Origin of the sequence: Amycolatopsis decaplanina DSM 44594 (assembly GCF_000342005.1) — a bacterium.
Classification (GTDB): domain Bacteria; phylum Actinomycetota; class Actinomycetes; order Mycobacteriales; family Pseudonocardiaceae; genus Amycolatopsis; species Amycolatopsis decaplanina.
Genome location: NZ_AOHO01000019.1, coordinates 1 through 56035, shown reverse-complemented (window position 1 = coordinate 56035; position 56035 = coordinate 1). Strand labels below are relative to the sequence as shown.

The 56035-nt window shown below is 68.0% G+C and carries 54 protein-coding genes and 2 tRNA genes (1 of these 56 cut by a window edge); 32 read left to right on the top strand and 24 right to left on the bottom strand.

The annotated features are described in order from the left end of the window. Positions 1-449, top strand: partial view of an SDR family NAD(P)-dependent oxidoreductase gene (locus tag H074_RS01430; protein WP_039921251.1) — the 3' portion only. It extends 445 nt beyond the left edge of the window; only the last 449 of its 894 coding nucleotides appear in the window; its start codon lies off the left edge, out of view; its stop codon occupies positions 447-449. A 185-nt stretch (positions 450-634) separates the two neighbouring features. Here the strand turns inward: H074_RS01430 and H074_RS01425 are convergent, their stop codons facing one another. Together H074_RS01425 and H074_RS01420 are read right to left on the bottom strand one after the other, a co-directional pair. Continuing rightward, positions 635-1291 carry a maleylpyruvate isomerase N-terminal domain-containing protein gene (locus H074_RS01425; protein ID WP_007028229.1) on the bottom strand — a complete coding sequence of 219 codons (657 nt, stop codon included), beginning with the start codon at positions 1289-1291 and terminating at the stop codon, positions 635-637. Positions 1292-1405: 114 nt separating this feature from the next. Then, positions 1406-3271, bottom strand: a complete 1866-nt coding sequence (locus H074_RS01420) for an AMP-dependent synthetase/ligase (RefSeq protein WP_007028228.1) — start codon at positions 3269-3271, stop codon at positions 1406-1408. 149 nt (positions 3272-3420) lie between these two features. Between H074_RS01420 and H074_RS01415 the strand changes: the two genes are divergently transcribed. The 7 genes from H074_RS01415 to H074_RS01385 all read left to right on the top strand — a co-directional run bounded on the left by H074_RS01415 (position 3421) and on the right by H074_RS01385 (position 10061). Next, positions 3421-4068, top strand: coding sequence for a hypothetical protein (locus H074_RS01415; RefSeq protein WP_007028227.1), 648 nt, complete (start codon positions 3421-3423; stop codon positions 4066-4068). After that, entirely contained in the window at positions 4052-5233 is a 1182-nt protein-coding gene (locus H074_RS01410; protein WP_007028226.1) for an aminotransferase class V-fold PLP-dependent enzyme, read from the top strand. The genes H074_RS01415 and H074_RS01410 overlap by 17 nt, the downstream gene beginning before the upstream one ends. Before the next feature lie 229 nt (positions 5234-5462). Then, on the top strand, positions 5463-5813 hold the full coding sequence (locus H074_RS01405; RefSeq protein WP_007028225.1) for a hypothetical protein: 351 nt from the start codon (positions 5463-5465) through the stop codon (positions 5811-5813). Between the two features lie 375 nt (positions 5814-6188). Next, the gene (locus H074_RS01400) at positions 6189-8696 is read left to right on the top strand and encodes a sensor histidine kinase (protein ID WP_007028224.1); all 2508 of its coding nucleotides are present in this window, start codon (positions 6189-6191) and stop codon (positions 8694-8696) included. Next, positions 8697-9107: a roadblock/LC7 domain-containing protein gene (locus H074_RS01395; protein ID WP_007028223.1), complete on the top strand. Its 411-nt coding sequence runs from the start codon at positions 8697-8699 to the stop codon at positions 9105-9107. Next, on the top strand, positions 9104-9475 hold the full coding sequence (locus H074_RS01390; RefSeq protein ID WP_007028222.1) for a DUF742 domain-containing protein: 372 nt from the start codon (positions 9104-9106) through the stop codon (positions 9473-9475). Before H074_RS01395 ends, H074_RS01390 begins: the two co-directional genes overlap by 4 nt. Continuing rightward, positions 9456-10061, top strand: coding sequence for a GTP-binding protein (locus H074_RS01385; protein WP_026466899.1), 606 nt, complete (start codon positions 9456-9458; stop codon positions 10059-10061). Before H074_RS01390 ends, H074_RS01385 begins: the two co-directional genes overlap by 20 nt. A gap of 72 nt (positions 10062-10133) precedes the next feature. On the opposite strand, the gene H074_RS01380 is transcribed toward H074_RS01385, so the two are convergent. Both H074_RS01380 and H074_RS01375 read right to left on the bottom strand, forming a co-directional pair. Beyond that, entirely contained in the window at positions 10134-10556 is a 423-nt protein-coding gene (locus tag H074_RS01380; protein WP_007028221.1) for a DoxX family protein, read from the bottom strand. 184 nt (positions 10557-10740) lie between these two features. After that, positions 10741-11178, bottom strand: coding sequence for a DoxX family protein (locus H074_RS01375; protein WP_007028220.1), 438 nt, complete (start codon positions 11176-11178; stop codon positions 10741-10743). 141 nt (positions 11179-11319) lie between these two features. Between H074_RS01375 and H074_RS01370 the strand changes: the two genes are divergently transcribed. Next, positions 11320-11787 carry an NUDIX hydrolase gene (locus H074_RS01370; protein ID WP_007028219.1) on the top strand — a complete coding sequence of 156 codons (468 nt, stop codon included), beginning with the start codon at positions 11320-11322 and terminating at the stop codon, positions 11785-11787. Here the strand turns inward: H074_RS01370 and H074_RS01365 are convergent. Beyond that, entirely contained in the window at positions 11777-12421 is a 645-nt protein-coding gene (locus tag H074_RS01365; protein WP_007028218.1) for an HAD family hydrolase, read from the bottom strand. The two genes, H074_RS01370 and H074_RS01365, sit on opposite strands and share 11 nt — an antisense overlap. A 133-nt stretch (positions 12422-12554) precedes the next feature. On the opposite strand from H074_RS01365, the gene H074_RS01360 reads away from it, so the two are divergent. The 3 genes from H074_RS01360 to H074_RS01350 all read left to right on the top strand — a co-directional run bounded on the left by H074_RS01360 (position 12555) and on the right by H074_RS01350 (position 16467). Next, positions 12555-14144 (top strand): discoidin domain-containing protein, encoded by a 1590-nt coding sequence (locus tag H074_RS01360; RefSeq protein WP_167333155.1) that lies wholly within the window; start codon positions 12555-12557, stop codon positions 14142-14144. A gap of 98 nt (positions 14145-14242) precedes the next feature. Continuing rightward, positions 14243-15487, top strand: a complete 1245-nt coding sequence (locus tag H074_RS01355) for an MFS transporter (protein WP_007028216.1) — start codon at positions 14243-14245, stop codon at positions 15485-15487. Continuing rightward, the gene (locus H074_RS01350; protein WP_007028215.1) at positions 15484-16467 is read left to right on the top strand and encodes a TolB-like translocation protein; all 984 of its coding nucleotides are present in this window, start codon (positions 15484-15486) and stop codon (positions 16465-16467) included. The genes H074_RS01355 and H074_RS01350 overlap by 4 nt, the downstream gene beginning before the upstream one ends. 71 nt (positions 16468-16538) lie before the next feature. On the opposite strand, the gene H074_RS01345 is transcribed toward H074_RS01350, so the two are convergent. From H074_RS01345 to H074_RS01335, 3 genes are all read right to left on the bottom strand, one after another. After that, positions 16539-17336, bottom strand: a complete 798-nt coding sequence (locus H074_RS01345; protein ID WP_007028214.1) for an alpha/beta fold hydrolase — start codon at positions 17334-17336, stop codon at positions 16539-16541. Between the two features lie 23 nt (positions 17337-17359). After that, a complete protein-coding gene (locus H074_RS01340) occupies positions 17360-18004 on the bottom strand; it encodes a DUF998 domain-containing protein (protein WP_007028213.1) in 645 nt (214 codons plus the stop codon). 123 nt (positions 18005-18127) lie between these two features. After that, the gene (locus H074_RS01335; protein WP_007028212.1) at positions 18128-19261 is read right to left on the bottom strand and encodes a metallophosphoesterase; all 1134 of its coding nucleotides are present in this window, start codon (positions 19259-19261) and stop codon (positions 18128-18130) included. Between the two features lie 137 nt (positions 19262-19398). Between H074_RS01335 and H074_RS01330 the strand changes: the two genes are divergently transcribed. Next, the gene (locus H074_RS01330) at positions 19399-20265 is read left to right on the top strand and encodes a hypothetical protein (RefSeq protein WP_039921193.1); all 867 of its coding nucleotides are present in this window, start codon (positions 19399-19401) and stop codon (positions 20263-20265) included. On the opposite strand, the gene H074_RS01325 is transcribed toward H074_RS01330, so the two are convergent. Continuing rightward, positions 20244-22511, bottom strand: coding sequence for an ATP-binding cassette domain-containing protein (locus H074_RS01325; RefSeq protein WP_007028210.1), 2268 nt, complete (start codon positions 22509-22511; stop codon positions 20244-20246). The two genes, H074_RS01330 and H074_RS01325, sit on opposite strands and share 22 nt — an antisense overlap. A 78-nt stretch (positions 22512-22589) precedes the next feature. Between H074_RS01325 and H074_RS01320 the strand changes: the two genes are divergently transcribed. The 5 genes from H074_RS01320 to H074_RS01300 all read left to right on the top strand — a co-directional run bounded on the left by H074_RS01320 (position 22590) and on the right by H074_RS01300 (position 26616). Further along, a complete protein-coding gene (locus H074_RS01320) occupies positions 22590-23372 on the top strand; it encodes a TetR/AcrR family transcriptional regulator (protein ID WP_007028209.1) in 783 nt (260 codons plus the stop codon). Between the two features lie 10 nt (positions 23373-23382). Then, a complete protein-coding gene (locus H074_RS01315; RefSeq protein WP_007028208.1) occupies positions 23383-23814 on the top strand; it encodes a nitroreductase family deazaflavin-dependent oxidoreductase in 432 nt (143 codons plus the stop codon). 101 nt (positions 23815-23915) lie between these two features. Next, entirely contained in the window at positions 23916-24395 is a 480-nt protein-coding gene (locus tag H074_RS01310; RefSeq protein ID WP_051071870.1) for a pyridoxamine 5'-phosphate oxidase family protein, read from the top strand. 47 nt (positions 24396-24442) lie between these two features. Then, positions 24443-25972 (top strand): GAF domain-containing protein, encoded by a 1530-nt coding sequence (locus H074_RS01305; RefSeq protein WP_420805358.1) that lies wholly within the window; start codon positions 24443-24445, stop codon positions 25970-25972. Next, positions 25969-26616, top strand: coding sequence for a response regulator (locus H074_RS01300; RefSeq protein ID WP_007028205.1), 648 nt, complete (start codon positions 25969-25971; stop codon positions 26614-26616). Before H074_RS01305 ends, H074_RS01300 begins: the two co-directional genes overlap by 4 nt. A gap of 120 nt (positions 26617-26736) precedes the next feature. Here the strand turns inward: H074_RS01300 and H074_RS01295 are convergent, their stop codons facing one another. After that, on the bottom strand, positions 26737-27369 hold the full coding sequence (locus H074_RS01295) for a sigma-70 family RNA polymerase sigma factor (protein ID WP_007028204.1): 633 nt from the start codon (positions 27367-27369) through the stop codon (positions 26737-26739). A 243-nt stretch (positions 27370-27612) separates the two neighbouring features. Here H074_RS01295 and H074_RS01290 point away from each other — a divergent pair, with 243 nt between their 5' ends. Further along, positions 27613-29382 (top strand): chitinase, encoded by a 1770-nt coding sequence (locus H074_RS01290; RefSeq protein ID WP_039921191.1) that lies wholly within the window; start codon positions 27613-27615, stop codon positions 29380-29382. A gap of 347 nt (positions 29383-29729) precedes the next feature. Here the strand turns inward: H074_RS01290 and H074_RS01285 are convergent, their stop codons facing one another. From H074_RS01285 to H074_RS01275, 3 genes are all read right to left on the bottom strand, one after another. After that, the gene (locus H074_RS01285; protein WP_007028202.1) at positions 29730-31100 is read right to left on the bottom strand and encodes a cellulose binding domain-containing protein; all 1371 of its coding nucleotides are present in this window, start codon (positions 31098-31100) and stop codon (positions 29730-29732) included. 37 nt (positions 31101-31137) lie between these two features. Beyond that, positions 31138-32787 carry a glycosyl hydrolase family 18 protein gene (locus tag H074_RS01280; RefSeq protein ID WP_007028201.1) on the bottom strand — a complete coding sequence of 550 codons (1650 nt, stop codon included), beginning with the start codon at positions 32785-32787 and terminating at the stop codon, positions 31138-31140. A 261-nt stretch (positions 32788-33048) separates the two neighbouring features. Beyond that, positions 33049-33480, bottom strand: coding sequence for an RpiB/LacA/LacB family sugar-phosphate isomerase (locus tag H074_RS01275; RefSeq protein WP_007028200.1), 432 nt, complete (start codon positions 33478-33480; stop codon positions 33049-33051). Positions 33481-33540: 60 nt separating this feature from the next. Between H074_RS01275 and H074_RS01270 the strand changes: the two genes are divergently transcribed. Beyond that, the gene (locus H074_RS01270) at positions 33541-34170 is read left to right on the top strand and encodes a TetR/AcrR family transcriptional regulator (RefSeq protein WP_007028199.1); all 630 of its coding nucleotides are present in this window, start codon (positions 33541-33543) and stop codon (positions 34168-34170) included. Here H074_RS01270 and H074_RS01265 read toward each other — a convergent pair. Both H074_RS01265 and H074_RS01260 read right to left on the bottom strand, forming a co-directional pair. Then, positions 34167-34703, bottom strand: a complete 537-nt coding sequence (locus H074_RS01265; RefSeq protein ID WP_007028198.1) for a DM13 domain-containing protein — start codon at positions 34701-34703, stop codon at positions 34167-34169. The genes H074_RS01270 and H074_RS01265 overlap by 4 nt on opposite strands. A gap of 58 nt (positions 34704-34761) precedes the next feature. Further along, positions 34762-35787 (bottom strand): medium chain dehydrogenase/reductase family protein, encoded by a 1026-nt coding sequence (locus tag H074_RS01260; RefSeq protein ID WP_007028197.1) that lies wholly within the window; start codon positions 35785-35787, stop codon positions 34762-34764. 251 nt (positions 35788-36038) lie between these two features. Between H074_RS01260 and H074_RS01255 the strand changes: the two genes are divergently transcribed. Continuing rightward, entirely contained in the window at positions 36039-36848 is an 810-nt protein-coding gene (locus H074_RS01255; protein ID WP_007028196.1) for an alpha/beta fold hydrolase, read from the top strand. 124 nt (positions 36849-36972) lie between these two features. On the opposite strand, the gene H074_RS01250 is transcribed toward H074_RS01255, so the two are convergent. Then, on the bottom strand, positions 36973-38313 hold the full coding sequence (locus tag H074_RS01250; protein WP_007028195.1) for an aspartate aminotransferase family protein: 1341 nt from the start codon (positions 38311-38313) through the stop codon (positions 36973-36975). Positions 38314-38400: 87 nt separating this feature from the next. On the opposite strand from H074_RS01250, the gene H074_RS01245 reads away from it, so the two are divergent. After that, positions 38401-39297: a LysR family transcriptional regulator gene (locus H074_RS01245; RefSeq protein WP_007028194.1), complete on the top strand. Its 897-nt coding sequence runs from the start codon at positions 38401-38403 to the stop codon at positions 39295-39297. Here H074_RS01245 and H074_RS01240 read toward each other — a convergent pair. After that, positions 39218-40444 (bottom strand): MFS transporter, encoded by a 1227-nt coding sequence (locus H074_RS01240; protein WP_007028193.1) that lies wholly within the window; start codon positions 40442-40444, stop codon positions 39218-39220. The two genes, H074_RS01245 and H074_RS01240, sit on opposite strands and share 80 nt — an antisense overlap. A 64-nt stretch (positions 40445-40508) precedes the next feature. Here H074_RS01240 and H074_RS01235 point away from each other — a divergent pair, with 64 nt between their 5' ends. Further along, complete coding sequence (locus tag H074_RS01235) at positions 40509-40880, top strand: MerR family transcriptional regulator (RefSeq protein WP_007028192.1); 372 nt, start codon at positions 40509-40511, stop codon at positions 40878-40880. An 88-nt stretch (positions 40881-40968) separates the two neighbouring features. After that, on the top strand, positions 40969-42108 hold the full coding sequence (locus tag H074_RS01230; protein WP_007028191.1) for a Gfo/Idh/MocA family protein: 1140 nt from the start codon (positions 40969-40971) through the stop codon (positions 42106-42108). Here H074_RS01230 and H074_RS01225 read toward each other — a convergent pair. Continuing rightward, positions 42105-42848: a GAF and ANTAR domain-containing protein gene (locus H074_RS01225; protein ID WP_051071869.1), complete on the bottom strand. Its 744-nt coding sequence runs from the start codon at positions 42846-42848 to the stop codon at positions 42105-42107. The two genes, H074_RS01230 and H074_RS01225, sit on opposite strands and share 4 nt — an antisense overlap. A 58-nt stretch (positions 42849-42906) precedes the next feature. After that, positions 42907-44805 carry an elongation factor G gene (locus tag H074_RS01220; protein ID WP_007028189.1) on the bottom strand — a complete coding sequence of 633 codons (1899 nt, stop codon included), beginning with the start codon at positions 44803-44805 and terminating at the stop codon, positions 42907-42909. 253 nt (positions 44806-45058) lie between these two features. On the opposite strand from H074_RS01220, the gene H074_RS01215 reads away from it, so the two are divergent. The 4 genes from H074_RS01215 to H074_RS01200 are packed head-to-tail and all read left to right on the top strand — an operon-like array spanning position 45059 to position 47692. Next, the gene (locus H074_RS01215; RefSeq protein WP_007028188.1) at positions 45059-45658 is read left to right on the top strand and encodes a TetR/AcrR family transcriptional regulator; all 600 of its coding nucleotides are present in this window, start codon (positions 45059-45061) and stop codon (positions 45656-45658) included. Beyond that, on the top strand, positions 45648-46529 hold the full coding sequence (locus H074_RS01210) for a crotonase/enoyl-CoA hydratase family protein (RefSeq protein ID WP_007028187.1): 882 nt from the start codon (positions 45648-45650) through the stop codon (positions 46527-46529). Before H074_RS01215 ends, H074_RS01210 begins: the two co-directional genes overlap by 11 nt. Continuing rightward, positions 46526-47416 carry an AurF N-oxygenase family protein gene (locus tag H074_RS01205; RefSeq protein WP_007028186.1) on the top strand — a complete coding sequence of 297 codons (891 nt, stop codon included), beginning with the start codon at positions 46526-46528 and terminating at the stop codon, positions 47414-47416. The genes H074_RS01210 and H074_RS01205 overlap by 4 nt, the downstream gene beginning before the upstream one ends. 18 nt (positions 47417-47434) lie before the next feature. Further along, a complete protein-coding gene (locus H074_RS01200; RefSeq protein ID WP_007028185.1) occupies positions 47435-47692 on the top strand; it encodes a hypothetical protein in 258 nt (85 codons plus the stop codon). A gap of 148 nt (positions 47693-47840) precedes the next feature. Here the strand turns inward: H074_RS01200 and H074_RS38670 are convergent, their stop codons facing one another. Then, positions 47841-48791 carry an NAD-dependent epimerase/dehydratase family protein gene (locus H074_RS38670; protein WP_007028184.1) on the bottom strand — a complete coding sequence of 317 codons (951 nt, stop codon included), beginning with the start codon at positions 48789-48791 and terminating at the stop codon, positions 47841-47843. A gap of 359 nt (positions 48792-49150) precedes the next feature. Here H074_RS38670 and H074_RS01190 point away from each other — a divergent pair, with 359 nt between their 5' ends. Next, complete coding sequence (locus H074_RS01190; protein ID WP_039921184.1) at positions 49151-50032, top strand: AurF N-oxygenase family protein; 882 nt, start codon at positions 49151-49153, stop codon at positions 50030-50032. A 28-nt stretch (positions 50033-50060) separates the two neighbouring features. On the opposite strand, the gene H074_RS01185 is transcribed toward H074_RS01190, so the two are convergent. Together H074_RS01185 and H074_RS01180 are read right to left on the bottom strand one after the other, a co-directional pair. Then, positions 50061-50933: a class I SAM-dependent methyltransferase gene (locus H074_RS01185; RefSeq protein ID WP_007028182.1), complete on the bottom strand. Its 873-nt coding sequence runs from the start codon at positions 50931-50933 to the stop codon at positions 50061-50063. A 461-nt stretch (positions 50934-51394) separates the two neighbouring features. Next, positions 51395-51467: transfer RNA gene (locus H074_RS01180), tRNA-Lys, on the bottom strand. A gap of 195 nt (positions 51468-51662) precedes the next feature. Here H074_RS01180 and H074_RS01175 point away from each other — a divergent pair. Further along, positions 51663-52883 carry a L,D-transpeptidase gene (locus H074_RS01175; protein WP_200865743.1) on the top strand — a complete coding sequence of 407 codons (1221 nt, stop codon included), beginning with the start codon at positions 51663-51665 and terminating at the stop codon, positions 52881-52883. A 253-nt stretch (positions 52884-53136) separates the two neighbouring features. Here the strand turns inward: H074_RS01175 and H074_RS01170 are convergent. Further along, positions 53137-53212, bottom strand: a tRNA-His gene (locus H074_RS01170). 77 nt (positions 53213-53289) lie between these two features. Continuing rightward, positions 53290-53898 carry an oligoribonuclease gene (gene orn / locus H074_RS01165; protein WP_007028180.1) on the bottom strand — a complete coding sequence of 203 codons (609 nt, stop codon included), beginning with the start codon at positions 53896-53898 and terminating at the stop codon, positions 53290-53292. Positions 53899-54010: 112 nt separating this feature from the next. On the opposite strand from orn, the gene H074_RS01160 reads away from it, so the two are divergent. Beyond that, positions 54011-55537 carry a helicase HerA-like domain-containing protein gene (locus H074_RS01160; RefSeq protein ID WP_007028179.1) on the top strand — a complete coding sequence of 509 codons (1527 nt, stop codon included), beginning with the start codon at positions 54011-54013 and terminating at the stop codon, positions 55535-55537. Between the two features lie 47 nt (positions 55538-55584). Next, positions 55585-55962 carry a DUF3224 domain-containing protein gene (locus tag H074_RS01155; protein ID WP_007028178.1) on the top strand — a complete coding sequence of 126 codons (378 nt, stop codon included), beginning with the start codon at positions 55585-55587 and terminating at the stop codon, positions 55960-55962. The last annotated feature ends 73 nt before the right edge of the window (positions 55963-56035 follow it).

Genomic DNA, 56035 nt, shown 5'->3' with positions numbered 1-56035 from the left:
GGCAGCGCAAACTCGGCGTGTACGCCGCCAGCAAGGGCGCCGTCGCTTCGCTGACCTACTCGTGGGCGCTCGACCTGGAGGAGAGCGGGATCCGGGTGAACGCGGTCTGCCCGCTCGCGCACACCCGGATGGTGTGGAAGTCGGAACGGTCGTTGCGAGCCTGCCCGCCGGACCGGACGCCGTCCAAGATCGCGCCGGTCGTGCTCTTCCTGCTCGGCGCCGGATCCGACGGGATCACCGGGCAGATGATCCGCTGCAACGGGCCGCAGCTGCACGTCATGGGGCAGCCGTATCTGAAACAGCCCATCCTCGAGCGGCCGGTGTGGGACACCGAGACCGTGCAGCGCGCCTTCGACGAGGTCTTCAGCGCGCACCTGGAGAACTACGGCCTCGAAAAGCGTGTGCCACCCCGGCTGCGCAAGTGGACGGAGTCGACCCGGACCGCCTGACACGCGTGGTCAGACGGACGACACGCGTGATCGGGGATGGAACTCGCGTGATCAGGCGGCGAACCCACGTGACTGGAGGCGGAACTCGTGTGTTCCGCCTCCAGTCACGCGAGTCCCGTCCCCAAGCACGCGAGTTCGCCGCCTGATCACGTGTGTCGTCCGTCCAGTCACACGTGTCGTCCGGTCTAGCCGACGACGAACGGCAGCTTCGCGGCCAGGTCGCCGAGTTCGGCCTTCTCGGCGTCTGTCGGCTGACGGCGGCCGGTGCCGAGCAGCAGCGCGTCCGTGTCGGAGAACGACGCCGGGAACATCTCCCCGGTGCGCTGCTCCAGGATCTGACGCGTCTTGGCGAGGCTGTCGGCGGCTGGGCCGTCGAGGTGCGGGAGATGCGCGACGAGGTCGAGGTGGTGCAGCGTCCATTCCAGAACGTACGCGGAGAGGAAGTCGCCCGCGGTCAGGACGATGTCTCGGGTGGCGACCCGCAGCCCCGGGTCGGCGAGGCCGGCGGCCCGGCCCGCGGCGGAACCGACGTCGTCGAGATGGAACTTGAGCAACCGCGGCTCCTGGTACGCGGCGGCGAGCCGCACGATCAGCGCGTCGAGGTCGTCCTCGCCGGTGGGCGGCTTGTCGGCGACCTCCCAATAGGTGACCGCGTCGCGCGTGGGTTCCGTTTCGGCGGGAGTGGCGAGGGTGATCAGGACGTCCTGGGCGTCGATCACCAGGTGACACACCAGGTCCCGCACCAGCCAGCCGGCGCAGCCGGACGGCTGGGCGAAGTCTTCGTCGGGGGTTTCGGCGACGGTGGCGAGGAGCGCCGCCCAAGAGCGGGAAAAGAGATCCACGGCGGCAAGTTAGCAGCGGTGGCACTCTGGCGGCGACTCCTTTCACGGCGGGGCAGAAGTACATGAAGGCCCCCTTCCTGTACCTAGGCGCAAGGAAGGGGGCCTTCATGTACTTCAGGAACCGGCGGCTGGAGCGGGTTCCGGAGCAGCGGCCGCGTACAGGTCCGCGATCGTCGGCGCGTACCGGTCGTTGATGATCCGCCGCTTCAGTTTCAAAGTCGGGGTCACCTCGCCGCTTTCCGGCGTCCACGCCTTGGGGATCACGTGGTACCGCTTGATCTGCTCGATCCTGGCCAGCCGCGCGTTCGCCGCCTCGACGGCCTTCTCGATCTCCGCGCGGACCTCCGCGTTGTCGGCGAACGATTCGCCTTCGGCGAGCTGGATGCCGTTCGCGGTCGCCCAGCCCGGCGCGATCTCGTCGTCGATGACGATCAGCGCCGTGACGTACGGCCGTTTTTCGCCGATCGCGACGGCCTGCCCGATCAGCGGGTGTTCCTTGAGCAGTCCTTCGATCTTCGTCGGGGCGATGTTCTTGCCGCTCGAGGTGATGATCAGTTCCTTCTTGCGGTCGGTGATCGTGACGAAGCCGCGTTCGTCGATCGTCCCGATGTCGCCGGTGGCGAGCCAGCCGTCGGCGTCGACGTCCGGCTTGATCGTGCCGTCCGCCTGCAGGTAGCCGAGGAACACGATCGCGCCGCGGACGAGGAGTTCGCCGTCCTCGGCGACCTTCACCTCGATGCCCTCCAGCGGGCGGCCGACCGAACCGGCCTTGAACGCCGACGGCGTGTTCGAGGTGACCGCGCCGGTGGTCTCGGACAGTCCCCAGACCTCCTGGATCTCGACGCCGAGCCCGGCGATGAAGTAGAGGATCTCCACCGGCAGCGCGGCGGCGCCGCTGGAGGCGACCTCGATCTGGTCGAGGCCCAGCATCGCCCGCACCGGCGCGAGCGCGGCCGCGTCGGTCCGCGCGATCTTCTCCGCGAGTTCCGGCGGCACCTCCTTGCCGTCACTGCGCAGTCTGTAGCCCTGCTGCAGTAGTTCGTTCGCGCCGATCAGGCCGTTCCGCTTCTCTTCCGGCAGCGAGCCGAGCAGGTTCTTCAGGCCGGCCACCATCTTCTCCCACACCCGCGGGACGCCGAAGAAGCTCTTCGGGTGCACCTGGCCCAGCGCGCCGACGACGCCCGACGGGTCGCCGACGGTGTGCACGTGCCCGGCCCACACGATCGGCATGTAGATCGACAGTTCGCGTTCGGCGATGTGCGCGAGCGGCAGGTACGCGATATTCGTGGCGTGCATCGGGGAGTCGTGCAGCTTCTGGACGGCGACGGCCTGGTAGATCGCGTTGCGGTGCGACAGCACGACACCCTTGGGATCGCCGGTGGTGCCGGAGGTGTAGATCATCGACAGCGGGTCGTCCGGGGTGATCGCGGACCACGCCGTCTCGAACGCCTCCGGGTCGGCCGCGTGCGCTTCGGCGCCGGCCGCGCGCAGATCGGCGAACGACAGGAATCGCTTGTCGTCCGGGGGGACCACGGACGCGTCGAGCAGGACGACGTGCCGCAGCGCGGGCAGGTCGTCGAGGACCTGCGACCAGCGGCCGAGTTCGTCGGCACCGGCGAGGACGACGACGCCGGCGGCGCTGTGCCGGGCGACGAACCCGATCTGCTCCGGGCTGAGCGTCGCGTACGCGGTGCAGGGGATCGCGCCGAGATGGGCCGCGGCGAGGTCGGCGATCAGGTGTTCGGGACTGCTCGGCGCCATGATCAGCATCCGGTCGCGGACGCCGAGCCCGAGTCCGGCGAGCCCTCGGGAAACCTGCGCGATGGCGGTGCGGAATTCGGCCCAGTTCAGGGTCGGCTTGCCCTCGATGTCGAGTGACGTGACCGCCGGCAGGTCACCGAACTCCTGGGCGTTGCGGTGAAGCAGGGCGGGGATGGTCTGGCCTTCGATCTGCTCGGCGACGGTCGGCTGGGTGGTCAACGCTGGCCTCCTCGATGCTGCCTGATCAGGCACACTGTAAGGGCTGTCGGCAGTGGTGGATAGAGAATCGCGGCCACGGTCGCGTTACGCGAAATGTCCACCTTTTCCGTTTTCACCGCGTCAGCCCCGAACAAGGAGGAGCTCTGACGATGACCGGTTCGGCACGCGAGTTGATCGACGCGGTCCAGGCGGAACTCGCACCCCGCGACGGCGAGAACAGGCTCGTCCCGTTGGTCGAGGCGGGTGAGGCGGCACGGGAGGTCTTCGCCGCGATCGCCGCGGAGGAGTACCGGATCGTCCGCAGCGATTGGCGCGCTTTCCTTCATCTCGCGGCGCGTGCGCGGGAGCGGAACGCGCGGGAGTTCTTCGCGGCCTTGGCTTCGGGTGAGGGGCTGGCGCTCGGCAAACTGGCGGCGCTCGCCGAGGAATCGCCCGGTTTCGAGCCGCGCGCGGGATGCCAGGCGTATCCGGCGTTCGTCGCCTGGCTGGCGCTCAACGGCGAACCGGCGGACGTCATCGTGGCGATCGTCGCCAACTTCGCCGCCTTCGGCCGGTACTGCGCCGCGATCGCCGCCGCGATGCGTGAGCGGTACGGCTTCGACGACGAGGCGTGTGCCTTCTTCGACTTCTTCGGCACGCCGTCGCCGGAACTCGAGGAACTGGCCGTCCGGGCCGTGCAGGCCGCGCTCGACGCCGGGCAATTGTCCGAAAAGGACGCTCGGACCCACGCTCGGCTTTTCCAGGCGTACGAACTGGACTTCTGGAACACTCTCGCCGACGATGGTCGCCGTGACTGACCTCGTAGCCGAGGCCGCGGCGCTGGACGCGGCCGATCCCTTGGCGCACAAGCGAAACGAATTCGATCTCGACGCGGATATCGCCTATTTCGACGGCAACTCGCTGGGCGCGCCGCCGAAGCACGTGGCCGAACGTCTCGCCGCGGTCGTCCGCGAGCAATGGGGCGGGCGGCTCATCCGGTCCTGGTCGGAGGGCTGGTGGGAGGCACCGGTGCGGGTCGGCGAGCGGATCGCGCCGCTGGTGGGCGCCGCGCCGGGACAGATCGTCGTGGCGGATTCGACCAGTGTGGACCTGTTCAAGGCGCTGATCGCCGCGACCCGCCTCAATCCCGGTCGCGACGAGATCCTCGTCGACGCGGACACCTTCCCGACAGACGGTTACATCGCCGACGAGGCCGCCCGGCTGACCGGGCGCACGGTGCGCCGCGTCGTCGCCGAGGACATGCCGGCCCAGGTGAGCGAGCGGACGGCCGTCGCGCTGATCAACCACGTCGACTACGTCACCGGGCGCGCCCACGACATGGCCACGCTGACCGCGGCGTTGCACGGCGCCGGAGCACTGGCGCTCTGGGATCTCTGCCACAGCGTCGGCGCGCTTCCGGTCGAACTCGACGGGGCTGGCGTGGACCTCGCCGTCGGCTGCACCTACAAATTCCTCAACGGCGGCCCCGGGTCGCCCGCTTTCCTTTACGTGGCAACGAAATGGCTGGACCGGTTCGAGCAGCCGCTGGCGGGCTGGGCAGGCGACCGCGACCCGTTCGCGATGCGTGGCGCGTACGAGGCGCACGCCGGCATCGCGCGTGGCCGCGCGGGCACACCCGACATCCTTTCGCTGCTCGCGCTGGACGCGGCCCTCGACGTCTGGGACGGCGTGGATCGCGGGCTGCTGCGCGAGAAGGGCCTCGCGCTCGGCGGGTTCTTCTTCCGGTGCGCGGACGAACTCCTCGACGGCGCGACGATCCCGACCCCGCGTGGCGAAGACCGCGGCCATCAGATCTCGGTCATCGACGACGACGCGGCCAAGACGATGGCGGCCTTGATCGACCGCGGGGTGATCGGCGACTTCCGCCCGCCCAACGTGCTGCGGTTCGGGCTGGCACCGCTCTACACCACCTACGGTGAGGTGCTCCGCGCCGTCACGACGCTTCGGGAGCTCCGGAAATGACACTCGGAGTGGCGAAAACGGTGAACACCATTCGGTAGCCGGTGGCAAATAGGTGATCACCTCGCCCCGGCGGGGGAGACACGGCGATCGGTCGCGAATTCGCTGTTAATCTCGACGTTCGCTCTCGCGGCGAGTGTGACGTAGATCCTTCCCCTGTGGCGTAAGGGAAACCCGCGTCGCTCGTCTCAGCGGCACGGCGCGTGCCACGGCGCCCGGAGAAGGAGGGATCGTGTCGTTCACCTATACCGCAGTCGCCGTGTGTGGTGTCGCCTCCGGTTTTCTGCTCAACGAATTCGGCTCCCGATACCCGGTCGAGACGGTACTCGTCGCGATCCTGATCTGCGGGGTGGCGACGTTGTCCTGGGCGGGCGTCCGGATGCTCCGGGACGCGTCGGGAAGGGTCGACGCCCTCCTCGAAGACGAGCTCGGCCGCCTCGGTGAAGATCATTTCGCCGAATCGCCGGTGATAAGCGCCGGGAAATCTCGATTCCGTGGATCGAACGGTGTTACGACGGCGTTCCTCCGCGGTGATGTCGTTCGCAAACCGAACGGTATGTGGAGCCCTGGTCCGAAAGCGTGAGCGAGGTCACGAAGTGTAGTTTTCACCGACTTTTTCCCTGGGATGCGAAGCCTCCGAGGTGTGACTTGATCGAGTCCGAAGAGGGTCGATCAAGCCGCTGCCCGCGGTAAACCGCCAGGTGATCTACTGGTGAGTCACTTGGCGGGGGTGCCCAGGTCCACGTGGTGGACTTTCGGGGTCCGCCGACCTCTCGTCAGCTGGTCACGGCCATACGCGACTACCCTTCGCGTCCGGACTTGACTCACCCGTTTGGGTCTCCTAGCGTCTTCGCGGGCGGAGCGGACCACGCTGTGTTGATCCGGCTATCGGATCCCGCGGGTATGAGATCCCCGGCGACCCGACACCAAAAAACTGCCGGAAGGAAAACGGACCACGGTGAAGCAGAATTCCCTTCGACGAGGCCGCGGCTCTTCGATTCGTTCGCGCGTTCTGACGATCGCGCTCATTCCGAGCATCGCGCTGATGCTGGTCGGTCTCGCGATCGGCGGGTACCTCATCTTCGACGCGGTCGACGGCCGTGACTACGCGCAGCGGATCCGTGACTCGGAAGCCCCTTCCCTCCCCTTCTTCGTGCAGGTACAGGAAGAGCGCCGCCTGACGCTGCGCGAGCTCGCCGGCGACCGGTCGCAGCACGCCACTCTTGTCGAGCAGCGCGCCAAGACCGACGCCGCCGCCCAGGGCGTCGCCGCGCATCTGCAGAAGTTCATCGGTGACTCGCCCGACAGCGTGCAGCGCAACATCGCGACACTGAACGGGCTCCTCGAGAAGACGCCGCAGATCCGGCAGTCGGCCGACTCCGGTCAGCTCCCGCTGCTGGACGCCTTCACCTTCTACAACCAGATCCTCGATCAGTTCGTCGAGGGTCTCACCGGTCTGGCCCAGGACGCGCCGAGCGCCGAGAACGCCTACCAGCGGATCACCGCGGTCCCGTTGTTCACCGCCATCGACCAGATGCAGCGCGCGAACGCCCTCGCCGCCGCGGCCGTCGCGGGCGGCGGCTTCACCGACGAGACTTACCGCGCCTACGTCACCGAGGTCGGTTCCTACCGTTCGCAGCTGGAGTCGTCGGTCTCGCGGATGATCCCGGACGTCAAGGCGAAGTTCGACCAGCTCGTCGCGAGCGACCCGTGGAAGGCCGTCAACACGGTCGAGAACACCTTCCTGCAGAACAGCAAGGCCACGCTCCCCATCCCCGAGCAGACGTGGCTGCAGGCCGCGCGCGGCGTCAGCGACGCGATGATGCGCGGCTTCGTCGAGCAGAGTGGTACGGCCACGACGCAGGCGGTCGACGACGCCGACCGGACGCTGATCACCTCGGCCATCGCCGCGGCCATCGCGCTGCTGGTGGCGATCGGCGTGTTCGTCATCGCCCTGCGGCTGTCCAACCGGCTCATCGGGCGGCTGGCCCGGCTGCGCGAGGACACCCTCGACGTCGCCGAGATCCGGCTGCCCGAACTGGTGGACCGGGTGCGGGCGGGTGAACCCGTCGACCTCGACGACAAGGGGCACTTCCTCGACCACGGCGACGACGAGATCGGCCAGGTCGCCGAGGCCTTCAACAAGGCACAGCAGACCGCCATCGCGGCCGCCGTCGAAGAGGCGAGGACCCGTGAGGGCACCAAGACGGTGTTCCTCAACATCGCGCACCGCAGCCAGGTCATCGTGCACCGCCAGCTCAAGGTGCTCGACCAGGCCGAGCGCAAGCAGGAGGATCCGGAGCAGCTGGACACGCTCTTCCAGCTGGACCACCTCTCCACCCGCGCCCGTCGCAACGCGGAGAACCTGATCATCCTCGGTGGCGGCCAGCCCGGCCGTCAGTGGCGCAAGCCGGTGACGCTGGCCGAGCTGACTCGCGGTGCCTCGGCCGAGACCGAGGACTTCGCCAGGGTGAAGACGGCGAAGATGCCCGCGATGGCGGTGCAGGGCCCGGTCGTCGGCGACCTCGTGCACCTGCTCGCCGAGCTGATCGACAACGCGACCTCGTTCTCGCCGCCGCAGTCGCGCGTCGAGCTGCGGGGCAACGTGGTCGGCAAGGGTGTCGTGATCGAGGTCGAGGACCAGGGCCTCGGTATCGAGCCCGAACAGGCCGCCGAGCTGAACGCGATGTTGGCCGATCCGCCGGATTTCGGCATCATGGCCCTGTCAGCCGAGCCACGGCTGGGCCTGTTCGTGGTCGCGCGCCTCGCCGCGCGGCACGGGATCTCCGTGCACCTGCGCGAGTCCGCGTACGGCGGCACCAGGGCCATCGTGCTCGTCCGCACCGACCTGCTCGCGCCGGTCCCGTCTGATCAGCCGGAGGACGAGGTGGATCCCGAGAGCACCGAGGTTCCGGAAGCCGCGCCGCTGCTCCCGGGCCGTCGTGCCCGCCACCGCACCGAGTTCCCCCCGGAGCGGCCCGAACTGCCCGTGCCGATGCCGGTGGCACCCCAGCCTCAGCCGCAGGCGCACCAGGCTCCGGAGCAGCCCGGTGCCGCGTTGCCGCCGCTGCCCCAGCGTCCGCCGCGAGTGCCCAGGCCGGAGACGCCGCGGCCCGAGCCGATCCGCCCTGAACCCGCACGTGCCGAGAGCCGTCCGCAGCCGGTGCAGCCGCCGGCGTGGCCGCCCGCCGACACCCGGCCGCAGGACGGCCGTCCGCCGCAGACCCGGCGGCCCGGCCCCGAGGCGCCCGGCAGGCCACCGCTGCCGCAGCGCCGTCGTCAGGCGAACCTGGTCCCCCAGCTGATGGAGGACCGGCCCGCCGCCCAGCGCGAGGACGTCCGCGAGGACACCCCCGAGCTGGCCAGGAACCGTCTCGCCGCGTTCCAGCAGGGCACGCGCCGCGGGCGGGACACCGAACCCACCGACGATTACACCGACCTCGACATGTACGGAGATCGTGACTAGATGGCCAACGCGGGAGTCAGTGAACTCGACTGGTTGCTGGATGACCTGGTCAAGCGCGTCAGCGGTGCCGACAGGGCGGTAGTCCTGTCCGCCGACGGCCTGCTCATCGGACGGTCCGGGAACCTGTCGGAGCAGGACGGCGAGCACCTGTCCGCGGTCGCGTCGGCGTTCCAGAGCCTCGCTCGGGGCACGGGACGGCATTTCGGCGGCGGCAACGTCCGCCAGACCATGGTCGAGATGGACCACGCCTTCCTGTTCGTCACCGCGGCGGGCCGCGGCGCGTGCCTCGCGCTGCTGGCGAAGGAGGACGCGGACATGGGCCTCGTGGCCTACGAGATGAACCTGATGGTCAAGCGGGTCGGCGCGGTGCTCACTTCGGCGCCTCGCGCCGCGACTCCCATGTCGCCATGAGCGGGCGGCACGAGTCGTGGTTCGAGGAGGAGGCCGGGCCGCTGGTCCGGTCATACGCCGTCACGGGCGGGCGCACCCGCTCGGACACGCTTGGCCTCGACCTGATCACCCTGGTGGTCGCCATGCGCAGCGCGCACGAGGTGGCCGGTTTCGAGCCGGAGTACGGGCGGATCCTCAACCTGTGCCAGAGACCGACCTCCGTCGCGGAGGTCGCCGCGCGCATCGATCTGCCACTGCCGGTGGTGAAGGTGCTGCTGAGCGACCTCATCGAACAGAATCTCGTGCTGTTCCGCACCGCGACCCCGGTCACCGACACCCCCAACAAACACGTACTCCAGGCGGTTCTTGATGGCATCCGGAAACTCTGAGCCTCGGCGATCCTTGACCGCGAACGCGGTCAAGGTCCTCATCGCCGGCGGGTTCGGGGTCGGTAAGACCACGATGGTCGGTTCGGTCAGCGAGGTTCCCCCGCTGCGCACCGAGGAGGTCATCACCGCGGCGTCCGAGGGCGTCGACGACCTCACCGGTGTCGAGAAGAAGACGACCACCACGGTGGCCCTCGACTTCGGCCGGATCACCATCAATCCCGAGCTGATCCTGTACCTGTTCGGCACGCCGGGACAGGACCGGTTCTGGTTCATGTGGGACGAACTGGCCGAAGGCGCGCTCGGCGCCGTCGTGCTGGCCGACACCAGACGACTCGACAGCTGCTTCGCGGCCGTGGACTTCTTCGAGCGCCGCGGACTGCCGTTCGTCGTCGCCGTCAACTGCTTCGACAACGCCTACCGCTACGGCACCGAGGAGGTCCGGCAGGCGCTCGACGTCGGCATGGACGTCCCGCTGCTGCTGTGCGACGCGCGGGAACGCGAGTCGACGAAGCAGGTGCTGACCGTGCTGATGGAGCACGTGCTGGCGTTGTCCGACCTGGCCGCCGGCCTGCCCCAGGGCCGCTGACCCAGAAGTACGTGAAGGCCCCCTTCATTGCGCTAGGCGCAATGAAGGGGGCCTTCACGTACTTGCGCGTATTCAGGACTTGCGGCGCCGGCGCAGGGTGTCGAGCGCGTAGGTGCCCGGGCCGACCACCGCGAACAGCAGGAAGATCCAGGAGTACAGGGCGGCCGTCTCGCCTTTGTTCTGTAGCGGCAGCAACGCGTCGGGCTGGTGCACGACGAAGTACGCGTACGCCATCGTGCCCGAAAGCAGCACCGCGACCGGGCGGGTGAACAGGCCCGCCAGGATCAGCAGCGAGCCGACCGTTTCGATCACCCCTGCGTACCAGCCGGGCCAGGTGCCGACCGGCACGGCGGCCTTGTCGAAGAAGCCCATCTTCTGCAGGCCGTGGCAGAGGAAAAGGAACGAGACCACTACGCGGACGACGGAGAGGGCCAGCCCTTGCCATTTGGCGGTCTGGCCGACCTCGGTGGTCGTGGCGGCGGCTGTCTGGGTCATGACGCATCCTTCCGGCTCAAGGTGGTCTAAACCATTGATGCAATCGAGGATGCCGGATACCCCCATCGGTGGGGAACTTTCTTTCGGGGGGTAATTCCATGGTATGCCCGAATTCGGCGACTTCGGGACGCGATAAAGGCCCTTTCCTGGAATCATTCCAGGAAAGGGGCCTTTCTCTTTTCGGTCAGCGGCGGCGCAGCGTGTCGAGGGCGTAGGTGCCCGGGCCGATCGCGGCGATCAGCAGGAAGATCCAGCAGTAGAGGGTCGACAGTTCGCCCATGTTCAACAGCGGCAGCAGGCCTTCCGGCGCGTGCACGGTGAAGTAGGCGTAGGCCATGACGCCGGAGAGGAGCACCGCGACCGGCCGGGTGAACAGGCCCACCAGTACCAGTGCGGCACCGACGACCTCGATCACGCTGCCGTACCAGCCGGGCCAGGAACCGAGTTCCACGGAGCCGCCCGCGCCGTCGACGCCACCGAAGAATCCGAATCCCTGCAGGCCGTGGCAGAGGAAGAGGAACGAGACGACGATCCGGACGGCCGACTGGATCGCACCCTGCGCCTTGGCGGCGCGCGGGGTGGCGGCGGTGGTGGTCTCGGCGGGGGTGATGGTCTGCGTCATGGTTCCGGTCCTTCCGGGAGTGTCTGTCGAGCGGCTTCTGACAACGCGTCGGACGGGCTCGACGCGAATCGACATCCGGGCGGAAACTTTTTTCGCGGGCCGGTCACCTCACCCGGTCGGAGCAAGGCCAGACTGGACGGCATGGCGGGTAAGACGAGTGCCGGGATCCTGCTCTTCCGCAGGTCGGGCGAGGTGACCGAGGTGCTGCTCGGGCATATGGGCGGGCCGTTCTGGGCGAAGAAGGACGCGGGCGGCTGGTCGGTGCCCAAGGGCGAGTACGAACCGGACGAGGCGCCGGAGGACGCGGCACGGCGCGAGTTCCAGGAGGAACTGGGGATGCCGGCGCCGGAGGGCGAGTACCGCCCGCTCGGCGAGGTGAAGCAGTCCGGCGGCAAGGTCGTGACGGTCTGGGCGGTGGAGGGGGACCTCGACCCGGATCAGATCGTGCCGGGCGTCTTCGAGATGGAGTGGCCGCCGCGGTCGGGCCGGACGCGGGAGTTCCCGGAGGTCGACAGGGTCGCCTGGTTCGGGCTGGCCGAAGCCGAGGAGAAGTTGCTCAAGGGCCAGCGCCCGTTCCTCGTCCGGCTGGGTGAACTGCTCAACGGCTGAGTAACTCGCCGAGTGGTTTGTCGGCCAGCGAACCCAGTACGAGATCGGCGTGGTCGAAGTTCAGCACCGCGGTGATCGCGTTCGGCACGGCGACGCATTCGAGCCCGGCGGCCTTCGCCGCGGTGACGCCGTGCGGCGAGTCCTCGAACGCGATCGCCTCGGCCGCGGGCAGATCCAGTGCGGCGAGCGCGGCCAGGTAGAGGTCCGGGCTCGGCTTCGCCTCGTGGAGGTCGCCGGTGAGGACGGCCTCGAACGCGTCCGCGAGGCCCAGTCGGTTCAGGTGCGTGGTGACCCAGTCTCCGGTCGAACTGGACGCGATGGCCAGCCGCAGGCCGTGTTCCTTCGCGTCTTCGAGGTACTCCTTGACGCCGGGACGCGGCCCCACGGATTCGAGCAGTTCGGTGACCCTGGCGCGGACGCCGGTGCGGATCGCGACCCGGTCGAGGTTCTCGTCGTTCTTCTCCAGCAGTTCGAACATCGCGACGGCGGTGTTCTGCGTGCCGATCACGGTGTGCCAGACGTCGAGGGGGAGTTCGCCGCCGCGTTCGCGGAAGGTCTCCTGCCAGGCCACGAGGACGGCCGCCTCGGTGTCGACCAGCGTCCCGTCGAAGTCGAAGATCAATGCGCCGGTCATGGGACGAGTCTACGTCTTGACTCACTGAGTGGCACGGATTACCGTACGCATTCGTTAGGAAAGTTACCAAACGAATAATCGCCGCGCACCCGTCCCTCTCAACCCGCCGCCACGGATTCCCGGGGAGATCGATGTGAAGGCCCGAACCCGACTACTGCCACTAGGCGCGGCCGCCATCCTGTTGCCGACGCTGCTCAGCGGCAACGCGCAAGCCGCTGATGTCCTTTTGTCCCAAGGTAAACCCGTCCTCGTCTCCTCGGTGGAGTCTTCCTCCTACGGCGGTCCGCTCGCCGTCGACGGGAAGAGCACCACCCGCTGGGCGAGCGCGGAAGGCGTGGACCCGCAGTTCATCCGCATCGACCTCGGCGGCCCCTCGGCCATCAACCGGGTCAAGCTCAGCTGGGAGGCCGCGTACGCCAGCGCGTACCGGCTGGAAGTCTCCAACGACGGCTCGGCGTGGACCTCGATCAAGTCCGTCACCGGTGGGAACGGCGGAACCGACGACCTCACCGGCCTGTCCGGCAAGGGCCGCTACCTGCGTCTCGTCGGGACCAAGCGCGCCACCAGTTACGGCTACTCCCTTTGGGAGATGCAGGTTTACGGGACGTCGGACTCGTCCGGTGACACGCAGGCGCCCACCGCGCCGACGAATCTCCAGGCCGGTTCGGTCACGGCGTCCACTGTGGACCTGATGTGGACCGGTTCGACGGACAACGTCGGCGTCACCGGCTACGAGGTCCTGCGGAACGGTCAGGTCGTCGGCACGACCGAAACCGCGTCCTTCACCGACAGCGGACTGAGCGCGTCGACCGCGTACACCTACACCGTCCGCGCCAAGGACGCCGCCGGCAACACCTCGGCGGCCAGCAACCAGATCCAGGCGACCACACAGGCGGGCGGCGGCTCGTCGTTCGTCCTCGCCGCCTCCGGTGACATCGCCGAACAGTGCACCGCCTCCTCGTCTTCGTGCATCCACCCGAAGACCGCCGCGCTGGTCGGCCAGATGAACCCGGCCGCGGTGATCACGATGGGCGACAATCAGTACGACGACGCCCATATCGAGGACTTCACGAGCTACTTCGACAAGACCTGGGGCAAGTACAAGAACATCATGCACCCGATCCCCGGCAACCACGAGACCTACGATGACACCCCGCTGGGCGCCTACAAGCAGTACTTCGGCAAGATCGCGACGCCGAACGGGAAGACCTACTACAGCTGGGAAATGGGCAACTGGCACTTCGTCGCCATCGACAGCACGGAGTTCTCGCCCGGTCTGGCCGCGAACGCGGTCAGCGACGAACAGCTGAACTGGATCAAGCAGGACCTGCAGAACAACACCAAGCCCTGCGTCGCCGCGTACTACCACCACCCGCGCTACACCTCGGGTGACCACGGCGACAACGACAAGATGGCCACGCTCTGGGAGACCATGGTCGGAAACAAGGTCGATCTGGTGCTGAACGGGCACGACCACCACTACGAGCGGTTCTATCCGCAGAACGCCGACGGGGACAAGGACGCCGCCGGTCCCGTGCAGATCATCGGCGGTGGTGGCGGGGCGACCCTGTACCCGGTCAAGACGGAGCATCCGGCCACGGCGAAGGCGATCTCGACCTACGGCGTGCTCAAGCTGAACATGTCGGAGAACGCCTTCTCGACCCAGCTGATCGGTCTCGACGGCAAGACCATCGACTCCTCTCCCACCTACACCTGCCACTGATCCCGCGTTTCGGCACCAGGTTGCGATGGTTCGCTTCGCGGACCATCGCAACCTGGCACCTAATCGCGGTCGTTCGGCGCGCGTGAAGGAGGTTTCGCATGTACATCGCCACCAGCAGGGGAGCGGACGCCGCGGCGGAAGTCCCGAAGAGCGGCGTGAAACGGGCCGTCACCGGGAACGTCGTCGCGCTCGGCCTGGTCAGCCTCGTCACCGACATCTCGTCGGAGATGGTGACCGCGGTCCTCCCGCTCTACCTCGTCCTCGGTCTCGGCCTCAGCCCGCTGCAGTTCGGCGTGCTCGACGGCCTCTATTCCGGTGTCACCGCCGTCGTCCGGCTCGCCGGCGGGCATCTCGCGGACCGATGGCAACGGCTCAAGGCGGTCGCCTGCTTCGGTTACGGCCTCTCGGCGCTGGGCAAGATCGGCCTGATGGTGGCGGGTTCGTCCACCGTCGCGATCGGGGCGGTACTCGCGGCCGACCGCACCGGCAAAGGCGTCCGGACCGCACCTCGGGACGCGCTGATCACCTTGAGCAGCGACCCGGAACATCTCGGCCGCGCGTTCGGCGTGCACCGCGCGATGGACACCTTCGGCGCCTTCCTCGGCCCGCTGGTCGCGATGGCCGTGCTGTGGCTCAGCCTCGGCAGCTACGACTCGGTGTTCTTCACGAGCTTCTGCATCGCCGCGATCGGCGTGATCATCCTGGTGGTGCTGGTCAAGGACCACCAGCCGAAGCCGCGGGCCGAACGGCCCAAGGTCTCCTTGCGCGAGACCGCCGGCCTGATCCGGCAGGCGTCGTTCCGCCGGATCTGCGTCTGGGCGGCGCTGCTGGGCCTGGTCACCCTCAGCGACTCGTTCCTCTACCTCGTGCTGCAGCGCCGCTGGGAACTCGGCGCGGTCTTCTTTCCCTTGCTGCCGCTGGGAACCGCGGGCGTGTACCTGCTGCTCGCCGTTCCGTTCGGCAGGCTTTCGGACCGGATCGGCCGCTGGAAGGTGTTCCTCGGCGGGCACGTCGCGCTGGTCGTCGCGCTGCTGGCGCTGCTCGGCCCGGTGGACGGCGGCATCCTCGCGGTGCTGGCGCTCGTGCTGCACGGTGTCTTCTACGCCGCCACCGACGGTGTCCTGATGGCCGCCGCCGGACCGCTGCTGCCCGAGCATCAGCGGGCGAGCGGCCTGGCGCTGGTACAGACCGGGCAGGCGACGACACGGATGCTCGCGTCCGTCCTTTTCGGACTCGCCTGGACCACGTGGGATCTGCACGCCGCGGTCCTGGTCGCCGCGGGCGCCTTGACCGTGGTGGTCGTCGCGGCCGCCGCCCTCCGTCCTTTGCGGACATACGCATGAAGACACGGATCCTCGGTGTGGTCGCGGCGGTCGTGGTCCTGATCGCGGCGGCCGTCGGCTACGGTGTCCTCTCCCGGGACCGCGGGCCGGACGTCAACTCCGTCGCCGTCGTCACCGGCCAGCCGGTTTCGGTGCAGGCCAAGGGACAGCTGCTGTTCCGCAACACCGCCGAAGGCCCCGACTTCGGCCATCTCGCCACCGTCCCGGTGGACCGGCCCGGCGAACCCCGGAAGGTGTCCGGTCTCAGTTGCGACCGGTTCGCCGCATCGGCGGGGACCGCGCTGTGCCTGGCCGCGCAGCCGGGGGTGCTGCCCCCGATGACCGACGTCATCGTGCTGGACAAGGACCTCACCGAGATCCGCCGGATCGAACTGCCCGGCACCCCCAGCCGCGGCCGGGTCTCGCCGGACGGGAAGCTCGCCTACTGGACGCTGTTCGTCAACGGCGATTCCTATTCGGAGACCGGGTTTTCGACGAGGGCGGGGATCTTCAACCTGTCGACCGGGAAGCTGACGAAGAGCATCGAGGAGATGGGTCTCCTGCTCGACGGCAAGCCGTACTACTCGTCCGACGTGAACTACTGGGGAATCACCTTCGCCGCCGACGGCAAGAAGTTCTACGCCACCGTGGGGACGAAGGGGAAGACGTACCTGGTCGAGGCGGACTACGGGAAACTCGTCGCGAGGATGATCCGGGAGAACGTCGAATGCCCGTCACTTTCGCCGGACGGAAAGCGGATCGCCTTCAAGAAACGGGTTTCCGCCGATCTCGCGGCACCCTGGCGGCTGGCCGTCCTCGATCTGGCCTCCGGAAAGGAGACCATGCTGGCCGAGACGCGGAGTGTGGACGACCAGGCCGCCTGGCTCGATGACCGGACCGTGGCGTACGGGCTGGACTCGGCGATCTGGGCGGTTCCGGCGGACGGGAGCGGGGCGGCCCGTGAGCTGGTGGCGCAGGGTGCCTCGCCTGCGGGCGTGTAGGTGGCTCGTGAGTGGCTAGGACGGTTCTAACCGTCTTAGCCACTCACGAGGCAGCGGCGCCCAGGGCTCCGTCAGCCGTTGAAGTAGTCGATCAGTACGGGGGCCACGGCCTTCGGCTTGAGCATGTGCGTCTGGCCTTCGATCGTGCGGTGCTCGGCGCCGGGGACCGCCTTCGCCAGCGCGGCGACCCCGTTGCGGATCCACGCGGGGCTCTTGCCGCCGTCCATGACCAGCGTCGGCACGGAAACGCTCGCCCAGCGGCCTGCGGGCAGCGGGGTGCCGTCGTGCAGACCGTCGAACAACGCGGCGTCGTAGCGCAGGGTCGGCGCGACCTTCTTCAGCTTCGGCCAGGCCGGCATGAACTGCATCATGAAGACGACCGGGGCCGGGACCCGGACGCCTTCCCGCATGAAGGTCTTGATCGCGGCGCCGGGTCGTCCGGCGGCGATGGCCTTCTCCAGCCGTTCGTCGTAGTCGGCCGGGACCGGCGGCCGAGTGTCGTCGACGACCAGCGGGAATTCGTAGACCGCCAGTTTCGTGATCGGGAGCCCGGCCTTCGCGGCTTCGAGGGCGAGTGCCGCGCCCGAGGAGATGCCGTAGACGTGGGCGGTCCCGCCCGCTTCCTTGATCAGCGCCGCGATGTCCTCGACTTCGCGGGCGACGGAGAACGGCTCGGTGTCGCCGCTTTCGCCGCGGCCGCGGCGGTCATAGGTGTAGACGGTGAAGTGCGGGGCCAGTTCGGCGGCCAGTGGCTTGGCCGGGCCGAACTCGCGGTGGCACATCGCGCCGTCGACCAGGATGACGGCGGGGCCGGAGCCGGTGCGGGTGTAGGCGATGGTGGTGCCGTCTTGCGAGGTCACGGTGCTCATGGCGGGAATTCTCCTGGGTTCGTCTAGCGGGTTGTGCGGAGGATGACGGCGGTGACCCAGCCCCAGGCCAGCATCACGGTGGCCCAGAAGGCGAGCATCACGACGGCGTTCGCGTTGCCGGAGCTGATCCCGGCGAAGGAAGCGAAGAACGCGATGCCGGTGGCGCGGGAGTAGACGGCCCAGCCGCGGCTGCCCTCACGGGCGAAGCGGCTCGCGAACACGAAGGTCGCGACGATCAGCGAGAGGAAACCGACCGAGCCGGCGGCCATGTGCAGGACACCCGCGGTGCTGATGGTGGCCGGGCCGGTGCCGACCGGAAAACCGTTGCCGGGATCGGCCTTGAAGGCCGCGGCGAAGAGCAGGCTGACGCCGAAGACGCCCAGCAGCCGTGGCCCCCACGTGCTGCCTCTTCCCGGCTCGAGCGTCCGGCTCACGCCGATCGCTCCGGCGATCATCAGGATGCCGGTGACCAGGAAGTTCGTCACCTGGATCCAGCCCGCGTCGCCGTTGCTCAGCATGCTCGCCGGGTGCTTCGTCAGGTCGAAGCCGTCGCGGACGGCGGCCTGGGTGAGCGAGGTCAGGAAGTACAGCGGACCCGAGACGGCGCCGCAGGCGAGCAGGGCGCGCGCCGGGAGTGCGACGTGGGTCCGGGTGGCGGTGATGGTCATCGTTTCGGCCTTTCGGGGCGGGGTGCGTTGGGCCCAACTCTCGCTCCGAAAGTCACAGTTGTCAAGACAAAAAAATTTGTCGGTAGTGCCGTTGCGACACCGGGAGGCGTCGCAACCAGGTGACTACTTGCCGTTTCGCAAGGTCAGGAGGGTGATCTCGCTCGGCGCGAAGACGCGCAGCGGCGGCCCCCAGAAGCCGGTGCCGCGGCTCGTGTAGAGCTGCGTGCGCTCGCCGTGGCGCGAAAGGCCGGCCAGTACGGGCTGATCGAGCCGGACCAGGAGATGGAACGGCCAGATCTGGCCGCCGTGCGTATGCCCGGAGATCTGGAGATCGATGCCGGCCTCGGCGGCCTGCTTGACCTGCTTCGGCTGGTGGGCGAGCAGGACGACCGGGGTGCTCTCGGCGACGCCGTCGAGCGCGGCGGGCAGGTCGGGGCCGTGGCCGGGCAGGCCGGAGGCGGCGCCGGTCGGGTCGTCGATCCCGGCGAAGACGAGCGTGTCCCCACCCCGGCGGACCGGCATGTGCCGGTTGTGCAGCGGCTCCCAGCCGAGGTCGCGCATGTGGTCGAGCCAGGCCTGCGCCTCGCCGAAGTACTCGTGGTTGCCCGTGATGTAGAACTTGCCGAGCTTCGCCCGCACCTTCCCGAGCGGTGCGACCTGCTCCCGGCGTTTGGCGACGGAACCGTCGGCGAGGTCACCCGCGTGGGCCACGACGTCGGCGTCGAGTTCGTTCACCACCTCGACGACCTTCTCCGACCACTTCGTCCGGTTCAGCGGGCCGAAATGGGTGTCGGTGATGATCGCGAAACGGAGACCGTCGAGTCCGGCGCCGAGGCGGGGGATCACGACGTCGAGTTCCTTGAGCCTCGGTACGCGCCGAGCCTCGGCCATGCCGTACACCGCCAGCGCCGCGAAGGTCACCAGTACGACGCCGGAGACGATTCCCGCCGCACTGTCCACTCCGGACACGGCGAGCACGAGTCGCAGCACATTCCCGAGTACGGACAAGGAGAACAGCAGCCAGATCAGCCCGAGGGAGAGGTCGCCGATCTTCGCCGCGAGGTCGCGCTGCCACGGTCCGTGGCCGAGGACCATGCACACGGGCACGGCGACCGCCGCGGCTGCGAACACGATCGTGCCGAGGACTTCGAGCGCGGCCGGGAGTTCGGGAGATCCGACGATCGTCCACCACGGTACGCCGAACAGGAGGGCGAGAACGGCGATCAGCGTGACGACGCGGAAAAGGATGCGGGGCATGATGTCGGCCAGACTAACAGACCGACGGTCTCTACCGCGGTCTTCGCTGAGGGGCTCTCAGGTACGTAGGCGGGCGTACGCGAGATGTCGCTTCAAGGCCGACGCTTTTCGTCTTGGCCGGGAAGACACTCTTCGGCATGAAGGAGTTACGGACGATCGAACGCGTCGCCTACGTGACAGGGGCGCTCCTGTTCCTCAGCGGTCTCGTGCACGCGGTCGTGCTGGTCGCGTCGGGCGGTTCGTGGACCGGGCCGCTGTCGATGCGGAAGGCGGTCACGTTCGGCCTGTCGTTCGGGCTGACGCTGGCTTCCGTCGCCTGGGCGACGTCGTACGCCGCGGTGCGGCCGCGTGTGCGGAACGTGCTGCTCGGCGTCTTCACGGGGGCGAGCGTCGTCGAGACGGTGCTGGTGAGCATGCAGGCCTGGCGTGGCGTGCCGTCGCACTTCAACTTCGAGACCGGCTTCGACAACGCGGTCTCGACGACGCTCGCGGCGGGCGGCGGAGTCATCATCCTGACGGCGGTCTCGTTCACGGCCGCGGCGATGCGCGGCGAGGGGGAGACCACGCCGAGCATGCGGCTCGCGGTGCGGTTCGGGCTCGTCGCGCTGCTGGTGGCGCTGGGCGCGGGCGCTGCGATGATCGCGAGCGGCGTCGTCGAGGCGCGGGGCGGGAACCCGCGGATCGCGTACACCACCGCCGGCGCGCTGAAGCCGCTGCACGCGGTGGCGATGCACGCGATCCTCATCCTGCCGGGACTCGCCTGGCTGCTGCGGTTCGCGGACTGGACCGAACGGCGGCGCGTGCGGCTGGTGTGGATGGCGATCGGTGCCTATGCCGTGCTGACCGCGGTGGTGGGACTGGAGTCGGTGGCCGGGGTTTCGCCGCTGGCGGCTTCGCCGATCGAGATGGTGACCTCGGGACTCGCTTTGGCGGTGCTGGGGTCGGCGGGCTTCGCGGCCGTCCGGGAAGCCCGCCGGGCTCGTCAGCGCTCCTGGCCCACGTAAGCGCGAAGATGCCGGGCAGTGAGCGTGTCACCGGAAGCGACCAGATCGGCCGGAGTCCCGGTGAAGACCACCTGACCGCCGTCCGTCCCCGCGCCCGGCCCCAGGTCGACGATCCAGTCCGCGTGCGCCATCACCGCCTGGTGGTGCTCGATGACCACCACCGTGTTCCCGTCGTCGACGAGCCGGTCGAGCAGGCCCAGCAACTGGTCGACGTCGGCGAGGTGCAGGCCGGTGGTCGGCTCGTCGAGGACGTAGGTCGCCGACTTCTCCGCCATCCGGATGGCCAGTTTGATCCGCTGCCGTTCCCCGCCGGACAGCGTCGTGAGCGGCTGCCCGAGCCCGAGGTAGCCGAGGCCGACGTCGGACAGCCGGTCCAGGATCGTCCGCGCCTGCCCCGAGGGGAAGAATTCGCGTGCCTCGGCGACCGGCATCGCCAGGACCTCGCTGATGTCCTTGCCCCGCAGTTTGTAGGTCAGCACCTCCGCGGTGAACCGCTTGCCCTCGCATTCCTCGCAGACGGTCGCCACCCCGGCCATCATCGCCAGGTCGGTGTAGATCAGCCCGATGCCCTTGCACTTCGGGCACGCGCCTTCGGAGTTCGCGCTGAACAGGGCGGCCTTGACGCCGTTGGCCTTGGCGAACGCGGCGCGGATCGGGTCGAGCAGGCCGGTGTAGGTCGCCGGGTTGCTCCGCCGCGAGCCGCGGATGGCCGACTGGTCGAGCACCACCACGTCGTCCCTTGTGGACAGTGATCCGTGGATGAGCGAGCTCTTGCCCGAACCGGCGACCCCGGTGACCACGGTCAGCACCCCGAGCGGGATGTCGACGCTGACGTCTTTGAGGTTGTGCCTGGTCGCGTTCCGGATCGGGATCTGCCCGCGTGCCCCGCGGACGTCGGCGCGCAACCGCGCCCGGTGGTCGAGGTGCCGTCCGGTCAGCGTGCCGGACGCGCGCAGCCCGGCGACGTCGCCGGTGTAGCAGATCTGGCCGCCGTCGGGCCCCGCGCCGGGTCCGAGGTCGACGACGTGGTCGGCGATCTCGATCGTCTCCGGTTTGTGCTCGACCACGAGCACCGTGTTCCCCTTGTCCTTCAACAGGAGCAGCAGGCCGTTCATGCGCTGGATGTCGTGCGGGTGCAGCCCGACGGTCGGCTCGTCGAAGACGTAGGTGACGTCGGTGAGGCTGGATCCCAGGTGCCGCACCATCTTCACGCGCTGCGCCTCGCCGCCCGACAGCGTCCCGGATTCGCGGTCGAGGCTCAGGTAGCCGAGGCCGATCTCGACGAGCGAGTCGAGGGTGCCGCGCAGGGTCTGCATCAGGGGGCCGACCGACGGATCGTCGATCTTGTGGAGGAAGTCGGCAAGGTCGTTGATCTGCATCGACGAGCAGTCGGCGATGTTCAGCCCCTCGATCTTCGAGGACAGCGCCGCCTGGTTCAGCCGGGCGCCGTCGCACGCCGGGCACCGCCGGAAGGTGATCGCCCGGTCCACGAAGGCCCGGATGTGCGGCTGCGTGGCTTCCTTGTCCTTCGACAGGAACAGCCGCTGCACCTTCACCAGCAGGCCCTCGTAGTTGGTGTTCAACCCGCCGAGCTTCATCTTGGTGGCGGGTTTGTGCATGAAGTCTTCCCACTGCTGAGGGGTGTAGTCCTTCAGCTTGACGGCGGGATCGACGAAGCCGGATTCCGCCAGTCCCTTCCAGTACCAGCCGCCGGGCGCGAAGTTCGGGACGGTGATCGCCCCTTCGTTCAGCGAAAGCTCCTTGTCGACGAGCTGGTCGATGTCGATGGTGGAGACCTTTCCCAGGCCCTCGCATTCGGGGCACATGCCCTCGGGAAGGTTGAAGCTGAACGCGCTCGACGTCCCGATGTGCGGCCGGCCCAGCCTGCTGAAGACGATCCGCAGCATCGTGTGCGCGTCGGTCGCGGTGCCGACCGTGGAACGGGAATTGGCCCCCATCCGCTCCTGGTCGACGACGATCGCGGCGCTCAGGTTCCGCAGTGTGTCCACGTCCGGCCGTCCGACCGGGGCCATGAAGGACTGGATGAACGCGGTGTAGGTCTCGTTGATCAGCCGCTGCGACTCCGCGGCGATGGTACCGAACACCAAGGACGACTTCCCCGAACCCGAGACACCGGTGAAGACGGTGAGGCGGCGTTTGGGGATGTCCACCGAGACGTCGGCGAGGTTGTTCTCTCTGGCTCCGCGCACCTGGATCATGTCGTGGCTGTCGGCGGCCGAAGGCATGGCTCTCCCCTGGTTGGAACTCTTTAGCCTGTAAAGTGAGGGTAGCAGAGGTTAGTTTATGCTGTAAGGAGTTGGCAAGTGGTCGTCTACGCGGCGCAAGGGGACCCCCGGCGGTCGATGACGCTGCTGTGGCGGACCGAGTCGCCGGACGCCGAACGACCCGGTCCCAAACCGGGGCTTTCGGTGGACCTGATCGTCGAAACCGCCATCACCATCGCGGACGCCGAAGGCATGGCGGGTCTCTCGATGCGTGCCGTCGGGGACAGGCTCGGCCGTACGGCCATGGCGCTCTACACCTATGTCCCGAGCAAGAGCGAACTGGTCGATCTCATGTACGACAAGGCGCTCGCCGAGCTTCCGGCCTCGTACGACGGAGGCGGCTGGCGGGCCGACACCGCGCGCTGGGCCGAGGATCTCTGGGACTTCTACCTGCGGCACCCGTGGGTCCTGCAGGTCTCGCAGGCGCGGCCGGTGCTCGGGCCGAACGAGTACGTCGTCCTGGAGGCGCTGGTGAAGATCCTGCGCCGGACCGGGTTGCGCCCGGTGGCGCTGCGGCGGCTGGTCAGCGCGCTGTACTCGTGTGTGCGCGAGCCCGCCAGGACGGCTTCGGAGGCGCGGCTGGCCGAGAAGGTGACGGGGCAGTCCGACGACGAGTGGTGGTACGCGCGATCCACGCGTCTGAAGGAGGTCTCGCCGGACTTCGCCGAACGTTTCCCGACGCTGACCTGGATGGAAGGTGAGCACGCGTTCCGGATGGAGGACGAGACGGTGTCCTATCTGGAACAGGAGGCGAGGGAGGCCTTCGAGTTCTCGCTGGCGGTCCTTCTGGACGGAATCGAAGTCGCGGCGAAAGCGGAGTAGCCTTCTCCGCATGCCCTCCGATTTCGCCCTGAAGACCATGAACGCCGTCCACCGCGTCATCCAGAAGGTCAGCGGCGGCCGCGCCGGCTGGCAGGTCGCCGGGATGACCGTCCTGGAACTGACCACCATCGGCCGGAAGACCGGCCGGCCGCGCACCGTGCTGCTGACCTCGCCGCTGCGCGAGGGCGACGCGTACGTCATCGTCGCCTCCCGCGGTGGCGACGACCAGCACCCGGCGTGGTTTCTCAACCTCCGCGACAACCCCGACGTCCAGGTCACCCTGAAGGGCGAGACCGCGCGGCCGATGGTCGCGAGTGTCGCCGACGCCGAGCTGCGTGCCCGCCTGTGGCCCAAGATCACCGCGCACTACAAGAACTACGCGCAGTACCAGACCAAGACCGAGCGGGAGATCCCCGTCGTCCTGCTGTCGCCCAAGGTGTGACGCCCGGCATCCCCCGCGCGGGCCGGGTCCATCGGCCCTACCGGCGAGTCGGTAGGCCGGGGACCGTGGACCCCGACGAAGTACACGACGAGAACGCGGGGATGCCGATGTCCGACTCCTGGGGTCTCGAGACGCTCGACCGCGAGCAGTGCCTGGCACTGCTCGCGGTCGAGCGTCTCGGCCGGGTGGTGTTCACCTCCCGGGCCTTGCCGGCGATCCAGCCCGCGCGGTTCGCGCTCCACCACGGCGCGATCGTGGTGCGGACGCCGTCACAGAGCGCGTTGTTCGCCGGGATACTCGACAGTGTGGTGGCGTTCGCCGTAGACGAGTTCGCCAAGGACCTGGGGACCGGCTGGTACGTCACCGTCGTCGGCCGCGCCTCCGAGGTGCGTGATCCGATCGTGATCGCCGAACTCGCGACCTTGCCACTGGCTTGCTGGACTGGTCGGTCGGATTCCCGGTATCTTCGGATCCCGATCGAGTCGGTCACCGGTAGGAGGATCCTCGGCGCTCGCGGTAACGAAGCACTGTCCGTGATCGACCCACAAGATGAGCGATCCGGGCGCGTCTGTCATTCCTGACCCCACTGCCCGGGGAGTTACTCCGGGACGGTGACGCAGTGCGGCGCGTGAGTGCGGCGAGTGACGCCAAGGCACCCAGGATTCTGGACGCGGTGGCGGGGATCGCCCGCGACCTCAGTCTCTCCGAGGTCCTGCGGCGGATGGTCGAGTCCGCCTGTGAGCTGACCGGTGCGCCGTTCGGCGCGTTGAGCGTGCCCGATTCGGGGGAGTTCATCCGCTTCGGTGCCGCCTGGGAACGGCCGCCGTCCGAGGACGAATCCCGCGTGATGCCCATCCGGACGCGCGGCCGCATCTTCGGGATGCTGTACCTCGCCCGCAAACCGGACGGTGAGGAGTTCACCGAATCCGAGGACGACCTGCTCGTCGCGCTCACCGCGGCGGCCGGTGTCGTGATCGAGAACGCCGTGCTGTTCGACCAGGCGCAGCGGCGAGAACGCTGGCTCGAAGCCTCCTATCACGTCACCGGCGCGCTCCTGGCCGACCAGGATCTGACCGCGACCCTCCGCCTGATCGCCGAACGCGCCCGCGTCGTCGCCGGTGCCACCGCGGGCGCGGTGGCCCGTCCCCGCGGCGACGGCCAGCTGGTCTTCGAGGTCGTCGAGCCGCCGGGCCCGGACGCGGACCGGCTCGCCGGGATCGTCGTGCCGACCGAGGGCACCGCGACCGGGATGGCGTTCACCACCGGCGAACCCGTCGTGGTCCGGGACTACGGCGAGAAGGTCGTCGAGTACCAGAGCGAGCGCGGTGCCGTCATGCCCGCGGCGATCAAGGACCTCGACTCCACGGTCGTCGTCCCGCTGATCGCCGGCGAGGAGAAACTAGGTGTCCTGCTGGTGGCGAAGTTCCGCGACAGGACCCCTTTCTCCGCCTACGACGTCCAGCTCGCGGAGACCTTCGCGGCGCACGCCGCGCTCGCGGTCGAATTCGCCCGCGCGCAGCAGGACAGGCAGCGGCTCGCCGTCTTCGAGGACCGCGATCGGATCGCCCGCGACCTGCACGACCTGGTGATCCAGCGGCTGTTCGCGATCGGGCTCGGCCTGGAGGGACTCAGCAAGCTCGCGAGCGAACCAGCAGTCGCCGGTCGCGTGACCGGTTTCGCGCACGAGATCGACCGCACGATCCGGGAGATCCGCAACAGCATCTTTTCGCTCCAGGAACCGGCGGAAGCGCAGGGCAGCCTCCGGTCGGAGCTGCTGCGCGTCGCGCTGGACGCGGGCTGCGCGTCGGAACCCCGGGTCGGGTTCGACGGGCCGCTCGACTCGACCGTGCCGGACACGGTCCGCTCGGATCTCATCGCGACCCTGCGCGAGGCACTGTCCAATGTGGTCAGACACGCCGCGGCGACGACGGTTTCGGTCGACGTCTCGGTCGACCGCGACGGGCGGCGGCTGAAGCTTTCGGTGGTGGACGACGGCGTCGGCATGCCCGCCGAACCAGGTCGTCGCAGCGGGGTGGCGAACCTCGCCGAACGTGCGGCCCGCTGGAACGGGTCGTTCAGTGTCGAAGCGAGGCCGGAGGGCGGGACGAGGCTCGACTGGTCGGTGGAGCTGCCGGCCCGACAGGGGAGTGTGGGATGACGATTTCGGTGTTCCTGCTGGACGATCACGAACTCGTCCGCACCGGGCTGAAGACCGTCTTCGAGGCCGAAGACGATCTCACCGTGGTCGGCGAGGCGTCCACGGCCGCCGAGGCCTACGTGCGGATCCCCGCGGTCAAACCCCAGGTCGCGGTGCTCGACGTCCGGCTGCCGGACGGTGAAGGGGTCAGCGTCTGCCGGGAGATCCGGGCGTCCGTCGATCCGCCGCCCGCCTGCCTGATGCTGACCTCCTATTCGGACGACGACGCGTTGTTCGGCGCGATCATGGCGGGCGCGGCCGGGTACATGCTCAAGCAGGTCTCCGGTGACGCGCTCGTCAAGGCGGTCCGCACGGTCGCCGCGGGCGGATCGCTCCTGGACAGCACGCTGACGGCGTCGGTGATGAACCGGCTGCGCGGCGAAAGCGACCTCCCGGACCCGCGTTACGAACAGCTGAGCCCGCAGGAGCGGCGGGTGCTCGACCACATCGCCGACGGGCTGACGAACCGCCAGATCGCGGAAAAGCTCTACCTGGCGGAGAAGACGGTCAAGAACTACGTGTCTTCCCTGCTGCACAAGCTCGGTTTCGAACGCCGGACCGCAGCCGCCGTCTACGCCACGCAACGCCGCAGGTCCACCTCCTAGAAGGCACAAGGCGAGCTGAAGGGACTTTCCCCGCATGCGATGCGGGTAAAGCGCCCTTCGCCGCGCGCGACGAGGGGAAAGTCCCCTTCAGCCTCACCCGGCGACCGACGCGCCGCCTTCTCAGAAGAAGGTGAACCCGCCGGCGAAATCGGGATCCTCGCGCAGCACCCGGCGCAGTTCGTGGAGCGCCCGGTGCTGGGTGACGCGGACCGCGCCCGCGCTCGCCATGTCCAGCGCGTCGGCGGTCTCTTCGGCGCTGTACCCGTGGACCACGCGCAGCAGCAGCACGGCGCGTTGCTTCGCCGAAAGGATTTCGAACAGCCGCGACAACCGGCGGCCGCGGTCCGCCTTCTCGACCTCTTCGAACGTCGGATTCCACGGCCCGTCCTGTTCGGGCTCCGGATCGGGCACCGGCGCGGACGGGTCGCGGGCGAGGTTCCGGCGGACGTCGGCGACCTTGTGCGAGGCGATCCCGAAGACGTACGGCAGGAAGCTGTCGTCCTGGTAGCTGTAGCGCGGCAAGGCGACGAGGACGGCCATCAGGACCTCCTGCGTGCAGTCGTCGGCACTGGAGACGCCGCGTGTCGTCATGCCCAGCCTGCCCACGCAGTATCGGAACACGATCGGCCGGAGAAGCGCCAGCAGGCTCCCGACGGCCCGCCGGTCACCCTTGATCGCCGCACGGATCAGTTCGCCGTCCGGCTCTCCCGGGCGGGGCTGATATGCCGGGCGTATGGCTTCGGACACGGTCATCACGCCGGATGGACCGTTCTCGACACTTGCCTGTGCGTTCCCATCGTCCCCACCTCCCGAAAGCCCCCAGGCCTGTTTGGCCCTTTCGACGTTACGGAGCGCGTCCGCGCGTCACACCGGTACAGCAGCCCGGAGTAGTCGGGTCTTTAGGCCCTGGTGTCCCCGGGGTATGGACTTTCGCCAGATTGGTCTAGACAATTAGCCCAGCGCGGCGGCAGGCCGCCCTTTTACGGAGGAATCGCGATGAGGCGTTCCAGATCCTTGGCTTTTCTGGCCGTTTTGGTGCTCACCTTCACCGGCCTGATAACGGGCGGCGGTACCGCGAACGCGGCCAACCTGCTCCTCAATCCCGGTTTCGAGGCGGGTTCGACGTCCGGCTGGTCCTGCGCGGCGGGCGCGGCCGTGAGCACACCGGTCCGTTCTGGCGGTTACGCCGTCGCTGTGACGCCCGGCTCGACGATCGGCAAGTGTGCACAGACGGTATCCGTCCAGCCGAACACGACCTACGCGGTTTCGGCCTGGGTGAACGGGAACCCGGTGTATCTCGGGGTCACGGGCGGGCCGTCGACGTGGACCGCGGCGACCTCTTACACGCAGTTGTCGCTTTCGTTCACGACGGCGGCCACACAGACGACGGCGGAGGTGTACGTCCACGGCTGGTACGGGTCAGGCACCTTTTACGCGGACGACATCAACCTCGACGGACCCGGCGGTGGCACCCCCGGAGCACCGCCGACACCGGGAAGCCCGGCCGTGGGCACGGTGACGAACTCGTCGATCGCGCTCTCGTGGGGCGCCTCGGCGGGGACGGTGACCGGCTATCGCGTGTACGAGGGCGGGAACGTGGTCGCGACGGTGACCGGGACTTCGGCGACGATCTCGGGACTGACGGCCTGTTCGTCACACAACTACTCGGTGGCCGCGTACAACAGCGCGGGCGAATCGCCGAAGACCACGGAAGCGGGCGCCACGACCTCCGGTTGCGTCGACACCGGCCTGCCGAAGCACGCGTTGATCGGCTACCTGCACGCGAGTTTCGCCAACGGTTCCGGCTACACGCGGATGGCCGACGTCCCGGCGGCGTGGGACATCGTCAACCTGGCCTTCGGCGAGCCGACCTCGGTGACCTCCGGCGACATCCGCTTCACCCGGTGCCCGGTCGCTGAATGCCCGACCGTCGAAAGCGACGCGGATTTCATCGCCGCGATCCGCGCGAAGCAGGCGCAGGGCAAGAAGGTCCTGATCTCCATCGGCGGGCAGAACGGCCAGGTGCAGCTGACCACGACCGCGGCACGCGACGCGTTCGTCAGTTCGGTGTCGGCGATCATCGACCGATACGGGCTGAACGGGCTCGACATCGACTTCGAGGGACACTCGCTGTACCTCAACGCCGGCGACAACGACTTCCGCAACCCGACCACGCCGGTGATCGTCAATCTCATTTCGGCGCTGAAGACGCTGAAAGCCAAGTACGGTGCGGGATTCGTGCTCACGATGGCGCCGGAGACGTTCTTCGTGCAGACCGGGTACCAGTACTACGGAGGCCTCGGCGGCGCCGACAACCGGACGGGTTCGTACCTGCCGGTGATCCACGCGATGCGGGACGCGCTGACCGTGCTGCACGTCCAGGACTACAACTCCGGACCGGTGATGGGCCTGGACAACCAGTACCACTTCATGGGCGGCGCGGACTTCCACATCGCGATGACCGACATGATCAAGGCGGGATTCACGGTGTCCTCGACCGGATTCCGGTTCCCGGGGCTGCGTGAGGACCAGATCGCGTTCGGCCTGCCCGCCGCGGTGAGCGCGGGCAACGGGCACACCGCGCCGGCGGCGGTGCATTCGGCGCTGAACTGCCTGGTGAAGAACTCCGGCTGCGGTTCGTACTCGCTGCGCGGTGGTGCATCGCCGGCGTTGCGCGGCCTGATGACGTGGTCGATCAACTGGGACCGGTACTACGGGTGGGAATTCCAGAACGCCCACGAACCGTTCCTGAACGCCCTGCCCTGACCCCTGCTGGCCGCGCAAGTAGGTGCCGAATGGCGGTCCTTGCGCGCGCATCGACCGCAATTAGGTGACTGGTTGCGGAGGAGAAGCCTTCGGGACGGCTGCGGTTGCGGAGGCATCACCCCAAGTATGTGAAGGACCCCTTCCTGTACCCAGGCGCAAGGAAGGGGTCCTTCACGTACTCACGCTCGCGGCCGTCGCGCGGTCGCCCGCGCAAGTAGGTGCCGAATGGCGGTCCTTGCGCGCGGATCGACCGCAATTAGGTGACTGGTTGCGTGAAGGAGCGGGCCCGCACCGTGCAGCATCGGTGCGGGCCCGCGGTTCGGGGAGTACTTACCAGGGAAGGGACGTCAGAAGCCCGCGGTGATCCGCGTGAAGTCCCAGTCGTTCTGCGCGATGCCACTGCAGTTCTCGGCGACCCCGCCGCCTGCGCAGCCCCGGTCACGGTTGGTCGACCAGAACGCGAGCCTGGCGATCTTGTTGGTCTTGGACCAGTTCGTGATGCGGGTCCAGGTGTCGAGACTCGTCAGTTCCCGCTGGTCCGAAAGGCCGTTCATCCCGCTGATGCCCAGGTGGCCGTACGCCGTGGCGTCGTTCCACCCGAACGTCGACTTCAGCTTGTCCCGCAGGCCGTTCGCGGCGTTGATGGTGTTCCCGTACATGTCGGCGCCACCACCGAAGTCGAACGGCATGATCGTGTAGACGTCGATCCCGGCGTTCAGCGCCTTCGACTGGTCGATGAGCCGCTGGCCCCAGAAGTTCGGGCCGGTGGTCGTCGTGCCGAAGGTGAGGATGGTCTGGATACCGGGGTTGTTCGCCTTCACGATCTTCAGCGCGTTCAGGACGCGGTCCTGTACGACCGCGTTCTCGAACTCGTCGGTGTTTTCGATGTCGATGTCGATCGCCTTGAGACCGTAGGCGTCGATCACCTTCTGGTAGGCCCCGGCGAGCGCTTCCGGCGTCGAGCAGTTCGGGCCGAGCTTGTTGCCGCTCCACCCGCCGAAGGACGGCACGATCTGCCCGCCCGCGGCCTTGATCTGCGCGATCGCGTTCGCGTCGACGCCGCCCTGCAGCGGACGGCTGCCGTCCCAAGCGGGATCGCACCCACCGGACGACAGGATGAACGCCAACGTGAACCACTTGATCCCGGTCGCGTTCATGACCGTCTGCGGATTCGGCGGGCTGCCCCAGCCCATGTACAGATACGGCGCGCCACGGCCGCCGGGCAGCGGCGGGTTGCTCGTGGTCGTCGTCGGGGAGGTCGACGTCGTGGGCGTGGTCGTGGTGGTGGGCGTGATCGTGGTGGTGGGCGTGGTCGGCGTCGTGGTCGGGCCGCCGCCGCCCGGATCACAGGAACCACCGTTGATCTTGCAGTTCGCCGGGGCGACGTAGCCCCCGGAGTACTTGACGTTGAACCCGAAACTGGTGTTGCCACCGTTGGAAAGGTTGCCGTTCCAGGTGTTCTTCACCGTCACGTGCTGCCCGGAGACCGAGTAGCTGCCGTCCCACAGCGAAGCGATCGAGTGCCCCGCGGGGAGGTCGAATTCGACCGTCCACGCGGGAAGGTTCGATCCCGAGTTGTTGGTGATCGTGTACTTGCCTTCCCAGCCGGAGCCCCAATCGGAGCCTTTGCTGAAGGCGGCGCCGACACCGCCGGCCGCGGAGGCCGGCGCGATCACGAGGACCGCGCCGGCCGTTGCGGCAGCGGCGGACAGGCCCACAGCCTGGATCCAAGTCCGCTTGGCCACTGTCAACCTCTCAGTTCAGGCCATTGCGCATGGCCGTGACGAGTTCACCATTTGAGGTGTCACCGCTGAGCTCCCAGAAGAACGCGCCACCGAGACCTTGGTTCTTGGTCCAGCCCATCTTTCCGTTGATGGTCGCGGGAGTGTCGTAGCTCCACCAGTTGTTGCCGCACTTCGCGTACGCGGTGCCCGCGATCGTGCCGGTCGACGGGCAGCTGTTCTTGAGGATCTTGTAGTCCTCGATGCCCGCCTCGTAAGTGCCCGGTGCCGCACCGGTCGCGGTGCCGCCCGGGGCGTCCTGCGTGACGCCGGTCCAGCCTCGGCCGTAGAAACCGATGCCCAGCAACAGTTTGCTGGCCGGAACGCCCTTGGCCTTGAGCTTCTGGATGGCGTCGTCGGAGTTGAAGCCCTGCTGCGGGATGCCCGGGTACGCGGTCAGCGGCGAGTGCGGGGCCGTCGGACCCTGCGCCGCCCAGGCGCCGAAGAAGTCGTACGTCATGACGTTGTACCAGTCGAAGTACGCCGAAGCGGGGCCGTAGTCGGCGGAGTCGATCTTGCCGCCGCTGCTGGCGTCCGCGGTGATCGCGGCGGTGACCAGGAACGAGGAACCGAACTTGGTGCGCAGCGCCTGAGCCACGTTCTTGATCGCGGCGGGGCCGCTGGTGTCACAGGTGAGACCGCAGGCGTTCGGGTACTCCCAGTCGATGTCGATGCCGTCGAAGACGTCGGCCCACCGCGGGTCCTTGATCAGCTTGTAGCAGGACTCCGCGAACGCGGTCGGGTTCTTCGAAGCCTGGCCGAAGCCGCCGGACCAGGTCCAGCCACCGAACGACCACAGCACCTTGAGGCCCGGGTACATCTTCTTCAGCTTGCGCAGCTGGTTGAAGTTACCGCGCAGCGCGCCCGCGTCCCACGTGTCCGCGACACCGTCCACACTGGACCCGGCGTCGTAGAACTTGTCGTAGTCGGCGTAGGTGTCGTCGTTCGCCGTGCAGGAACCGTTGGTGACGTTGCCGAACGCGTAGTTGATGTGCGTCAGCTTCGCCGCGGAACCGGAAGTGTGAATGTTCTTCACGTGGTAGTTACGGCCGTAGACGCCCCACTGCACGAAGTAGCCGAGGTTCTTCTTCGCGCCCGGGTTCGGGTTCGAAGTCGTCGTGGTCGGCGGGTTGCTCGTGGTGGTCGTGGGCGGGTTCGACGTCGTGGGGTTGGACGTCGTGGTGGTCGGGGTGGTCGGCGTCGTGGTCGGGCCGCCACCGCCCGGGTCACAGGAGCCGCCGTTGATCTTGCAGTTGGCGGGCGCGGTGTAGGTCCCGGAGTACTTGACGTTGAAGCCGAAGCTGATGGAAGCACCGTTGGAAACGTTGCCGTTCCAGGTGTTCTTGACGGTCACGTGCTGACCGGAGACGGAGTAGCTGCCATCCCACAGTGAAGCGATCGAGTGTCCCGCCGCGAGATCGAACTCGAGGGTCCAGGAGGTCAGGCCCGATCCCGAGTTGTTGGTGATCGTGTACTTGCCTTCCCAGCCGGAGCCCCAGTCCGAACCCTTGGTCAGGGTGGCTCCGACCCCGCCCGCCGCGTTCGCCGGGACGGTCACCAGACCGACCGCCAGCGCCGCGACGGCCGTGAACAGGCCGACCAGATGCCATCTTTTTCTCGACATTTCACTCCTTACAACCCGGTGCAGGGAAATGATCTTGGAGATGATTTCGTCAAAGGGAAATCGGCGACATCGCGTTGCCGCGGCCGAAGCCGGGCAGGCGGGGATGCGTCTTCATCGACCACCTCCATGCGGAACGCTTTGTTGCGGGAGACGGTACGTGGTCTGGACCAATATGGGAAGCGTCACTACGTAGAGTGGTGATTTTCCTGCGAACGGCCTAATACGTTCGACAGCGTTAACCGTTCACTGGTTCGGTGCCGTTCACCGACGGAATTCGTCCATTTCGCCGAGCCGGGCGATATTCGCCGTTTCATCGGGGTCGGGCACGACACCGGAAAGGAACACGCCGGTGATTTCGACGGCCACGTCGGGAGCGAGCCGCTTCAGGCTCAGTGCCAGCACATTGGCGTCGTTCCACTTGCGCGCGCCCGCGGCGATCCAGGTGTCCCAGGCCAGTGCCGCGCGGACCCCGGGGACCTTGTTGGCCGCGATGGCCGTGCCCGTCCCGGTCCAGCACATCACCACGCCGAAATCGGCCTCACCGTCGGCGACCGACCTGCCCACCGCCGCGCCGAGTTCCGGCCAGACGTCCGACGTCGCCGGTCGGAGCACCTCGTGGCCCGCCTCGGCGAGATAGGCCTGGACGGCGTCCGTGGTGGCGTTCCGGTCGTCGGCGGCGAAGGCGATCCTCATGTCCGGATCGTAACGCCGCGTCGACCGGTGACGAACCGGAAGTCATGGGAGGATCTCGGCGTGGACTCGTCTGCGGAGGAGCACCAGGTCCAGCGTGACCAGGAGATCGCACGGACACGGATTCTCGACACCGCCGCCCGCCTGATCGGCGAGGCAGGCTTCGCCCGGCTCAAGATCGGCATGATCTGCGCCAGGACCGGCTATCCCAGCGGTGTCGTCCACCAGTTGTTCGGCTCGAAGGAGACGCTGGTGCAGCGGCTCGTCGAGTTCGCCGCGGAGAAGTTCGCCGATGTTTTCGGCGCCGCCGTCGCCACCAGGACCGGCGGGCTGACCCCCAGCCCGATGGACATGCTGCGGGCCCTGCTGGACGTCTTCTTCGAGCTGCTCACCGACATGCCGCCGCTGAACCGGGCGTTCGTGGTGCTCTGGACGGACGCGACCGTCGGCGATCCGGCGGTGCGGTCGGCGATGACCGAGGCCGACCGCCGGTACCGGTTCGCCATCGCGCAGACCATCGCCGCCGGGCTCGCGGACGGCTCCATCACCGGTGTCCGCGACCCCGACGCGTACGCGGCGGCGCTGGTGGGCCAGCTGCGGGGGATCGCCGTGGCCGCGATCATCGATCCCGGTGGCATCGATCTGCGTGCCGTCCGCGCGGAGATGGAATACGCCGTGGACCGGCTCGCCTAAGCGGTTTTCGTCAGCTCGGCCGCACCGAAGGACACGTTGAACCGGTCGCACCAGATCGTCACGCTCGAATAGCGCGCCAGATCGGTGCCCGCGGGCAGCGGGTAGTTCTGGCTTCCCTTGTTGCCCTTGAGTTTCCCGGCGCTCACGTGCGCGCCGTCGTCGAACACGAACCAGCCGTCCTTGCCGGGGAGGACCGGCGCGTCGGTGAGCCAGACCCGCAGATCCGGTCCGTTGCTCGTGTCGAGGTTCTCCAGGCGCAGCACCAGCGAACCGTCGGCCGCACGCAGGATCCGGACGTCGCCGCTGGTCGCGTGTTCGTGGCCGATCAGTGCGCCGGTCGCCACGACCGTGGGCTCTTTCGGGGCGGGCGTGGCACTTTCGGAGGTTTGAACCGAAGGCTGGGCGATGACGGGCAAGGCCTCCTGGACGGTTTCGTTCACCCAGAGCTTCCACGGCTGGAACCAGTAGAGGCCCGCGGCCACCGCCACCACCAGCCCGGCCGCCAGTACGGCGAGCACCCGCTTGCGTTTCATGCGGTCATTCAACCGCGCGAACCGTCCGGATCGCCTGATTCGCGCGGTTACCGAACTCTTACGGCGTGAGCACCACCTTGCTCGAGATCGTCCCGGATTCGGCCAGCCGCATCGCTTCCGCGACCCGGCTCAACGGCAGGCGCGCCGCGACCTGCGCCGTGATCGTGCCGTCCTTCAGTGCCGTGAAGACCTGGGTGAGGTCTTCGCGCAAGCGGGCGCGGAACCGGTTCTTGGCGAAGGACCGGCCGGCCCAGACGTTGAAGAAGTACGCGTTGCGGCCGTTGGGCAGGCTGTTCCACACCAGCACGCGGGCGAGGATCTTGAGCACGGGCAACTGCTTGGAGCCCTCGTCGTCGCGGGTCGCGGCACTGCCGTAGGAGACGAGGGTGCCACCGCGGGCGAGCAGCTTCCACGACGCGGGCACGCTCGCGCCGCCGACGTGGTCGAAGACGGCGTCGACCCCCTCGGGCGCGAGTTCCCGGACGCGCGCGGAGATGTCCTCTGTCCGGTAGTCGATCGGCATGACTCCCTGACGTCGCAACGCTTCGTGGTGCCGTTCCGACGCCGTGCCGATCACCTGCACACCCGCCTGCGCGGCGAGCTGGACCAGCAGCGAACCGACCCCGCCGTTCGCGCCGTGGACCAGGATCGTCTGCCCGGCACGTACCCGGGCCTTGCGGTGCAGCATCTGCCAGGCGGTGATGCCGTTGACCACCGCGGTCTCGGCCTCTTCGGCGCCGAGCCCGTCCGGGACGGGTACGACGTCGGCGGCGTCGAGGACCACATGGCTGGCCCAGCTCCCGACCTTCGTCAGCGCGGCGACCCGGTGGCCGGCGAGTCCTCGGTCGACCCCGTCGCCGGTGGTCAGCACCGTGCCGACCAGGTCATAGCCGGGGACGAAAGGGAAGGGCGGCTGGTCGTAGTACTTGCCGCGGCGCATCTGCTGTTCGGCGAACGACACCCCGGTCGCCTCCATCGCGATCACGACCTGGCCGGGACCGGGCTCGGGAAGCGGGCGTTCCCGCAGCTCCAGGCCTTCCGGCTCGACCTTGCCCGGCAGTACCACCTCGGTCAGCATGCCCATCGTGATCTCCTCGATTGCTTGTAGCGTCCGTTAGAGCTTATAACCATAGTGAGCACTGCTCTCGAAAAAGTCAAGCGGGGTAACGTCCGGGTTTCGGTGTCTTGGCCGGCTTCTCGCCGCTTGACACGATGCCGACCTGAAAGGGCGTCGGCCGGGATCTACGGCGTACTCATGTTCCTTCCCGTCGGGATCGCGGCCTTCCTGTTGTCCTGCGGCAGGGAGAGCGTGCCGGTCTGAGTTACTTTGGGGGAGTGCCTCGTTCCCCCATCGGCGACATCCTCGACGTGAACGGTGCCGCCGTTCATGTCCGTCAGGACGGTGCCGGGCCGCCGTTGCTGTTGCTGCACGGGTATTGCGGATCGGTGCACTGGTTCGACCGGCTCACCCTCGGCCTGTCCGCGGGGCACCACGTGATCCGGGTGGATCTGCTGGGGCACGGTTGTACCGGCGGTTCTTCCGGTGCTTCCGGTCTCGACGCGGTGTCGCAGGCCCGCATGGTGGCCGCCGTCCTCGACGCGCTGGGCGTCGAGGACGTCCTGATCGCCGGTCATTCCTTCGGCGCGGATGTCGCTTTGGCACTTGCCGCGATCTCGCCGAGGGCCGGTTCCTTGGTGTTGATCGGGCAGGCTCCGGACTACGGCTACGCGTCATTTCCGCCGGGCAGCCCGGTGCTGCTGCCGATCGTCAGCACGCTCGTGCGGCGGATCGCCCATCGGCGGTGGGTCCGGTTCGCTTCGCGGTTCCGTCGAGGGGTCTTGTTCGACGATCCCCTGCAGGACCTGGCCGATCACGCCGTCACCGCTCCGGCGATGGCCCGGGTGGTGCTCGTCGAACGCGCGCGATTGCTGGCCGCGCGGCCGTTGGACGAGCAAGTGGCGGATTTGGCGTTGCCATGCTTGGTTATTCTCGGGCGGCGGGACCGTTTTTACGACTGTGAAAAGACTTTCGCGCGATATTCGGCGGCGGGAGCCCGGGTTGAGGTCGTGGAGGGCGCCGGGCACTCGCCGTTCTTGGAGCGACCGGCCGAGGTGGCTCGGTTGCTTCGGGAGTTCCGGGCATAGCGGTCGCGCCGTATCGGCGGCCAAGGGCGTGAGTCCCGAGCGTCACGTTCGAGACGGTGAGCGTCTCGGACGAGGCGCTCGAGACCCGCTCATCGTCCGAGGCAGGGAAAGCTCACACCTCGCCTCAAAGCCCGAACCGCGCGCAAGCATCCCCGATTGCCTGATCCAGCACGGCGAGCCCTTCCGCCAGTTCGTCCTCCGTCGCGGTCAGCGGGGGAGCGATCCGGAACACCCCGCCCATCCCCGGCAGCTGCACGATGTTCATGTGCAGACCCAGTTCGAGGCAACGCCGCGTGACCAGCGCGCCCAGTTCGTCGGAGCTCCGTTTGGTGGAACGGTCCACGACGAGTTCCACGCCGACCAGCAGGCCGCGTCCGCGGATGTCGCCGACGACGGGATGACGAGCGGCGAGGTCGTCGAGGCCGCGGCGGAGGAAGGCGCCCAATTCGGTGGCGCGTTCGTCGAGGCGGTCGCGGGTGAGGACGTCGAGCACGGTGTTCCCGACGGCCGCCACCAGCGGGTCCGCGACGTGTGTGGTGAAGAACAGATAGCCGCGGTCGTGCGCCTCTTGCTCGATCTCCGCGCTCGTGATCACCGCCGCCAGCGGGAGCCCGGCGCCCAGCGTCTTGGACAGCGTGAGGATGTCGGGGACGACCCCGTCGCGTTCGAACGCGTACCAGTTTCCCGTGCGGCACAGGCCGGTCTGTGCCTCGTCGAGGATCAGCAGCATCCCGCGTTCGCGGCACTTCTCCTGCAGGGCGGCGAAGTATCCGGGCGGCGGCTCGATGATCCCGCCCGAGCTGAGGATCGGTTCGACGACGCATGCCGCGAGGCTGCCGACGGACTGGGCGTCGATCATCTCGAACCCGAAGTCCAGCTGGCGCTTCCAGTCCAGTTCCCCGTCAGGGGTGAGGAAGTCCGGCCGATAGGAATTCGGCGCGGGAATGGCGAAGTTGCCGGGCGCGGTCGGACCGTAGCCTTTACGGCCCGCGCTGTAGGTCGCGTTCGCCGCCGCTTGCGTCATCCCGTGCCACGACCTGGCGAACGACACGATTTCGTGTTTCCCGGTCACCAGCTTCGCCATCCGGATCGCGGCCTCGTTCGACTCCGCCCCGGTGGTCAGCAGCAGTGCCTTTGCCAGCGGTGACGGCAAGGTCTCGGCCAGCCGCCGCGCGAGGTCGACGACGGGGCGGCTCAGCATCCCGCTGAACAGGTGGTCCAGCGAGCCGATCTGCCGTCGCACGGTCTCGACGATCTCCGGATGCGAATGCCCGAGGATCGCGCTCATCTGCCCGGACGTGAAGTCGAGGATCCGCCGCCCGGACTCGGTGAACAGATAGCTCCCGGCGGCGTGGTCGATGATCTCGCGGGTGAAGTCGCCGGCCCCGGCGTAGCGCACGAGGTGCCGGTCGGCGTCGGCCCAGAAACGGTCGGCGGTGGACAGTTCGGTGGTCGGAGCAGCCATACCTCGACGGTAAAACGGATCCGAGCGACACGTCCATCTCACGATTCCGGCTGTGCTGTTCGGCTGATCCGTACAACAATGGATGTCATGCTCAACCCTTGGAGGCTCAGTCTGCTGAGCCGGCTGGACACGCTCGGCACCGTCCGCGCGGTCGCCAAGGCGGCCAACCTGAGCGCGTCGAGCGTGTCCCAGCAGCTCGCGGTCCTCGAGGCCGAGACGCGCACCCACCTGCTGGAACGCACCGGCCGCCGGGTCCGGCTGACCCCGGCCGGGCGGATGCTGGCCCGCCGCGCGAGAGCGATCCTCGACCACATGGACACCGTCGAGGCGGAGCTGCGCGGTCTCGGTGAGGAGCCGGCGGGGCTCGTCCGCCTCGGCGCCTTCCAGAGCGCGATCCACACCATCGCCGTCCCCGCGGTGAACCGGCTGGCCCGTTCGCATCCGCGACTCCAGATCGAACTGCTCGAACTCGAACCGCACGTGAGCATGCCCGCGCTCCGCGTCGGCGACGCCGACGTCATCATCACCACCACGGACTTCGTCGAGCAGCCGCTGGGGCCCGACATCGACCTCGTACCGCTCGCGACCGACCCGATCGTGCTCGTCGTGCCGCCCGGTCATCCGGCCGCGGGCCGGGGCCCCGCCGACCTCGCCGCCTACGCGAGTGAGCCCTGGGCGTTCGACATCCCTCAGTCGTACATGGCGAACCTCGCCACCCGGCTCTGCCGCGAAGCCGGTTTCGAGCCGCGTGTGATCGCCCGGTTCAGCAACTACATGATGACCTTGCAGCACGTCGAGGCCGGGCTTTCGATCGCCCTCCTGCCCGGCCTCGCCGTCGACAGGCGCTACCGCGTCGCCACCCGCGAACTCGCGACGCCGGTCGACCGCTCCATCACCGCGGCGATCAGGCGCGGGTCCGCGCCTCGCGCCGCTGTCGACCTGGTTCTCGAGGCGATCCGGAGTCATCCTGAACTGCCGCTGTGAACCCGTGCCGCCGCGCCACCAGCACCACGGCCAGCGTCGGCACGAGCAGCACCAAAACACTCCAGGGGAACGACTCCGCGCCGAAGCCGTCGAGGAGGACGCCGCCGGCGATCCCGCCGCCCGCCATCGCCGCGTTCCACAGGGTGACCAGCATGGCCTGCGCGATGTCCGCCGCGCCGCTCTTGTCGCCAGCCTGCGCGGCGGCGGTCTGCAGCAGCGTCGGGACGCCACCCCAGCCGAGCCCCCACAGCGCCGCCGCGATGTAGACCAGTGCCGGATTCTCGCCCAGCAGAGCCAAAATCGCCGACCCGCCTGCCACGAGGAGGGTGCCGGTGACGGTCAGCGGACGCAGCCGCCGGTCGATGTGGACGCCGGCGAACCAGATGCTGACCATCGAAGCCAGCCCGAACACCAGCAGGATCTCCTCGACCGAACCACCCATCGATACGTGTTCGAGGAAGGTGGCGATGTAGGTGTAGAGGATGTTGTGCGCCAGCACGAAGGTCAGCGTCACGAACAGGACCGCGGCCACGCCGGGCACGGCGAGGGTCTTGCGCACCGGGAGCCTGCCGCCCTTGTCCTGGCCGGGAAAATCGGGGACTGCCAGGGTGATCCAGCCGAGCAGGCCGAGCGCGAGCACCGACATGAGGGAGAACGTCACCTGCCAGCCGAAGACGCCGCCCAGGAACGTGCCGGCGGGCATGCCGAGCGAGAGCGCGAGGGGGATGCCGGTCATCACGACGGCGATCGCCTTGCCCCGCATCGGTTCCGGCGCCAGCCGCCGGGCGTGACCGGCCAGCAGCGCCCACACGACGCCCGCCGCGATCCCGGCGACGAACCGCGCGCCGAGGGTCAGCGGATAGTTCGTGGACAGCGCCGTGACGGTGTTGGCGACGGCGAAACCGGCGACTCCGGTCAGGAGCAAGCGTTTGCGGCGCCAGCCCGCGGTCGCGGCGGACAGGGGGATCGCGGTCAGGGCGGTGCCGATCGCGTACACCGTCACCAGCTGGCCGGTCGCCGCTTCGCTGACGCCGAGGCCGGTGCTCATCGCAGGCAGCACGCCCGCGGGCAGGGCCTCGGTGAGGACGGTGACGAACGCCGCCGTGGTCAGCGCGAGCAGCGCGCCGAAGGGGAGTTTCGCAGTCATGCTCCGTATGCTCGAACCATCACATAGATGTGAAGGTCAAGTCGGCCGGAGTGAGGTGGCGCACATGCGGATCGGGGAGCTGTCGGAGCGGACGGGAACGTCGCGCCGGCTGCTGCGGTACTACGAGGAGCAGGGCCTCATCGTCTCGCGGCGGCAGGCCAACGGCTACCGCGATTACGACGAGTCGTCGGTCGACAGGGTCATCCAGGTCCGCGGCCTGCTCGACGCCGGGCTGCCGACCCGCATCATCAAGCAGATCCTGCCGTGCCTGGACAAACCCCGGCAGATCTACTTCCCGGACGCGACCGCGGAGATGCTCGAGACCCTGGAGGCCGAGCGCGACCGGATGACCCGGCGGGCCGAATGCCTGCTCCGCAACCGGGACGCGATCACCGAGTACCTCGACGCGGTCCGTGCCTACGACCCGGCGTCCTGAGCCGGAGGGACATTCCTCGCATCGGTCTTGACAGTATGAGAAAGCGCTTTCAGGATGTGGGCAGGAAAGCGCTTTCAAAGGAGAACGGATGACCACGCGGAAACTCGGCGTCGTGATGAACGGCGTCACCGGGCGGATGGGCTATCGGCAGCACCTGGTGCGCTCGGTCCTGGCGATCAGGGAGGCGGGCGGGGTCGAACTGTCCGACGGATCGCGGGTCCAGCTGGAGCCGGTCCTGGTGGGGCGCAACGCGGACAAGCTCGAAGAGATCGCCACGCGGCACGGGCTGACCCGTTGGACCACCGACCTCGACGCCGCCCTCGGCGACGACGATCTCCCGCTCTACTTCGACGCGCAGCTGACCGCCGTCCGGGAGAAGTCGATCGTCCGCGCCATCGACGCGGGCAAGCACATCTACACCGAGAAGCCGGTCGCGGAGTCGGTCGAAGGCGCGCTCGCACTGGCACGGCACGCGGAGGCCGCCGGGGTCAAGAACGGCGTCGTCCACGACAAGCTGTACCTGCCCGGCCTGCTCAAACTGAAGCGGCTGATCGACAGCGGCTTCTTCGGCCAGATCCTCTCCGTGCGCGGCGAGTTCGGCTACTGGGTCTTCGAGGGCGACTGGCAGGCGGCGCAGCGCCCCAGCTGGAACTACCGCGCCGAAGACGGCGGCGGCATCGTCGTCGACATGTTCTGCCACTGGAACTACGTGCTGGAGAACCTCTTCGGCGCCGTCAATGCCGTGACCGCGAAGGCCGTCACCCACATCCCGGAGCGCGTCGACGAGAAGGGCGACCGGTACGCCGCCACGGCCGACGACGCCGCGTACGCGATCTTCGAACTCGAAGGCGGGATCATCGCCCAGCTCAACTCGTCCTGGTGCGTGCGGGTCCATCGCGACGAACTGGTGGAGTTCCAGGTCGACGGCACCAAGGGCAGCGCGGTCGCGGGTCTGCACAAGTGCGTCATCCAGCCGAGGGAGGCCACCCCGAAGCCGGTGTGGAACCCGGACCTCGCCGAGACGCGGTCGTACCGTTCGCAGTGGCAGGAAGTGCCGGACAACGAGGACTTCGGCAACGGTTTCCGCGCCCAGTGGGAGCAGTTCATCCGCCATGTCGTGGAGGACGCCCCGCACCCCTACGACTTCATGGCAGGGGTACGCGGCATCCGGCTCGCGGAAGCCGGCCTCGAGTCCTCACGGGAGAACCGCCGGATCTCGCTGGGCTAACGCCCGAAGACCGCTCCCGGGTCCTCGGCGATCAGCACCGAGATCTCCCGGATCTTGCGGTTCGTGTGCTGCGACGCCTCAGTGAGCCAGCGGAAGGCCTCCTCGGCGTTCAGCTCCAGACGTGCCATCACGATCCCCTTCGCGGTGGCGATGGCGTCCCTGGTCTCCAACGCGGTGACCAGGGTCTCCGCCTGCCGTTCGGCGGCGGCCCAGCGGGACGCGGTCAGGATGATCGCCGAGATCGCCGAGGTGAACATCGCGACCAGTGCCGCTTCGACCGGGTCGAAGGCGTTCTTCTGGAAGCTCCAGACGTTGAGCGCGCCGGACAGCGGCTCGGATTCGCGTCGCTTGACGTGGGAGTCGCCGGGGACGAACAGCGGGCAGGCCAGCGCGGTCCGCACGCCGAGCTGGTCGGCGGTGGCCGCGAAGTCCGGCCAGCGTGCGGCCGCGTCGGCGTCCAGCAGGGTCCGGACGATCGTCCCGCCTTCGGCGGCCTTCAGGCAGGGGCCCTCGTCCGCGCTGTACTGCGCCTTGTCCAGGGGCAGCAGGGACTCGTCGGTGGCGGCGACGGTGCTCGGTTCGTTGTCGGAGTACAGCGTCACCGTGGCGGCGTCCGCGCCCGGCAGCAGGCCGACCACCTTCTTCGCCACCCGTTCCAGCAACTCGTCGCGGGGCTCGTCGAGCCGCATCGACTCCGTGAGCTCCCGCAACGCCGAAGCGGTGTCGCGAAACTGATCCATCATGGCCCTTTCCCTCGGACGGCGGATTTCGCCGACCACCCGAACGTACTCGTTCCGGCTAGCCGGGCATTGGCCGATTCGGGGTAACCCGTGGACGGTGGCCCGCCGGTTCGGTGGTCATCAGGCCTTCGCCGCGCGTGAGCCCGGGCAGTTGCTGTTCGAACCGGGTGACCTGTCCCGCGGGCAGGACGCCCGTCAGTTCGGCCCGGTCGCCCCTCGCCACCGAGCCGGTGACGGTCCCGCCGCATTCGACCAGCAGGGAGAGCGTCGCGGTCACCGAGCCGGCGGGCAATTCCACCTCGACCCGGCTGACCGGTTCGAGTACTTCGGTCCCCGCCTCCCGGAGCGCTTCTTCCAGCACGAGCGGGGTGACCTTGCGGAAGTCGCCCGCCGCGCTGACCGGGCTGAAGTAGCCGGTGTGGGTGACGGTCACCACGCAGTCGATCACCTCCCGGCCGGACGGGCCCCGCCGCAGCGTCGCGTCGACGGTCTCCTCGATGGCCTTGTGGAAAGCGAGGGGGAGGGAGCCGAGTTCGACGTCGAGCCCGAAGGTCAGTCCGGAACCGGGGGCGCCGGGACCGACCCGCAGCCCGAGCGTCGCGAAGCAGGGATTCCGCTTCTCCGTGATGAGCCACACCGCGTGCCCCGTCCCGATCGGCCGTTCGACGCAGACCGGCCGGGTGAGGCTGAACTCGACGTCGAGGCCGTGCTGCGAGGCGAGCGTCTCCGCGATGATCTCCTTCTGCACCTCGCCGTAGAGCCGCACCGAGATCCGGCGTGTCTCGTCCTGCCGGACGGTGATCAGCGGATCCTGTTCCGCCAGTTCCTGCAGGGCTGCGAACACCGACGGCGTTTCGGCAGGCCGGGTGGGACTGACCACGGTTTCCAAGGCAGGCGGCGGGAACTGCGTGGAGGCGCTTTCGCTGTCGGGGACGCCGACGAGGTCACCGATCCGGATGTCCTTGAGTCCGGTGACCTTGGCGATCTGCCCGGCCCGCGCGCGGGCCTCGACGGTTTCGTCGCCGAGTTCGAAAACGCGTACCGCGCTCACCTTCGCCTCCGTCGTGATGACCTCGCCCGGGCCCCGGCGATGGAACCGGACGTGGTCCCGTGCGCCGATCTCGCCGGAGAACACGCGGACGTAGGCGATCTTCTCGTGCGCGCTCCCGCGTTCGATCTTGAACACGGCCGCGCGCAACAGGCCGTCCGGAACGGGTTTCCCCGACCCGGCAAGGAATTCACGGAGGCCGGAGATCAGCTCGGTGATCCCTTCACCGCTGCGCGCGGAGCCGAAGAAGACGGGGGAGACGACGCCGAGCCGGGTCTGGCGGACGACCTCGGCCCGGTAGTCCTCTGCCGTCACCGTGTCTTCGAGATACGCGGCGAGGAAGGCGTCGCTGTGGTCGGCCAGTTGTTCGGCCAGACCGGACGACGGTGAGACCGGCCGCGGCCGGACCTTCGCGGCCGACGTGCCGAGGCCGTCGACCTCGGACATCGGCACGCACGCGACGCCGAGGCGTTCGGCGAGGTCGGCGAGGAGGCCGTCGTGACGGGCGCCTGCCCTGTCGATCTTGTTGACGAAGATCAGCACGGGGATCCGCAGCCGCGCGAGCGCGCGCATGAGCACCCTGGTCTGGGCTTGCACCCCCTCGACGGCGGAAACCACGAGGACGACTCCGTCGAGCACCCGCAGCGCGCGTTCGACCTCGGCGATGAAGTCCGGGTGGCCGGGGGTGTCGATCAGGTTGACGCGCAGGTCGCCGATGCGGAACGACACGACGGCCGAGCGGATCGTGATGCCGCGACGGCGTTCCAGCTCCATCGTGTCGGTGCGGGTGTCTCCGGCGTCGACGCGGCCGAGGGTGCCGATGGCACCGGTGTGATGGAGCAGGCGCTCCGTCAGGCTCGTCTTACCGGCGTCGACATGGGCGAGGATTCCGAGGTTCAGATACTCCATGGATGAACGGCTCCAGGGCTGTCGAAAGGTCCGTACGACTCGGGGACTCGACAGCTCGGCGCACGCCGTTCTCCTTTTTTCCGGGAAACACCTGGGCGCGCCGGACATTAGCAGCGTGTTTCCGGCCGGTCACGCGATTTAAGGCCGGCCTGAGTGCCCCGCCTCGTGAGTGGCTAGGACGGTTAGAACCGTCCTAGCCACTCACGAGGTTCCGGGCGTTGCTGAAGTGCGGAATCCGTGCTTCACTCCTTGCGTGCCGTACCGACGTACCCCGAAGACGCAGGCCAGACTGGATTCGCAGCGAGGCGAGATCCTGGCCGCGGCCATCGCGCTGCTGGCCGAGACCGGCTACGCGGGCTGCTCCATGGCCGCGGTCGCCGCGCGGGCGGGCGTGGGCACCGGCAGCGTGTACCGGCAGTTCCCGTCCAAGGCCGACCTCGTCGTCGAGGTCTTCCGCGAGGTGGTCTCCCGGGAGGTCGACGCCGTCGAGGCCGCCGCCTCCCAAGGCGACGTCCGCGAGCGGGTGGTCGCCGTGATCGAGACCTTCGCCGGCCGGGCGTTGAAGGCGCCGAGGCTGGCGTACGCGTTGCTGGCCGAACCGGTTGACGCCGTGGTCGAGGCCGAGCGACTGGTGTTCCGCCGCGCGTTCCGCGAGGTCATCGCCAGGACGATCGCCGACGGCATCGAGAGGGGACTGCTGCCCCCGCAGGACGCGGAAGCGACCGCCGCGGCATTGGTCGGCGCGGGCGCGGAAACGCTGGTGGGCCCCTTGGCCGGGGAAGGCGGACCGGACACGATCCCGCACCTGGTCACGTTCACCCTCCGGGCACTGGGGAGCTCCGATGGCGTTTGAGACGCTCACTTACCGAGTCGAAGACCGGAAGGCCTACCTGACCTTGAACCGCCCCGAGCGGCTCAACGCGATCAACGACGTCATGCCCCGCGAGATCCGGCAGGCCGTGGAGCGGGCGAACGAGGACGACGCGGTCCGGGTGATCGTGGTGCGCGGCGAAGGCCGGTCGTTCTGCGCCGGGTACGACCTCAAACAGTTCGCGGAGGAAGACGCCGAAGGCCGCTGGAACCAGGGCCCGGTCTGGGACCCGGTCAAGGACTACCGGCTGATGAAGCGCAACACCGACGACTTCTTCAGTCTGTGGCGGTCGCTGAAGCCCACCATCTGCCAGGTCCAGGGACACGCGATCGCCGGAGGCAGCGACATCGCGCTGTCGTGCGACGTGCTGATTATGGCGACCGACGCGCGTATCGGCTATCCGCCCGCACGGGTGTGGGGCTGTCCGACGACCGCGATGTGGGTCTACCGCGCCGGGGCCCAGCGCGCGAAGCGGATGCTGCTCACCGGCGACACCATCGACGGCGCCACCGCGGCGGAATGGGGACTCGCGCTCGAAGCGGTGGAACCCGAACGGCTCGAAGCCGCCGTCGAGGAACTGGCCGACCGGATGGCGGGTGTGCCGACGAACCAGCTGGTGATGCAGAAGCTGATGATCAACCAGGCCTACGACAACATGGGCCTGTCCGGCACCCAGACGCTCGCGACGCTTTTCGACGGCATCACCCGGCACACCCCGGAAGGGCGCTGGTTCCGCGAGTTCGCCGAACGTGATGGTTTCCACGAGGCGGTGGCCTACCGCGATTCCGGACAGGTCATCCCGGACGGCGGCGGACCGCTGCCGGAGAACACGGATCCCAGGAGGTCGTCATGACCGCGAACACCGAAAGCGAACGGGTCGCCGAGCGCCTGCAGCGCTCCGCCGCGCGGCTCTCCTACGACCCGGACGTCGACGTCGACTGGCTGGCACCGCTGGTCGACGGGGCGTACGGCAAGGCGCCGGAACGATGTTCCTTGTACGGCACCGAATTGTGGGAGCGCCTCGGCGAAGACCAGCGAGGTGAGCTGAGCCGTCAGGAGGCCGCGGCCGCGGCGGCGTCGGGCATCTGGTTCGAACTGATCCTCATGCAGGGCCTCGTGCGCCACGTCTACAACAGCGACCCGACGACCCACAACGCCCAGTACGCGCTCACCGAGATCGCCGACGAATGCCGTCACAGCACCATGTTCGCCCGCTCGATCGCGAAGACCGGCGGCGTCGTCCGGCGCCCGAGCCGCTCGGCGCACCGCGCGGGCAAGGTGTTCGGCGCGATCTGTGGTCCGGCGCTGCTGTTCGCCGGCGCGATCTACGTCGAAGAACTCGCCGACGGTATGCAACGCGAGATGATGCGCGACTCCAGCCTGCAGCCGATGATCCGGATGATCTCGCGCATCCACGTCATCGAAGAGGCACGCCACATCAGCTTCGCCAAGGACGAGCTGGGCCGGGCCTGGGCCCGTCACGGTCGCGTCGGCCGCGAACTGATCCGCTGGGCGATCGCCGGGATGGCCTACGTCGCGACATCGGAGTTGTTGCACCCCAAGGCATACACCTCTGTCGGCCTCGATCCCCGTGAAGCCCGCCAGGTCGCCGCGGCGAACCCGCACTGGCGCCGGACGAAGGCGGCGTGGGCGGCCAAGGCCGTCGAATACTTCACCGAGATCGGCCTCATCGGCGGCCCGAGCCGCCGGCTCTGGCGCCGCGCCGGCGTCCTCGACTGAACAAAGGAAGGCAACCCCATGTCCGCACGCACCGGCAAGCTCCTCGGCCTCGGCATCGCCGCGACCGGTCTCGCCCACTTCGCCGCTCCGGCTGCCTTCGAACCAGTGACGAAGATGGCCTTCGCCGACGACATCCGCAACTGGACCTACCGCAACGGCGCCACCGAACTCGCCATCGGCCTGGCGATCGCGGCCCGCCCGACCCGCAAGGCCGGGATCGCGGGGCTGGCCGTCTACGCCGGCTGGCTGGGCAAGCGGGTGCTCACCCGGCGTTGACCCACCCCGGCGACGTCAGTTGGCCAAGGTCCAATCGGGCCAGCACTGACCGAGCTGGGGCCGGATGTACGGACAACGCGATGGAGGACCTGGGCAGCTGTGCCGACGGGTCCTCGACTGGCGGACCATAAGTCAAGCCGTGCGTGGATCAGGTTGCGGTCAGGATTGCCAGGGCTCTGTCGAGGTCGTCGGGCTCGACGCCGAGTTCGGTGCGGGCGATGTCCGGGTCGAGGTTCATGGCGGTGGCGTGCAGGTTGCTCCATTGTGTGGGGTGGAAACCGATGGTGAATCCTTGGCGGCGTTGCCGGATGCCTTCCCTGCGGATCAGAAGTTTGATGGCGCTTGGGGGGAGTTTCCAGATGCGTTTGGGAGGGCGGCCGGCTGCGGTTGCGAGGCGGGTGAAGAGGTCGGTCCAAGGGAGGTTTGCGGTGACGATTGGATAGTTTCCGTTGGCGCGACGGTCCAGCGCTGCGACGGCGGCTTGTGCGACTTGAGTGACGGTGACGACGGCGGTGGTGCCGGGGTAGGCGAGAATGTCCGCGTTGCCGACGGACATGCTGTGCAGCATGGGTTCGAGAGGTGATTGCCGGCCTGGAGTCGTGCCTGCGACGTAGGGGAGTTCGAGGACGGCCACGGAGGTTTCCGCGTTGACCGCGGCGCGTGCGCGCTCGGCTTGTTCGATTCTGCTGGCAATGTACGGACTGAGTTCTGCCAGGCGGAGTGCCGGCTGTTCGCGTTGCAGGGTGGCGTAGAAACTGCCGAGGATGACGGCGCGGTCGCACCGCGCCCGGCATGCGGCGGTGAGCAATCTGGCGACGGGTGCGACGTTGGTGTCGTGGAAGAACGCGGCGATGTCGGCGTTGCGCGGTGCGGCGACGGCGGCGGCCGATGCGACGATGATGCCCCTGTGGCCGGCGACGACCGTGTCGAGTCGTTCCTCGGACAGATCGGTGAGGTCGCCGAGTTGGACTGTTACCGCGGCGGGGAGGTTCGTAGGTGGCGTGCGGACCAGCACCGTGACGTCGTGCTCGTGTGCCAGTAGTTCACGCACGATGTGATGTCCGATGAAGCCGGTTCCGCCTACTACCAGGACCTTCAAGGGGCTGTCCTTTCAACGGTCGCTGGGAGTGCCCGTTGGGGCGCTGATGGTCCGGTCGGTAGGCCACAGCTACGCGGTGTGCTGTTACGCCACCAGATTACCGCGCTGGTCATGCCGGTGCCTCTCCGCGACAGTCAGCGGATGTCCGTTCGGTCTCAGCTGAAAACTGGGATCGGCTTGACCAGCTCACAGTCGCGTATGGCGGCGGCGCGCGATTCCCGCGCCGTCAAAGAATCGGCACAGCGGTCGTATCTACTTCGGGTCACCGCGGTCGATCCGACTCGCGTTGACAGTTCAACTTCGGTCCGGGCAGGGTTTGAGCGCAGCGAGGACGAGCAAGCGGGAGAGCACGGGTTCGGATGAGGCGAGAGCGTATTGCCCGGAGGTTGCTGAAGTCGTCGGCCGGGCGATCCTACGATCCTGAAGTCGATATCGACTGGTGTGCGCAGGTCGACGAGGCCAAGCTGTACTTTCCGACGCATCGGCTGCCTTTGTACGGCACCCTGTTGTGGGAGTCGCTGTCTTCCGGGCAGCGGATCGAGTTGGCGCGGCAGGAAACGATCACGTTGTTGTCCGTGATCATCCACGCCGAGCTCAGCCTCATGCGGTCATTGCTTCGCGCTGTGCAGGAAGGTGTTCCAGGGGCCGGCCCTGAGCTTTACGCGCTGACAGAAGTCGCCGACGAATGCCGGCACTCGACGATGTTCGCCAAAGCCATAACCTGGCTCGGCGGTTCGGTGGTACCCCAGTCGAGGCTCATCACCAAGCTGGTCAACGTCGTGTCGGCGGTCATACCGCAGGGCGCGTTCTTCTGGGCCAGCGCGTTGTTCTTCGAGGAGCCGGTGGATCGCCTGCAACGCGAGGCGATGAACGATGAACACATCCAGCCGTTGCTTCGGATGGTCTATCGGATCCACGTGCTGGAGGAAAGCCGGCACGTGACGTACGCCCGTGAGGCCGCACGGCGGACGCTGGAGGAAGCCGGACCGTTCTCACGTCGGCTGAACCGACTCGGGGTGGCATTGCTGGCATGGTCGCTGGGGCGCGCGTTGCTCCGACCGGCGACCTACCGGAGAGCCGGACTCGACCCGAGGGCCGCATACCGCGCGGCTCTGACCAATCCGCGCTACTACGAGTCCTTGCGCTGGATGTCCGAGCGGCTGGTCGCGTTCTGCGGTGACGCCGGCTTTCTCCAGGGCAGGATGACCTTGGCCCTCTGGCGGAGATCCCACCTGCTCTGACAGGGACTTCGTAACTCCTGGCGTGTGGTCAACGGTCCGATACCTGGGCGTGTACGAAACCACCGAAGAACCAGATCGGTCCCTGAACGGACCCGTCAGCGCGGGTCAGGTACCGGCGTTGTGCCTCGGCGCCTTCCAGGTCTTCGACCAGCTCGAGCCGGTGCGCGGCGAGTAGTTCATTCGCGCGGCCCCGCTGGATACCCCACCGCCAGGGCTCACCGCGCGAGGCGACGTCCCGCAGGACCGCCTGAGCCTGAGGGATCTCAGCCCTGCCGTCGAGGATCTCCCGCCAGCAGTAGTCGAAGACGAGTGAGCTGCCGGGCGCCTGCTGCGCGAACCAGCGCAACGTCGTATCGACGCCCTCCTGCCGCAAGTACGGGGTCACGCCCGACCACAGCACGACCGTCTTGGCCGAGGGATCGTAGCCACCCTTGTGCAGTACCTCTGCCAGGTCATCTTCTTCTAGGTCCGCGGCCAGATATCGAACACGGGAGTCGGGTAGCGCACAGGCTCGCTGTTGCTTGCGCGCGGACATGTGCGGCTGGTCCACCTCGAAGACCGACGCGGTTCCGATCTCCTGCCGCATACGATGGGCCCGGGTGTCGAAGCCGGCGCCGAGAAGGACGACCTGGGTGGCGCCGCCCGCTGTCGAGGCGGACAAAACCCCGTCCATGTATTTCGTCCGGACCACTTCGTACCACAGCCCGGCGGCCCACTTTCTCCGGATCGCCCGGCTGACCACGTGACGCAGCCCAGGAATCTTGATCGACGCGCGAAGGGGCGGCCACCAAGGCAGGATTCGCGAGGCGTACAAGTCGGGGTTTCGCAACTCGCGCTCCGGCTGCAGGGCGCCCGCGGCCCGGAAGAGCGTGACCGACTCCGCGGTGGAAATCTTGGACATGTCAGCTCATCTCGCCTGATCGAGGGACAGCGTTCAGGCGAACCCGTACCCGATCGGCCTCCGGGACGCCAAGGCGGTCGTAGCGTTCCGACGCTTGTTGCCAGTGGACGGCCGCCGCATGTATTTCACCGTACGCCAAGCAGGTATGCGCGGCCCCGCCGTGACCTCCGGCATGGCGCGGCGACGCTGTCGTTGGCCGCGGGAACCGACCTGGAGACGGCGCAAGCGTTACTGGGTCACGCGAGCGACACCTACGAGGACGGAAGATCTGCAGGCCGCGCGCCACTCGCGGTCGGCGACAACGAAGCCAGGGCCGCGGACGAGGTCCGCACCTTGTTCATCGTGGAGGGGCACTCGACCGGGCTCACGGTGGCCCTACCTCGGACTCACACATCAACAAAGCCCACCAACGGCATCCCTGAATTAAGGAATAATCGTTGGTGGGCTTTGTTTTCGAACTGTGCGCCATCAGGGACTCGAACCCCGAACCCGCTGGTTAAGAGCCAGCTGCTCTGCCAATTGAGCTAATGGCGCCTGCTTGTTCCGCCGCTTTGGTGTTCCCCTCGGCGACGTGGAAAACATTAACACAGGGTTGCTGGGGCCCGTTTCAGGGGGGTCCCCTAACGGCGGGCCGGGACGTATTCGGCCATCCGGCCGCAGGTGTTGCGGCCGGTCAGGCAGACTATAGCCAGACGTAGGGGTTGGTACCACGCGAAACGGGCGGTGTGCATGAGGGTCTGGGGAGCGACGGGGCGGTCGCGGGTGGCTGTGGTGGCTTTGGTGGCCGGGTTCACACTGGCCGCGTGCAGCAGTACACCGTCGGGTGAATCGCCGTCGCCGGGTGGTGCTCCCGGGGGTTCGCAGCAGAGTGGAGCGCCCGCGCCGGCGCCGAAGCCCGCCGTGATGACGCTGACCCCGGCGCAGGGTGCGGCGGACGTGGCGCCCGGTGAGCCGGTCACGGTGGCCGTCGCCGACGGCAAGGTGGGCGAGGTCAAACTGACCGGCGCCGACGGCAAGGTCGTGGCGGGCAAGCCGAAGGAGGACGGTTCGGGCTGGGAGTCGGCGGAACCGCTCGGCTACGGCAAGACCTACACCGTCACCGCGGCCGCGACCGGGACCGACGGAAAGCCGGTCACCTCGACCTCGACGTTCTCCACGGCCAAGCCCGGCCGTCAGATCGGCGTCTCGATCAACCTGGTCGAGGGGGAGACGGTCGGCGTCGGGCTGCCGTTGATCTTCACCTTCACCGCCAACGTCCCGGACAAGGCGGCGACCGAGAAGGCACTGAAGATCGTCACCGAGCCGCAGGCCGAGGGCGCGTTCCACTGGTTCGGCGAAAAGACAGTGATGTGGCGGCCCAAGGAGTACTTCAAGCCGGGCACGAAGATCTCGGTCAACGCGGCGATCTACGGCAAGAATCTCGGCAACAACACCTTCGGTCGCGAGGACAAGCCTGCCAAGGTGGTCGTCGGCGACAAACTGGTCGCGACCGCGGACGGCGGCACCCATCAGATGAAGGTCGTCGTGAACGACCAGGAGGTCAAGCAGATGCCGATCTCCATGGGCAAGCCGTCGAGCAGCACCCCGGCCGGGACCTACACGGTGATGAGCGAGCACACCGGGTACACGATGGACTCCAGCACGTACGGCGTGCCGACGGACAGCAAGGCCGGCTACCGGACGTTCGTGAAGTACGCGGTGCGCATGTCGAACAGCGGCATCTTCTACCACTCGGCGCCGTGGTCGGTCGGTTCGCAGGGCAAGCGGAACGTGAGCCACGGTTGCATCAACCTGTCGACCGAGAACGCGAAGTGGCTGATGGACACTTCGAAGAAGGGCGACATCATCACGGTCACCAACTCGGGCCCGCAGGTGCTGGAGCCGACCGACGGCTGGTCGGTGTGGCAGATGTCCTGGGACGACTGGAAGACCGGCGGCGACCGGAACTGACCCGTTGTCATGAGGGGTCCCCTTAGGACGGATTTCGTCCTGAGGGGACCCCTCATGGCGTTCCGGGCGGAGGCATGCCGTTGAAGTATCCCGGCTCGGGTTCGGCGGATAGGCCGTGCAGGCCCGGCCATCGTCTCATGGCATCCTCCACGCGAGTTCCTTCCTGAACTCGCGCGAGCGTCACGCCGTGTTGCCGGTACCTCTGAAAAAGCGAAACCCCAGCTTGGCGGACGAACCGGCCAAACTGGGGTGATGGGGTGAGCGACGGGTTTCGAACCCGCGACCTCCTGGACCACAACCAGGTGCTCTACCAGCTGAGCTACGCCCACCATCGCCGGGCTCGGGAAGCTTCTCCTCACCTCGGCCGCACTATATTAGCGTGCCCGTTTCCGGGGCTCGCAACGGGTTACCGTTCGTGGCGTTCCTGCACTTCAGCGGCCGCCGCCTTGGCCTGTTCGGTGGTCGGGCCGGGCTGCGGGACGAAGGCGACGCGACGGTAGTAGTCGAGCTCCCCGATGGATTCCTTGATGTCGGCGAGCGCGCGGTGCGCGAGGCCCTTCTCGGGCTTGGCGTAGTAGATCCGCGGGTACCAGCGCCGGACGAGTTCCTTCACCGACGACACGTCGACCATGCGGTAGTGCAGGTGCGCGTCGAGAAGGGGCATGTCGCGGGTGATGAAGCCGCGGTCGGTGGCGATGGAGTTGCCCGCGAGCGGCGCGACGTTGGCCTCGGGTACGTGGGTGCGGATGTACTCGAGTACGCGCTGCTCGGCTTCTTCCATGGTGACCGTGGAGCGCCGGACCTCTTCGGTGAGGCCGGAGCGGGCGTGCATTTCGCGGACGACCTCCGGCATGCCGTCGAGGGTTTCGTCGCCGGCATGGATGACGATGTCGACGCCTTCGCCGAGGACGTTGAGTTCGGCGTCGGTCACCAGCGCGGCTATTTCGATCAACGCGTCCTTGCCGAGGTCGAGCCCCGTCATCTCGCAGTCGATCCAGACTAGGCGGTCGTTCACCCCGAAACCCTAACCCGACCCGGGGATTCATGACGCGCGACGTGCGGGTTCGGCGCGTTGCTGGCAGCGTGTGCATCCTCAGGTGAGCCATATCACAGACCAGGGAGCGACAGTGGCCGAACAGGGTCCAGCCCAGGAGATCGCGCAGGGGTACGTGAGCGAAGGGGCGGCGGTCGAGCTCGGCGCCGTCGTGATCGACGGCAAGGCCGACGCCGCCGCGTCGGTCCGCCTGCCGCTGGCGACGCTGAACCGGCACGGGCTGGTCGCGGGCGCGACCGGGACGGGGAAGACGAAGACCTTGCAGCTGATCGCCGAACAGCTGTCGGCGGCGGGGGTGCCGGTGGTGCTGGCGGACGTGAAGGGCGACCTGTCGGGGCTTGCCGCGCGAGGCGAGAGCAACGACAAGATCGCCGAACGCGCGGAAGAACTGGGTGACTCCTGGGAGCCCGCCGCGTTCCCCGTTCAGTTCCTGTCGCTGGGAACGGGGGGCAAGGGATCGCCGATCCGGGCGACGATCACGAGTTTCGGCCCGATCCTGCTGTCGAAGGTGCTGGGGCTCAACGAAACCCAGGAGTCGACGCTCGGCCTGATCTTCCACTGGGCCGATCAGCGCGGCCTGGCGTTGCTGGACACGAAGGACCTCCGCTCGGTCATCACGCACCTGACCAGTGACGAGGGCAAGGAGGACCTCAAGGGCATCGGTGGCGTCTCGGCCGCGACGGCCGGGGTGATCCTCCGGTCGCTGTCCAATCTGGAGGCTCAGGGCGGCGAGGACTTCTTCGGCGAGCCCGAGCTGGACGTCCACGATCTGATGCGGGAAGACGGCGGCAAGGCGATGGTGACCTTGCTGGAGCTGGACAACCTCCAGTCGAAACCCGCGCTGTTCTCGACGTTCCTCATGTGGCTGCTGGCCGAGTTGTTCGAGGAACTGCCCGAAGAGGGCGACCTCGACAAGCCGAAGCTGGTGTTCTTCTTCGACGAGGCGCATCTGCTGTTCAACGACGCGTCGAAGGCGTTCTTGGAGCGCATCGAGCAGACCGTGAAGCTGATCCGGTCGAAGGGTGTCGGCGTGTTCTTCTGCACGCAGCTTCCGACGGACATCCCCAACAACGTCCTGTCCCAGCTGGGCGCGCGCGTGCAGCACGCGTTGCGCGCGTTCACGCCCGAGGACCAGGCGGCGCTGACGAAGACGGTGAAGACGTACCCGAAGACGAAGCACTACGAACTGGACTCGGCGCTGACGTCCCTCGGTATCGGCGAAGCGATCGTCACCGTGCTTTCCGAGCGGGGCGCGCCGACTCCGGTCGCGTGGACCCGCCTGCGCGCACCGCGTTCGAAGATGGGGTCCATCGGTGCCGAAGCCATCTCCGCGGCGACGACGTCTTCGGATCTGCACGCGAAGTACGCCGAGACGATCGACCGCGAGTCGGCCTACGAGAAGCTCGCCGCGAAGGTGGCGGCTCCGCCTGCCGGTGAGGCTCCGCCGGAAGCGCCTCCGGCTCCGAAACCGGAGAAGGAAGGGCCTGGCATGGTCGAGCAGGCGATGAAGAACCCGGCGGTGAAGTCGTTCCTTCGCTCGGCCGCGAGCGCGCTGGGACGGGAGATCACCCGCGGCCTGTTCGGGAACCGGAGGCGGTGACGAATACCTGACGCGTTCTGTCAGGTATTCCGGGCAGACTCGGCGGCATGACCAACACCGCGACAGCCTCGTTCACTGTGGACGGCTGGGATCCGCAAGTCACCGAGAAGGCCGAAGACACCGAGTTCTCGCGGGTGCGGCTGACCAAGACGTTCACTGGTGAGATCGAAGGGACCAGCGCTGTCGAGATGCTCACGGCGGTAAACGGGACGTCGTCGGCGTACGTCGCCTTCGAACGGCTGGCCGTCTCCGTCGACGGGCGTAAGGGTGGTTTCGTCCTGCATCACTCGGCGGGGGAGAACGGGCATCACCTGATCGTCTTGCCGGGCTCCGGCCACGGCGAGCTGGCCGGCATCACCGGTACGGCGGAGATCGTCCAGGACGACGAAGGCAACCACACCTTCACCCTCACGTACGAACTCTGAAAGTCCGTGAAGACATCCCTGGGTTTTGTTTGTCAAGCGGCGGCGTGGTTTTGTCTGGTTTGTTCGGTGTTGT

Excerpts from the sequence above, each read along its gene's own strand:
- H074_RS01415 (WP_007028227.1), top strand. The coding sequence starts at position 3,421 with ATGACCGGTTCGGCACGCGAGTTGATCGACGCGGTCCAGGCGGAACTC.
- H074_RS01410 (WP_007028226.1), top strand. The coding sequence starts at position 4,052 with ATGGTCGCCGTGACTGACCTCGTAGCCGAGGCCGCGGCGCTGGACGCG.
- H074_RS01395 (WP_007028223.1), top strand. The coding sequence starts at position 8,697 with ATGGCCAACGCGGGAGTCAGTGAACTCGACTGGTTGCTGGATGACCTG.
- H074_RS01390 (WP_007028222.1), top strand. The coding sequence starts at position 9,104 with ATGAGCGGGCGGCACGAGTCGTGGTTCGAGGAGGAGGCCGGGCCGCTG.
- H074_RS01385 (WP_026466899.1), top strand. The coding sequence starts at position 9,456 with ATGGCATCCGGAAACTCTGAGCCTCGGCGATCCTTGACCGCGAACGCG.
- H074_RS01380 (WP_007028221.1), bottom strand. The coding sequence starts at position 10,556 with ATGACCCAGACAGCCGCCGCCACGACCACCGAGGTCGGCCAGACCGCC.
- H074_RS01375 (WP_007028220.1), bottom strand. The coding sequence starts at position 11,178 with ATGACGCAGACCATCACCCCCGCCGAGACCACCACCGCCGCCACCCCG.
- H074_RS01370 (WP_007028219.1), top strand. The coding sequence starts at position 11,320 with ATGGCGGGTAAGACGAGTGCCGGGATCCTGCTCTTCCGCAGGTCGGGC.
- H074_RS01365 (WP_007028218.1), bottom strand. The coding sequence starts at position 12,421 with ATGACCGGCGCATTGATCTTCGACTTCGACGGGACGCTGGTCGACACC.
- H074_RS01355 (WP_007028216.1), top strand. The coding sequence starts at position 14,243 with ATGTACATCGCCACCAGCAGGGGAGCGGACGCCGCGGCGGAAGTCCCG.
- H074_RS01350 (WP_007028215.1), top strand. The coding sequence starts at position 15,484 with ATGAAGACACGGATCCTCGGTGTGGTCGCGGCGGTCGTGGTCCTGATC.
- H074_RS01345 (WP_007028214.1), bottom strand. The coding sequence starts at position 17,336 with ATGAGCACCGTGACCTCGCAAGACGGCACCACCATCGCCTACACCCGC.
- H074_RS01340 (WP_007028213.1), bottom strand. The coding sequence starts at position 18,004 with ATGACCATCACCGCCACCCGGACCCACGTCGCACTCCCGGCGCGCGCC.
- H074_RS01335 (WP_007028212.1), bottom strand. The coding sequence starts at position 19,261 with ATGCCCCGCATCCTTTTCCGCGTCGTCACGCTGATCGCCGTTCTCGCC.
- H074_RS01330 (WP_039921193.1), top strand. The coding sequence starts at position 19,399 with ATGAAGGAGTTACGGACGATCGAACGCGTCGCCTACGTGACAGGGGCG.
- H074_RS01325 (WP_007028210.1), bottom strand. The coding sequence starts at position 22,511 with ATGCCTTCGGCCGCCGACAGCCACGACATGATCCAGGTGCGCGGAGCC.
- H074_RS01315 (WP_007028208.1), top strand. The coding sequence starts at position 23,383 with ATGCCCTCCGATTTCGCCCTGAAGACCATGAACGCCGTCCACCGCGTC.
- H074_RS01310 (WP_051071870.1), top strand. The coding sequence starts at position 23,916 with ATGCCGATGTCCGACTCCTGGGGTCTCGAGACGCTCGACCGCGAGCAG.
- H074_RS01300 (WP_007028205.1), top strand. The coding sequence starts at position 25,969 with ATGACGATTTCGGTGTTCCTGCTGGACGATCACGAACTCGTCCGCACC.
- H074_RS01295 (WP_007028204.1), bottom strand. The coding sequence starts at position 27,369 with ATGACCGTGTCCGAAGCCATACGCCCGGCATATCAGCCCCGCCCGGGA.
- H074_RS01290 (WP_039921191.1), top strand. The coding sequence starts at position 27,613 with ATGAGGCGTTCCAGATCCTTGGCTTTTCTGGCCGTTTTGGTGCTCACC.
- H074_RS01280 (WP_007028201.1), bottom strand. The coding sequence starts at position 32,787 with ATGTCGAGAAAAAGATGGCATCTGGTCGGCCTGTTCACGGCCGTCGCG.
- H074_RS01275 (WP_007028200.1), bottom strand. The coding sequence starts at position 33,480 with ATGAGGATCGCCTTCGCCGCCGACGACCGGAACGCCACCACGGACGCC.
- H074_RS01265 (WP_007028198.1), bottom strand. The coding sequence starts at position 34,703 with ATGAAACGCAAGCGGGTGCTCGCCGTACTGGCGGCCGGGCTGGTGGTG.
- H074_RS01260 (WP_007028197.1), bottom strand. The coding sequence starts at position 35,787 with ATGGGCATGCTGACCGAGGTGGTACTGCCGGGCAAGGTCGAGCCGGAA.
- H074_RS01250 (WP_007028195.1), bottom strand. The coding sequence starts at position 38,313 with ATGGCTGCTCCGACCACCGAACTGTCCACCGCCGACCGTTTCTGGGCC.
- H074_RS01245 (WP_007028194.1), top strand. The coding sequence starts at position 38,401 with ATGCTCAACCCTTGGAGGCTCAGTCTGCTGAGCCGGCTGGACACGCTC.
- H074_RS01240 (WP_007028193.1), bottom strand. The coding sequence starts at position 40,444 with ATGACTGCGAAACTCCCCTTCGGCGCGCTGCTCGCGCTGACCACGGCG.
- H074_RS01235 (WP_007028192.1), top strand. The coding sequence starts at position 40,509 with ATGCGGATCGGGGAGCTGTCGGAGCGGACGGGAACGTCGCGCCGGCTG.
- H074_RS01230 (WP_007028191.1), top strand. The coding sequence starts at position 40,969 with ATGACCACGCGGAAACTCGGCGTCGTGATGAACGGCGTCACCGGGCGG.
- H074_RS01225 (WP_051071869.1), bottom strand. The coding sequence starts at position 42,848 with ATGGATCAGTTTCGCGACACCGCTTCGGCGTTGCGGGAGCTCACGGAG.
- H074_RS01220 (WP_007028189.1), bottom strand. The coding sequence starts at position 44,805 with ATGGAGTATCTGAACCTCGGAATCCTCGCCCATGTCGACGCCGGTAAG.
- H074_RS01210 (WP_007028187.1), top strand. The coding sequence starts at position 45,648 with ATGGCGTTTGAGACGCTCACTTACCGAGTCGAAGACCGGAAGGCCTAC.
- H074_RS01205 (WP_007028186.1), top strand. The coding sequence starts at position 46,526 with ATGACCGCGAACACCGAAAGCGAACGGGTCGCCGAGCGCCTGCAGCGC.
- H074_RS01200 (WP_007028185.1), top strand. The coding sequence starts at position 47,435 with ATGTCCGCACGCACCGGCAAGCTCCTCGGCCTCGGCATCGCCGCGACC.
- H074_RS01190 (WP_039921184.1), top strand. The coding sequence starts at position 49,151 with ATGAGGCGAGAGCGTATTGCCCGGAGGTTGCTGAAGTCGTCGGCCGGG.
- H074_RS01185 (WP_007028182.1), bottom strand. The coding sequence starts at position 50,933 with ATGTCCAAGATTTCCACCGCGGAGTCGGTCACGCTCTTCCGGGCCGCG.
- H074_RS01175 (WP_200865743.1), top strand. The coding sequence starts at position 51,663 with ATGAGGGTCTGGGGAGCGACGGGGCGGTCGCGGGTGGCTGTGGTGGCT.
- H074_RS01155 (WP_007028178.1), top strand. The coding sequence starts at position 55,585 with ATGACCAACACCGCGACAGCCTCGTTCACTGTGGACGGCTGGGATCCG.